The 55,701-nt window shown below is 67.5% G+C and carries 55 protein-coding genes and 1 pseudogene (2 of these 56 only partly in view); 29 read left to right on the top strand and 27 right to left on the bottom strand.

Annotated elements, in window-relative coordinates; all coding sequences use genetic code 11:
• A protein-coding gene (locus ACWDOP_RS02795; protein ID WP_456343616.1) for a helix-turn-helix domain-containing protein crosses the window boundary here: on the top strand, window positions 1-537 show its 3' portion. It extends 345 nt beyond the left edge of the window; the window shows 537 of its 882 coding nt (coding positions 346-882); the start codon falls outside the window, past its left edge; it ends in the stop codon at window positions 535-537.
• 34 nt (window positions 538-571) lie between these two features.
• Here ACWDOP_RS02795 and ACWDOP_RS02800 read toward each other — a convergent pair whose 3' ends face one another.
• Window positions 572-1,810, bottom strand: a complete 1,239-nt coding sequence (locus ACWDOP_RS02800) for a serine/threonine-protein kinase (RefSeq protein WP_456343617.1) — start codon at window positions 1,808-1,810, stop codon at window positions 572-574.
• A 296-nt stretch (window positions 1,811-2,106) separates the two neighbouring features.
• On the opposite strand from ACWDOP_RS02800, the gene ACWDOP_RS02805 reads away from it, so the two are divergent.
• Window positions 2,107-2,589 (top strand): DUF6968 family protein, encoded by a 483-nt coding sequence (locus ACWDOP_RS02805; protein WP_456343618.1) that lies wholly within the window; start codon window positions 2,107-2,109, stop codon window positions 2,587-2,589.
• Window position 2,590: 1 nt separating this feature from the next.
• Here ACWDOP_RS02805 and ACWDOP_RS02810 read toward each other — a convergent pair whose 3' ends face one another.
• On the bottom strand, window positions 2,591-3,286 hold the full coding sequence (locus tag ACWDOP_RS02810; RefSeq protein ID WP_456343830.1) for a PAS and ANTAR domain-containing protein: 696 nt from the start codon (window positions 3,284-3,286) through the stop codon (window positions 2,591-2,593).
• A gap of 82 nt (window positions 3,287-3,368) precedes the next feature.
• Window positions 3,369-3,818, bottom strand: a complete 450-nt coding sequence (locus ACWDOP_RS02815; protein WP_456343619.1) for a response regulator — start codon at window positions 3,816-3,818, stop codon at window positions 3,369-3,371.
• 469 nt (window positions 3,819-4,287) lie between these two features.
• Between ACWDOP_RS02815 and ACWDOP_RS02820 the strand changes: the two genes are divergently transcribed.
• Entirely contained in the window at window positions 4,288-4,725 is a 438-nt protein-coding gene (locus ACWDOP_RS02820; RefSeq protein ID WP_456343620.1) for a hypothetical protein, read from the top strand.
• An 8-nt stretch (window positions 4,726-4,733) separates the two neighbouring features.
• Here the strand turns inward: ACWDOP_RS02820 and ACWDOP_RS02825 are convergent, their stop codons facing one another.
• The gene (locus tag ACWDOP_RS02825) at window positions 4,734-5,354 is read right to left on the bottom strand and encodes an NADPH-dependent FMN reductase (protein ID WP_456343621.1); all 621 of its coding nucleotides are present in this window, start codon (window positions 5,352-5,354) and stop codon (window positions 4,734-4,736) included.
• 296 nt (window positions 5,355-5,650) lie between these two features.
• Between ACWDOP_RS02825 and ACWDOP_RS02830 the strand changes: the two genes are divergently transcribed.
• Together ACWDOP_RS02830 and ACWDOP_RS02835 are read left to right on the top strand one after the other, a co-directional pair.
• The gene (locus ACWDOP_RS02830) at window positions 5,651-6,334 is read left to right on the top strand and encodes a hypothetical protein (RefSeq protein ID WP_456343622.1); all 684 of its coding nucleotides are present in this window, start codon (window positions 5,651-5,653) and stop codon (window positions 6,332-6,334) included.
• A 282-nt stretch (window positions 6,335-6,616) separates the two neighbouring features.
• The gene (locus ACWDOP_RS02835) at window positions 6,617-7,228 is read left to right on the top strand and encodes a TenA family protein (protein ID WP_456343623.1); all 612 of its coding nucleotides are present in this window, start codon (window positions 6,617-6,619) and stop codon (window positions 7,226-7,228) included.
• A 415-nt stretch (window positions 7,229-7,643) separates the two neighbouring features.
• On the opposite strand, the gene ACWDOP_RS02840 is transcribed toward ACWDOP_RS02835, so the two are convergent.
• Entirely contained in the window at window positions 7,644-8,072 is a 429-nt protein-coding gene (locus ACWDOP_RS02840; protein WP_456343624.1) for a hypothetical protein, read from the bottom strand.
• Between the two features lie 74 nt (window positions 8,073-8,146).
• On the opposite strand from ACWDOP_RS02840, the gene ACWDOP_RS02845 reads away from it, so the two are divergent.
• The 4 genes from ACWDOP_RS02845 (at window position 8,147) to ACWDOP_RS02860 (ending at window position 10,284) form a co-directional block, all read left to right on the top strand.
• Window positions 8,147-8,296, top strand: a complete 150-nt coding sequence (locus tag ACWDOP_RS02845) for a hypothetical protein (RefSeq protein ID WP_454206838.1) — start codon at window positions 8,147-8,149, stop codon at window positions 8,294-8,296.
• 41 nt (window positions 8,297-8,337) lie between these two features.
• On the top strand, window positions 8,338-8,658 hold the full coding sequence (locus tag ACWDOP_RS02850) for a type II toxin-antitoxin system PemK/MazF family toxin (protein WP_456343831.1): 321 nt from the start codon (window positions 8,338-8,340) through the stop codon (window positions 8,656-8,658).
• A complete protein-coding gene (locus tag ACWDOP_RS02855; RefSeq protein ID WP_456343625.1) occupies window positions 8,655-9,248 on the top strand; it encodes a hypothetical protein in 594 nt (197 codons plus the stop codon). Before ACWDOP_RS02850 ends, ACWDOP_RS02855 begins: the two co-directional genes overlap by 4 nt.
• A 181-nt stretch (window positions 9,249-9,429) precedes the next feature.
• On the top strand, window positions 9,430-10,284 hold the full coding sequence (locus ACWDOP_RS02860; protein WP_456343626.1) for a hypothetical protein: 855 nt from the start codon (window positions 9,430-9,432) through the stop codon (window positions 10,282-10,284).
• Window positions 10,285-10,300: 16 nt separating this feature from the next.
• Here the strand turns inward: ACWDOP_RS02860 and zomB are convergent, their stop codons facing one another.
• Together zomB and ACWDOP_RS02870 are read right to left on the bottom strand one after the other, a co-directional pair.
• Window positions 10,301-12,142, bottom strand: coding sequence for a flagellar motor control protein ZomB (zomB, locus tag ACWDOP_RS02865; protein WP_456343627.1), 1,842 nt, complete (start codon window positions 12,140-12,142; stop codon window positions 10,301-10,303).
• Between the two features lie 72 nt (window positions 12,143-12,214).
• Complete coding sequence (locus ACWDOP_RS02870) at window positions 12,215-12,760, bottom strand: dihydrofolate reductase family protein (RefSeq protein WP_456343628.1); 546 nt, start codon at window positions 12,758-12,760, stop codon at window positions 12,215-12,217.
• A gap of 199 nt (window positions 12,761-12,959) precedes the next feature.
• Between ACWDOP_RS02870 and ACWDOP_RS02875 the strand changes: the two genes are divergently transcribed.
• The 3 genes from ACWDOP_RS02875 to ACWDOP_RS02885 all read left to right on the top strand — a co-directional run bounded on the left by ACWDOP_RS02875 (window position 12,960) and on the right by ACWDOP_RS02885 (window position 14,395).
• On the top strand, window positions 12,960-13,532 hold the full coding sequence (locus ACWDOP_RS02875; protein WP_456343629.1) for a TetR/AcrR family transcriptional regulator: 573 nt from the start codon (window positions 12,960-12,962) through the stop codon (window positions 13,530-13,532).
• Between the two features lie 21 nt (window positions 13,533-13,553).
• Window positions 13,554-14,003: a DUF6640 family protein gene (locus ACWDOP_RS02880; protein ID WP_456343630.1), complete on the top strand. Its 450-nt coding sequence runs from the start codon at window positions 13,554-13,556 to the stop codon at window positions 14,001-14,003.
• Window positions 14,004-14,257: 254 nt separating this feature from the next.
• Window positions 14,258-14,395: a hypothetical protein gene (locus ACWDOP_RS02885; protein ID WP_456343631.1), complete on the top strand. Its 138-nt coding sequence runs from the start codon at window positions 14,258-14,260 to the stop codon at window positions 14,393-14,395.
• Window positions 14,396-14,795: 400 nt separating this feature from the next.
• On the opposite strand, the gene ACWDOP_RS02890 is transcribed toward ACWDOP_RS02885, so the two are convergent.
• Window positions 14,796-15,623, bottom strand: coding sequence for an alpha/beta fold hydrolase (locus ACWDOP_RS02890; protein WP_454206861.1), 828 nt, complete (start codon window positions 15,621-15,623; stop codon window positions 14,796-14,798).
• 246 nt (window positions 15,624-15,869) lie between these two features.
• Here ACWDOP_RS02890 and ACWDOP_RS02895 point away from each other — a divergent pair, with 246 nt between their 5' ends.
• Window positions 15,870-16,286 carry a DUF4333 domain-containing protein gene (locus tag ACWDOP_RS02895; RefSeq protein ID WP_456343632.1) on the top strand — a complete coding sequence of 139 codons (417 nt, stop codon included), beginning with the start codon at window positions 15,870-15,872 and terminating at the stop codon, window positions 16,284-16,286.
• A 374-nt stretch (window positions 16,287-16,660) separates the two neighbouring features.
• Here the strand turns inward: ACWDOP_RS02895 and ACWDOP_RS02900 are convergent, their stop codons facing one another.
• On the bottom strand, window positions 16,661-17,509 hold the full coding sequence (locus ACWDOP_RS02900) for an oxygenase MpaB family protein (protein ID WP_456343633.1): 849 nt from the start codon (window positions 17,507-17,509) through the stop codon (window positions 16,661-16,663).
• Between the two features lie 183 nt (window positions 17,510-17,692).
• Between ACWDOP_RS02900 and ACWDOP_RS02905 the strand changes: the two genes are divergently transcribed.
• Together ACWDOP_RS02905 and ACWDOP_RS02910 are read left to right on the top strand one after the other, a co-directional pair.
• Window positions 17,693-19,342, top strand: coding sequence for an acyl-CoA synthetase (locus ACWDOP_RS02905; RefSeq protein WP_456343634.1), 1,650 nt, complete (start codon window positions 17,693-17,695; stop codon window positions 19,340-19,342).
• 128 nt (window positions 19,343-19,470) lie between these two features.
• Window positions 19,471-21,552, top strand: a complete 2,082-nt coding sequence (locus tag ACWDOP_RS02910) for a sensor histidine kinase (protein ID WP_456343635.1) — start codon at window positions 19,471-19,473, stop codon at window positions 21,550-21,552.
• A gap of 442 nt (window positions 21,553-21,994) precedes the next feature.
• Here the strand turns inward: ACWDOP_RS02910 and ACWDOP_RS02915 are convergent, their stop codons facing one another.
• Window positions 21,995-22,459 carry a hypothetical protein gene (locus ACWDOP_RS02915; protein WP_456343636.1) on the bottom strand — a complete coding sequence of 155 codons (465 nt, stop codon included), beginning with the start codon at window positions 22,457-22,459 and terminating at the stop codon, window positions 21,995-21,997.
• 148 nt (window positions 22,460-22,607) lie between these two features.
• On the opposite strand from ACWDOP_RS02915, the gene ACWDOP_RS02920 reads away from it, so the two are divergent.
• Window positions 22,608-23,825: a PucR family transcriptional regulator gene (locus tag ACWDOP_RS02920; RefSeq protein ID WP_456343637.1), complete on the top strand. Its 1,218-nt coding sequence runs from the start codon at window positions 22,608-22,610 to the stop codon at window positions 23,823-23,825.
• Here the strand turns inward: ACWDOP_RS02920 and ACWDOP_RS02925 are convergent.
• The 3 genes from ACWDOP_RS02925 to ACWDOP_RS02935 form a co-directional block, all read right to left on the bottom strand.
• Entirely contained in the window at window positions 23,811-24,170 is a 360-nt protein-coding gene (locus ACWDOP_RS02925) for a helix-turn-helix domain-containing protein (protein WP_456343638.1), read from the bottom strand. The two genes, ACWDOP_RS02920 and ACWDOP_RS02925, sit on opposite strands and share 15 nt — an antisense overlap.
• A gap of 212 nt (window positions 24,171-24,382) precedes the next feature.
• Entirely contained in the window at window positions 24,383-25,066 is a 684-nt protein-coding gene (locus ACWDOP_RS02930; protein ID WP_456343639.1) for a TetR/AcrR family transcriptional regulator, read from the bottom strand.
• Window positions 25,067-25,283: 217 nt separating this feature from the next.
• On the bottom strand, window positions 25,284-26,507 hold the full coding sequence (locus ACWDOP_RS02935) for an oxygenase MpaB family protein (RefSeq protein ID WP_456343640.1): 1,224 nt from the start codon (window positions 26,505-26,507) through the stop codon (window positions 25,284-25,286).
• 423 nt (window positions 26,508-26,930) lie between these two features.
• Here ACWDOP_RS02935 and ACWDOP_RS02940 point away from each other — a divergent pair, with 423 nt between their 5' ends.
• Window positions 26,931-27,710, top strand: coding sequence for an alpha/beta fold hydrolase (locus tag ACWDOP_RS02940; RefSeq protein WP_456343641.1), 780 nt, complete (start codon window positions 26,931-26,933; stop codon window positions 27,708-27,710).
• 15 nt (window positions 27,711-27,725) lie between these two features.
• On the opposite strand, the pseudogene ACWDOP_RS02945 reads toward ACWDOP_RS02940, so the two are convergent.
• Window positions 27,726-27,878, bottom strand: a pseudogene (locus ACWDOP_RS02945) (cysteine hydrolase family protein); the annotation flags it as partial.
• A 58-nt stretch (window positions 27,879-27,936) separates the two neighbouring features.
• On the opposite strand from ACWDOP_RS02945, the gene ACWDOP_RS02950 reads away from it, so the two are divergent.
• Window positions 27,937-28,788, top strand: coding sequence for a serine hydrolase domain-containing protein (locus ACWDOP_RS02950; protein ID WP_456343642.1), 852 nt, complete (start codon window positions 27,937-27,939; stop codon window positions 28,786-28,788).
• An 82-nt stretch (window positions 28,789-28,870) separates the two neighbouring features.
• On the opposite strand, the gene ACWDOP_RS02955 is transcribed toward ACWDOP_RS02950, so the two are convergent.
• Both ACWDOP_RS02955 and ACWDOP_RS02960 read right to left on the bottom strand, forming a co-directional pair.
• On the bottom strand, window positions 28,871-29,287 hold the full coding sequence (locus ACWDOP_RS02955; protein WP_456343643.1) for a DUF7144 family membrane protein: 417 nt from the start codon (window positions 29,285-29,287) through the stop codon (window positions 28,871-28,873).
• 133 nt (window positions 29,288-29,420) lie between these two features.
• Complete coding sequence (locus ACWDOP_RS02960) at window positions 29,421-30,059, bottom strand: TetR/AcrR family transcriptional regulator (protein ID WP_454206890.1); 639 nt, start codon at window positions 30,057-30,059, stop codon at window positions 29,421-29,423.
• A gap of 178 nt (window positions 30,060-30,237) precedes the next feature.
• Between ACWDOP_RS02960 and ACWDOP_RS02965 the strand changes: the two genes are divergently transcribed.
• The 3 genes from ACWDOP_RS02965 to ACWDOP_RS02975 all read left to right on the top strand — a co-directional run bounded on the left by ACWDOP_RS02965 (window position 30,238) and on the right by ACWDOP_RS02975 (window position 34,573).
• Complete coding sequence (locus ACWDOP_RS02965) at window positions 30,238-32,076, top strand: multicopper oxidase family protein (RefSeq protein ID WP_456343644.1); 1,839 nt, start codon at window positions 30,238-30,240, stop codon at window positions 32,074-32,076.
• Between the two features lie 116 nt (window positions 32,077-32,192).
• Complete coding sequence (locus ACWDOP_RS02970) at window positions 32,193-33,482, top strand: oxygenase MpaB family protein (protein ID WP_456343645.1); 1,290 nt, start codon at window positions 32,193-32,195, stop codon at window positions 33,480-33,482.
• Between the two features lie 26 nt (window positions 33,483-33,508).
• Complete coding sequence (locus ACWDOP_RS02975) at window positions 33,509-34,573, top strand: lipocalin-like domain-containing protein (protein ID WP_456343646.1); 1,065 nt, start codon at window positions 33,509-33,511, stop codon at window positions 34,571-34,573.
• A gap of 7 nt (window positions 34,574-34,580) precedes the next feature.
• On the opposite strand, the gene ACWDOP_RS02980 is transcribed toward ACWDOP_RS02975, so the two are convergent.
• From ACWDOP_RS02980 to ACWDOP_RS02990, 3 genes are all read right to left on the bottom strand, one after another.
• Window positions 34,581-35,072 (bottom strand): hypothetical protein, encoded by a 492-nt coding sequence (locus ACWDOP_RS02980; RefSeq protein WP_456343647.1) that lies wholly within the window; start codon window positions 35,070-35,072, stop codon window positions 34,581-34,583.
• Between the two features lie 296 nt (window positions 35,073-35,368).
• Window positions 35,369-37,402 (bottom strand): hypothetical protein, encoded by a 2,034-nt coding sequence (locus ACWDOP_RS02985; protein WP_456343648.1) that lies wholly within the window; start codon window positions 37,400-37,402, stop codon window positions 35,369-35,371.
• On the bottom strand, window positions 37,399-38,577 hold the full coding sequence (locus ACWDOP_RS02990; protein ID WP_456343649.1) for a hypothetical protein: 1,179 nt from the start codon (window positions 38,575-38,577) through the stop codon (window positions 37,399-37,401). Before ACWDOP_RS02990 ends, ACWDOP_RS02985 begins: the two co-directional genes overlap by 4 nt.
• A gap of 484 nt (window positions 38,578-39,061) precedes the next feature.
• On the opposite strand from ACWDOP_RS02990, the gene ACWDOP_RS02995 reads away from it, so the two are divergent.
• Complete coding sequence (locus ACWDOP_RS02995; protein ID WP_456343650.1) at window positions 39,062-39,712, top strand: DUF6585 family protein; 651 nt, start codon at window positions 39,062-39,064, stop codon at window positions 39,710-39,712.
• A 77-nt stretch (window positions 39,713-39,789) separates the two neighbouring features.
• A complete protein-coding gene (locus ACWDOP_RS03000; protein ID WP_456343651.1) occupies window positions 39,790-40,218 on the top strand; it encodes a nuclear transport factor 2 family protein in 429 nt (142 codons plus the stop codon).
• A gap of 114 nt (window positions 40,219-40,332) precedes the next feature.
• On the opposite strand, the gene ACWDOP_RS03005 is transcribed toward ACWDOP_RS03000, so the two are convergent.
• Both ACWDOP_RS03005 and ACWDOP_RS03010 read right to left on the bottom strand, forming a co-directional pair.
• Entirely contained in the window at window positions 40,333-40,638 is a 306-nt protein-coding gene (locus ACWDOP_RS03005; protein WP_456343652.1) for a hypothetical protein, read from the bottom strand.
• 223 nt (window positions 40,639-40,861) lie between these two features.
• Entirely contained in the window at window positions 40,862-42,064 is a 1,203-nt protein-coding gene (locus ACWDOP_RS03010) for a serine hydrolase domain-containing protein (protein ID WP_456343653.1), read from the bottom strand.
• Window positions 42,065-42,247: 183 nt separating this feature from the next.
• On the opposite strand from ACWDOP_RS03010, the gene ACWDOP_RS03015 reads away from it, so the two are divergent.
• A complete protein-coding gene (locus ACWDOP_RS03015) occupies window positions 42,248-42,844 on the top strand; it encodes a TetR/AcrR family transcriptional regulator (protein WP_456343654.1) in 597 nt (198 codons plus the stop codon).
• An 18-nt stretch (window positions 42,845-42,862) separates the two neighbouring features.
• Here the strand turns inward: ACWDOP_RS03015 and ACWDOP_RS03020 are convergent, their stop codons facing one another.
• The 6 genes from ACWDOP_RS03020 to ACWDOP_RS03045 all read right to left on the bottom strand — a co-directional run bounded on the left by ACWDOP_RS03020 (window position 42,863) and on the right by ACWDOP_RS03045 (window position 48,375).
• Window positions 42,863-43,630 (bottom strand): siderophore-interacting protein, encoded by a 768-nt coding sequence (locus tag ACWDOP_RS03020; protein ID WP_456343655.1) that lies wholly within the window; start codon window positions 43,628-43,630, stop codon window positions 42,863-42,865.
• Window positions 43,631-43,922: 292 nt separating this feature from the next.
• Window positions 43,923-44,474, bottom strand: a complete 552-nt coding sequence (locus ACWDOP_RS03025) for a flavin reductase family protein (protein WP_456343656.1) — start codon at window positions 44,472-44,474, stop codon at window positions 43,923-43,925.
• A complete protein-coding gene (locus ACWDOP_RS03030; protein ID WP_454206925.1) occupies window positions 44,467-44,922 on the bottom strand; it encodes a type II toxin-antitoxin system RatA family toxin in 456 nt (151 codons plus the stop codon). The genes ACWDOP_RS03025 and ACWDOP_RS03030 overlap by 8 nt, the downstream gene beginning before the upstream one ends.
• Before the next feature lie 36 nt (window positions 44,923-44,958).
• Window positions 44,959-46,200: an aspartate aminotransferase family protein gene (locus ACWDOP_RS03035; protein ID WP_456343657.1), complete on the bottom strand. Its 1,242-nt coding sequence runs from the start codon at window positions 46,198-46,200 to the stop codon at window positions 44,959-44,961.
• Window positions 46,197-47,234, bottom strand: a complete 1,038-nt coding sequence (locus ACWDOP_RS03040) for an SDR family oxidoreductase (RefSeq protein WP_456343658.1) — start codon at window positions 47,232-47,234, stop codon at window positions 46,197-46,199. The genes ACWDOP_RS03035 and ACWDOP_RS03040 overlap by 4 nt, the downstream gene beginning before the upstream one ends.
• Before the next feature lie 13 nt (window positions 47,235-47,247).
• On the bottom strand, window positions 47,248-48,375 hold the full coding sequence (locus tag ACWDOP_RS03045) for an acyl-CoA dehydrogenase (RefSeq protein ID WP_454206930.1): 1,128 nt from the start codon (window positions 48,373-48,375) through the stop codon (window positions 47,248-47,250).
• Between the two features lie 894 nt (window positions 48,376-49,269).
• On the opposite strand from ACWDOP_RS03045, the gene ACWDOP_RS03050 reads away from it, so the two are divergent.
• The 5 genes from ACWDOP_RS03050 to ACWDOP_RS03070 all read left to right on the top strand — a co-directional run.
• The gene (locus ACWDOP_RS03050) at window positions 49,270-49,524 is read left to right on the top strand and encodes an acyl carrier protein (protein WP_454206931.1); all 255 of its coding nucleotides are present in this window, start codon (window positions 49,270-49,272) and stop codon (window positions 49,522-49,524) included.
• A gap of 11 nt (window positions 49,525-49,535) precedes the next feature.
• Entirely contained in the window at window positions 49,536-51,134 is a 1,599-nt protein-coding gene (locus ACWDOP_RS03055) for an AMP-binding protein (RefSeq protein ID WP_456343659.1), read from the top strand.
• Window positions 51,135-51,151: 17 nt separating this feature from the next.
• The gene (locus ACWDOP_RS03060) at window positions 51,152-52,303 is read left to right on the top strand and encodes an acyl-CoA dehydrogenase family protein (RefSeq protein ID WP_456343832.1); all 1,152 of its coding nucleotides are present in this window, start codon (window positions 51,152-51,154) and stop codon (window positions 52,301-52,303) included.
• Window positions 52,300-53,550 carry a wax ester/triacylglycerol synthase domain-containing protein gene (locus tag ACWDOP_RS03065; protein ID WP_456343660.1) on the top strand — a complete coding sequence of 417 codons (1,251 nt, stop codon included), beginning with the start codon at window positions 52,300-52,302 and terminating at the stop codon, window positions 53,548-53,550. Before ACWDOP_RS03060 ends, ACWDOP_RS03065 begins: the two co-directional genes overlap by 4 nt.
• Window positions 53,551-53,676: 126 nt before the next feature.
• Window positions 53,677-55,701, top strand: the 5' portion of a protein-coding gene (locus ACWDOP_RS03070) for an MMPL family transporter (RefSeq protein WP_456343661.1). It continues 294 nt past the right edge of the window; 2,025 of the gene's 2,319 nt are visible here — the first part of the coding sequence; the start codon lies at window positions 53,677-53,679; its stop codon lies off the right edge, out of view.

A 55,701-nucleotide genomic window follows, 5' to 3' on the forward strand; every position in this document is an offset into this window, starting at 1 on the left:
CTGCTCATCGACTCCATGACCACCACCCCGGTCATCGCCCACAACAGGTGCCTGGACATCCTTGCCGCGAACCCGCTGGGACGGGCACTGTTCGACGTCGTCTACGACAGCCCGACCAGACGATCGGCCACGACCGCGCCCAACCTGGCGGCCTTCGTCTTCCTCGACCCGGCAGCGGCCGGCTTCTACGCGGACGTCGACGACGCGGCAGCCGTGTGCGTGCAGATCCTGCGCACCCAGGCCGCGGCAACCCCGCACGACAAGCACCTCATCGGGCTCATCGGCGAACTCTCGACCCGCAGCGAGGACTTCCGGTCCCTGTGGGCGGCCCACGACGTCGGCAGGCACCGGGCAGGCGGGAAGAAGATCCATCACCGGGATGTCGGCGAACTCGCCCTCGGATTCGAACAACTCACGATCGACTCCGCACCGTCGATCGTTCTCTCGACCTACATCGCGGAGCCTGCTTCCCCCACAGCTGAACGACTCCAGCTGCTGGCGGCCTGGGCCGCGACCCCCGCGCGGACGTCGGACTGATGTGGTTATTCGTGGGCAACCACCGGAACCCCGCTTATTTGTCTTTCTTGTCCTTCTTCTCGGGCTTATCCGGCTTGCCGTGCTCGGTCTGATCCCCGGATCCGACCGGAGTCCAGCGCGAGTTCCGGCCGGCGCCGGTGCATTCCAGCGGCGTGCCGTCCGCCGCCGAGGTGGTCTCGTCCGTGCGGGGATCGCAGGGTTCACCGGCGACAGCCGCGGCGGGCGCCACCGGCGGCTCACTCGCGTTCCGGGTGACCACCTGTGACGATGTCGGCGGTGTGGAATCGTCACCGGTTCCACCGCGCCACTGGGCAATCCACACGATCGCGACGACCGTCGCGAGCAGTGCGCCCGCCGCCGCCAGCCACACCACGGGACCGCCTGAACGTTCGGCGGGCGGCGTCAACGGTTCCGAGTAGGGCAGGTTCGTCGTCTGAACAGCTGTCATCACTGCGGTGGCGGGATGTGCGCCCGAGAGCGCCGCACGCGCGGCCTGCGCGAAATCGCCTGCGCTCGAATAACGCTGGCTCGGGTCTTTGGCCAACCCCTTCGCGATGACGTCGTCCAGACTCGCGGGCACTCGCGGATCCACCGCCGAAACACGCGGGGGAGTCGCATGCAGATGGTCGTGAATCTGCTTGGCAGGCTCGGTGTTTCCGTAGGGCTTGGTCGCGGTCAGGCATTCGTACAGGACGCACGCCAGGGCGTAGATGTCCGATCGCGGGTCGGCGGTTCCCTGGAACCGCTCCGGCGCCATGTACGGGAGCGTGCCGATCGCTTGCCCGGTCGCGGTCAGCGCGGTGTGCCCGGTGTGATGAGCGGTGCCGAAGTCGATCAGGTAGACGAATCCCGATGTGTGGACAACCGAATTCCCCGGTTTCACGTCGCGGTGGACGAGACCGCCCCGGTGTAGGACATCGAGTGCTGCGGCCAGCTGCGTCACGGTGTCGACCGCGGCCTCCGGGCTCATCGGCCCGGTGTCGCGCAGCAGCGTCGCCACGTCGGTGCCGTCGATGTACTCCATGTCGATGAAGAGCCGGCCGTCGATCTCGCCGAAGGTGTGGATCGTGACCAGGTGCGGCCCGCTCAGCCGCGCGGCCGTGCGGGCCTCACGCTCGAACCGCTGCCGGTACATGTCATCGGTGGCCAGCTCGGCGGGCAGCACCTTGAGCGCGACGGTGCGATCGGTCTTCGTGTCGTGCGCGAGCCACACCTGTCCCATTCCGCCTTCGCCGAGCTTGCGCTCGAGGCGGTAGTGACCGAACCATGCCATGACCGAATCTCCTTGCTCCCACCGTGCCCGGTCAGTAGTACCCGATCCTCCGGCCGCGACCGTCATGGGTGCCGTAACCAGCAGGCTTCTCGGCGACGATCGGTAGCGAAAACAGGGGGATTGAGATCGCGTTCGGCGGGTACCGCGATCATGTCGCCGTTTTCACGCGGCGACATGGCACGGGCGATGGTCGGCAGGAATGGGAGGTGCGTTGCGCGGTGGGCGTTCAGGTCGGAGAGATCATCGCGAGACGGACCGTCGCAGACGGTGACAGCACCGTATTGATCGAAATGGGTATGCCCGCGGACGATGTCGGCGGCGCGGGCGCGTCGGGATTTCGCATCGAAGGGCTGGGCGAGTACACCGTCACCGGGGTCGACGCGATCGGCGCGCTGTACAACGCGCTCCTGGAGGTCGGTGCGGTGCTGGCCCGCGCCAACACCGCGGGCCACGATTTCACGGTCCTCGACGCGTCCACGACGGATTTTCCCGCCGCGCCGAGTCGGCGACCGGCCCCGGCGCGGACCCCGGAAGCAGACGGCGGGGAGGTCGTCGCCTTCCGCATCCTGATCACCGACGGCGAGCCCTGCGCGGTCGAAATCACCAGGCCCACACGGGCGCTCGACCAGCCGTACTTCGTCTGCCGGTTTCGGATCGACGGCCGCCGCGAGGCGGTGGCGTCCGGCTTCGACGAGATCCAGGCCCTGCTCACCGCGGTCCGGATGATCGGCGCGTGGCTGCGGCTACCCGCGGATTGGCCGGTGAGCAGGGCCTCGTGAATCAGTCCGACCCGATGCGCTCGTGCAGCGTCAGCAGCCGGTGATCGAACCGCGTGCGGAAGTGCGGCAGTTCGTTGCTGAGCGGGCGGAACTCGGCCACCAGCTGGGCGGCCAGGGTGCGGAGCTTGACGTTCGTCTCCTGCGAACGCCACCGGAGCAACCGGAACGCCTGATCGGGGGTCAGGCCGTAGACGAGCATGAGCGCGCCCTTGGCCTGCTCGATCGTCTCCCGGCCCTCGTAGAACTCGGTGGGAGCGTCCTCGGCCTCACCCTGCACCATGTCGGTGATCTCGATGTAGTAGCCGATCGTGCCGAGCACCGCGCCCTCGTCGTCGGTGAACAGATCGGCCACGGCGATCACTTCGTGCTCGTCACCGGCGGTGTCGATGATCCGGTGCCTGCTGGAGAACGGCTCGCCGTTGTCGATCATGCTCGTGATGGCGCCCTCGACCCGGTCGCGGTCCTCGGGGTGCTGATGCGCGAGCAGCAGCGTGGTGGTCGGCTCGACCTCGCCGGGCGCGTAGCCGTGCATGGCGGCGACTTCGTCCGACCACTCCCAGCGCTGGTCCGCGAACCAGAACCGGAAACTGCCGATGGCCTGCGGGGTTCCCGTTCCGATCACGGCTTCGGCCTCGGCGACGCCCTCGGGCGCGACGACCTGCTCCACCGCGTCCTCGTGCGGGGTCACCTGTTCCATATCGGTCACCGTTTCAGTGTGTGCGGGCCGGGCGACCCGTGAAGTCGGAATGCAGTCAGGAGACTAGGCCAAGTGGGAGCGGTCATGGTTGCCGGGGCAAGCGGACGACCTGCACGAAGAACTCGTCGATGTGCTTGATCGCGGCGATGAACTGGTCGAGGTCGACGGGCTTGGTCACGTAGGCGTTGGCGTGCAGGCGGTAGCTGCGCAGCACGTCCTCCTCCGCCGCCGAGGTGGTCAGCACCACGACCGGGATGTGGCTGAGGTCGGGATCGGATTTGATCCGCTCCAGGATCTGCCGGCCGTCGTATTTCGGCAGGTTCAGGTCCAGCAGGATCAGATCGGGTCGCACGGCCTGTGCGTGTTCGCCCTGCCGGTAGAGGAAGTCCAAGGCCTCCTGGCCGTCGCGCGCCACGTGGAGCGTGTTGCCTATCTTGTTGTCCTCGAACGCTTCTCGCGTCATCAGTTCGTCGCCGGGATCGTCCTCGACGAGCAGGATGTCGATCGCGCGGGTGGGTGCCGGGATTGTCATGGGAGGGTTCTTCCTCGAGAGTTCGACGGTGGAGAGGCGAGCACCGTGTCGACACGGATGCGCGCGGTCTGTCGGATTCTCGGGAAGCCCGGCGGGCACGTGGCCACGCCGAAGAAGACGACGGACACGAGGTCCACCGTCCCGAGGGCACGCTGGTACAAGCGGGCTCCGATCAAACTCAGGTGACGTCGCCGAGGCTCGTCAACTGCGCTCGACTCATCGGCGCACTGTTGGACCGATGAGGCAGAACGAGATTATCCGATGCCGACACTTCCGGGGAATTCGGCTGGTGAGGCGGTGTTCGCCGATCCCCGGCGGACGGCGAAGTTGCCATCGACCGCGCGTCGGCGATAGCGTGCGCCACGCGCGATCGGCGCGACGGGGATCACACACGAGGGGGCGTGCGATGCACGATCAGTTCACCGGACACACGCAGGGTTCGTTTGCACCGCAACAGTTTCCACCGGCGATGCCGACCCCGGTCTCGGCGGCGAACGGGATCTACTGCCGGTACTGCGGTTCCACGCCCGCGGTCCACGTCGACCTGCGCGGGCACCGCGCCTTCGTCATCTTCATGCAGTTCCTGCGCCGCCCCGGACCCTTCTGCCGGGACTGCGGCCTGGCGACCTCTCGCAGCATGACCGAGCAGAGTCTGCTGCTGGGCTGGTGGGGCATGCTGTCGCTGTTCATCAACCCGTTCACGATGCTCACCAACATCTCCGGGCACAAGGCGATCGCCGCCCTGCCCGCCCCGATCCCCGGCGGCCCGGGCCGCCCGATGGACCCGGGCAAGCCTCTGCTGCGCCGACCCCTGGTGCTCATCGCCCTGGCGATCGTGGGCATCCCGGTCGCGCTGTTCGTGCTGCTGTTCCTGTTCTCGATCGTGACGGTCATCTTCGGCGGGTGATCAGCGGCCTACTGCTGGTCGTCCTCGAGCGCTTCGGCCAGTAGTTCGTCGATCGCGCGGACCTTGTCCCGGTACGGGGCGAGCGTGGCGCCGACGTCGATAAGCTGCCAGTCGTCGTCGACATCGGCGTCGCCGACCGCCAGTTCCATATGTTCGCCGACGGCGCGCATGTGCAGGCCCTGCAGGACGGTCAGCAGTTGGCTCGCGGCCTTGCCGCCGCCCCGGGTGCCGTAGGTGGCGACGGTCGCGGGCTTGTCGTGCCATTCGTGGTACAGGTAGCCCAGCGCGTTCTTCAGCGCGGCGGGATAGCCCCAGTTGTATTGGGGGAACACGAAAAGGAATCCGTCGTAGGAGTCGACGATGCGACTCCAGCGCCGCGTGTGCTCGTGCCGATACTGCCGCAGCGCGGCTTTGAGCGGTTCGTCCAGCAGCGGCAGTCCGACCTCCGCCAGGTCGAGCAGCTCGTAGTTCAGCGAGCTGCCTTCCTGCGCGACATCGCGGATCCACGAGGCGATGTCCGGGCAGATTCGCGTGGGGCGGGTGCTCCCGACGACGACGGCGATCCTGTCACCCGGTGACGCCGAAATAGATTGAACAGCCGCAACTTTCGCCGTGCTGATCTCGGCCATTCTCGTCCTTCCTGTTCGGGTGGGCGCGAGACGCGCGCGCCGTGAATCGTCGGGATGCGGCATGTGAAATCCGAACCTGGTTGGGGCCTTTCAGACGGTCGGCGATCACCGGCCGGCGCGCGGGTCCTCGCGTACCGAAACCGCACCTGCGGGGCAGCGGACCAGAAGACCAAAAACTGCAGGACACTATAGCTTTTCAAGCACGCGAACCCCGCCACACCAATCGATACCGTCACCGGCGATCGTCTGTTAGCGTCTGCTCGTCATCCGAACTGAACTGGGGCAGAGGTCGAAACATGGCGAGCACCGGGGGGTCTGCCGCACAGCCTGACATCGAGCCGATTCTGCAGGCCGCGAGCCCGCCGCTGGCGACACCGCGGTGGCGGTTGGTGGCCGTATCGGCCGCGCTGGCGGTGGTGGTCAGCGTCGGAGGGATCGTGGTGGCCCTGGTCAACGTGAACAGCGGCGAGACCGCCACGCCGGTGATGAGCGCGACGTACGCGCCGATCGGTCGCGGTGACGAGTGCTCTCTGCTGTCGGATGAGGTGATCGCCATCCATGCGCCGAAGGCCACCTGCGAGTTGCAGTCCTATGCCGGAGCGAACAACGGCGACGATCGAACTCACGCGCCGCGCTGGACGGTCACGACGCCGGGCACCCCGCATATTTCGATCGCGGTGACCCTGACCCTCACCACGGATGCCCCGAGAATGCTCGCGGCCGCGCACGATACGACGGCCGCCGCGTTCACCGCGGGGCACACCTCGCCCAGCACGAAGACCCCGGTGATCGGGGACGAGGCCTACCTGCTTCTCGGTCGATCGGCGTTGACACCGTCGGCGTTCGACGCCCGGCTCCTCGTCCGCGCGGGTAACGCCTACATCGATGTGAGTTACCGGGGTTTCGCGTCGGTCGCCGGGTCCGAGGCCGCGGCCAAGGCGATTTCGGTCGATCTGATCGGCAACCTGCGACGCGCGTAGCGCACCACGAGCGGTACGTCGACTTCCGCCTCTGCTCAGCACCCACATACGACGGGAGCTCGGAGTAGACGGTGGAGCCACCGACCGGATCCACCGTTGCCGACCGCGTTCGGATACATTTCCGGCGGCGGCGGTCAACAACCGTGCGCCGCCGCACAACCGGTCGAGTATCGCGAGTATGTGCGCCGCCGGACGGTCGAGATCGGCGGCGGTTCGAGCTACTCGTGGCCGCGATGTTCGGCTGGATCGGTAGGCATTCGAATCGGTAGGGAGTTCTCGCGCATGAGTCTCACGGCGCATCTGGAGCGGCTCGGGCGGCCACTGGTCGAGGAGCAACTGGCGCACCCGACCGTGGCGGGGATCGCGAAAGGCGAACTCGCGGAACCGGTGTTCCGCGCGTGGCTGGAGCAGGACTACCTGTTCCTGCTGGACTACGTCCGGGTCTTCTCCCGCCTCGCCTGGCAGGCGCCCGCCGCCCACCTCGGTGACCTCGTAGATCTCGCACACGGCACCTTCCACGAAGAACTCTCGCTGCACCGCGGTCTGGCCGCGGAGTTCGGCGCCGACCTCGACAACGCCACCAAAGGCGAACCCTGCGCGAATTACACCGCGTTCCTACTGGATTCGGCCGCGAACTACGCCGACGGCCTCGCCGCTCTGTACCCCTGCATGTGGGGCTATTCGACCCTCGGCACCATCCTCGCGCAGAACCCGCCCGCCGACCCCCGCTACCGGCGCTGGGTCGACACTTACGCCGACCCCGGCTTCGCGGCGCTCACCGCCCGCTGCGCGGAAATGCTCGATGAAGCGGGCGGCGACAATGCGGAGGAGCTGTTCCTGACCGGGATGCGCCACGAGATCGCGTTCTGGGACGTGCCTGTCGATCACGGCTGACGGACAACACGTTCAACTCGTTCCGCGAGAACAACTTTGTCGTGCAGGCGATCGTCAAAGGAGGCGAGCAGTGAGCGCATTGACCCGAGAACCCTGGCGGGCGCGCCGGGTGCCGCTGACTCCGGAACAGATCGAAGCCAACCGACGCGAAGCCGAGAAGCGGCTGGGCCGCGAACTGCCCCCCACGCCCCACCTCGACGACGACCAGCACCCGCGAGCGGTAGTAGATCCCTTCTCATCGTCGGAAGGTCGACCACTCACGCATCGACTGACGCTGCGCTGTTGGGCGCGACGCTCGGGTGAGTGAGGACAGCGCCGGTTCGAATCGGAGGCGATGCAGTCGAGGAAACCGACTCGGGGCGAGTCCAGTACGTCCTGGGTGTCGGAGCTCGTGATCGCCGCTCGATCCGTAGAGCTACTGATCCGGTGGGGTGCTCTCGTCCAGGAAGGCGGTGTAGGTGCCGCCGGAACGGGGTTCGAGCAGTGAGCGCATGAACGCGGGCCCGTTCTCACCGGTGGCGGTGCTGGTGCCGCCGTACATGCACATGCCCCGCTGGTAGATCAGGATGGCGTTATCGCTCTGGACGGGGTGGTAGATGGTCAGGGCGGCGGTGCCGTCGGGCATGAGGGTGAATTCGGCGATCTTGCGCAGTTCGTCGATGCCGGTGCGGTGGTACATCGCGACAACGCTCGGACCGCTGTTCATGTCCTCGTCCTTGCTCGAATGCCGCGCACACGCTGCCCGCGTGCGCCGCACGATACCCCCGGCCACCGACAGCCGGACGGACTTCGAGGGCGCGAACCACTGCGCGCGGGAGCGCCGCTGTGCCTCGAGTGCCAGCACCGGGGAGGATGTGCGCGGGCCCGGAACCGCGCGAGCAGAGCGCCCGGTCAGGGGCGTGCACTACCATCGAGTCCATGACAGCGAGCACTTCGACCAGCGCAGCGGACAGCAGCGCCGCCGTGCTGGCTGCCTGGTATCACGAGAACGGTCTGGACAGCGCGGAGGCCGATGCGGCCCTGGCCGCGGAATACGCTGCGGCGGACGCGGAACTCGCTGCCCGGTGACCTCTGGTAATCCTGACGCCGCGAGGCCGCGGCAGGGTGAGGTGTGGGCGTTCACCGTGTCGATCGGCGGTCGTGCCGCGCCGAGTTCGCTGGGGCCGGATCTGGTCCTGATAGTGAGCAATTCCGCCGACAACGCGGTCCTACCGCATGTCGCGGTGTTGCCGGTGTCGAGCGCGCCGGCCACCGATCTGACGGTCCTGTTGGAGCCGGGGAACCCGCGGGCGGGGATGACGGTCGATGTCACCCGGGGCCGCACGATGCCCAAACGCTGGCTCGCGCACTACGAGGGCACGCTCACGCGCAAGAAAATCCGTGAGGTGTTCGCGGCCGAGGTGCAGTACCGCTGCCCGGATCCCGAGTGAGCGGCCCGCGTCGCGCGCTGCTCATCGGCCTGGTGATCGTGGGCGCGGTCCGCGGGCTCGTCGTGACGGGCATCGCCGGGCTCGCGGTCGTTGTGGCCGTCATGCGCCCGGACCCCGAGCCCACCGCACTGGCCGGGGACTGCCCTCGCCGGTTCGACTTCGACAGCACGAAGCAGCAGCCGATCGGGGATTCGGATCGGTTCTTCGACGAGGCCCGCACGGCCTCGCAGGCCGGCGCGCCGGTGTCGTTCGGTGAGCTGACCCGGCGCGCGGGTTGGCAGGACTGGGACCGGGTGGTGACCGTGCCCGCCGATATCCGCGGGGCCGCGCTCAACGCCAGCGTCGGCGCGACCGATATCTGCTGGGAGAGCCTGCCGAAATCGGACTACTACTGGGAGTCGGACAGCGCGTGGACCTACGGCTATTACCTGTTCTTCCAAGGTGATTCACCCCGTTACGCGATGCTGTACTACCCGTCCGTCACCCCGCTCACGCACAGCGAGCGCAGCAGCGAGACTTTCTTCCCGGACACCACGCTCACACCCACCGTGACCCGCACCAGCATCCCCCGGCTCAGCCCGGTCGGCTAGATCCGGCCGCGGTGATCCTCACTCAGGCGTAGGGGGCACGGTTCCTCGTCTCGATCCGTTGACGGCATTCGAGGCAATGACGGAGCCACTTCTGAGCGGGCCTCGGGCCCGGGCGGCTCGGTGGAGGATCGAAAGACTGTGCGCGGTACGCCCTGTCGTAGCCGCCCACTACGGTCGCGGTGTGCCCATCACCCCGCAGCATCTCGACGGCATCATCTCCGACATTCCCGAGCTCGCCGCGTACCGGCGCAGTGCGACCCGCCTGCACCCGCGGCGCGGTGCGCCCGGGGTGCACGAGAGCTCGGTCGGTGGTCCTCTGCTGTGGCCGGCCGACGAGCGGTGGCCGGTCTGTACCGACGATCATCGATCCTGGCGCGAGTTCGAAGGACCCGGCGAGCAGGAGATCGACTCCGACCCGGTGCCGCTGATCCCCGTCGCGCAGCTGTATCGCCGCGACATCGCCGACTACCGGGGACCCGAGGGCACCGATCTGCTGCAGGTGCTGTGGTGTCCGGTCGACCACGACCCGTTGTGGGCGCCGGCGGTGACCGTGCGCTGGCGGGCCGCGAGCGAGGTCGCCGAACCGCTGGTCAGTCCGCCGTCCCCGGCGTGGGTGGGCAACGAGATGTATGTGCCCGCACCGTGCACGGTGTCACCGGAACGGATCACCGAGTACGAGTACCACGATCTGCTGCCCGCGGACCTGGCCGCTCGCGTCGCGGCGTGGGAAGAGCGCACCGGGCTGCGGTACAGCTGGGGGCGGTCGATCACGATGGGGTGGAAGGTCGGCGGATACGCCGCCTGGAATCTCTCGGATCCGCAGCCGATGCGCTGCGATGCATGTGGTTCGTCGATGACGTTGCTGCTCAAGGCACATGGCGTCGAATGGGACGGCGAGGACCTGTGGCATCCGGTCGGGGCGCAGACCCGGGCCGAGCAGGATCCGACGGGGATCGTCATCGGGCGCGGGTACGCGTTGTGGATGTGGGTGTGCGACGCGGACTGGGCGCACCCGGTGGGGTTGTCGATGCAATAACCCGCCCGCCCGGTCCTCACCGTACGGAAGTCAGGTTGCAGCGGGCCAATTCGAACTCGGGGACCCGGTCAATGCGGTAGCGGGCGTGGGGAAGTGCGTGGAAGACGTTGTGGAGGAACCGACTTGGAGTGAGCGGCGCTCGCGTCGAGTCCAGAACATCCTGGGTGTCCGGGCAGGTGATGGCCGTTCGGATGCGGCTCACCCACGTTTCGTCGATGAACTGGGGGAGACCGGGTGGCGAGACGGCTACGCGGGCGTCGACTATCGCCCAGTCGGCGTCGAGATTCTTGTCGTGGCCGATGCGGGCGTCCGGGAACCGGATGGTGTGCGCGGCCAGGGGATAGGCCAGGCCCACGGGGTCGATGACGCGTACGTGCAGGGGCATGTTCATGCTGATCATGCCCAGATTCACGTAGTACACGGTGTGCCCGGTGGCCGGGGTGGAGAGGGGCGCCGGGGGTGGGACGACGTGCCAGGCGGTGAACGTCGGGGTGTTGATCAGCAAGCCGCCACCGGGGGTGTTGGAGACGTCCGCGAGCATGGCTCGTATCCGGGGATAGTTCAGGTAGTCCTCGGCGCGGATCGGGTGGGCACGGCCGGTGTTCTGGATGTAGTACAGACGCTCGTCGGCCACACCGGCGGCGGTGATCCGGTTCGCCGTGGTGATCGCGGTGGTGTCGGCGATGACCAGTGCCCAGCCGATACTGCCCGCTACGGCGGCCGATACGACCGCGAACACCCGATCGACCGATAGCCGCAGGGGCAGCACCATCACCGGGAGCAACAGGCAGAACAGTTGCGGCAGCAGCATCCGGCCGTGCATGAAATCGCCACCCACGCGAATCTCGTACACGGTCAACAGCACACCGGTGCCGAGCATCAGCATCACCACCGTCGCGGGGGTCCGTACACGTGTACGGAGGTCGCGAACGCGTTCGCGTGGTGCGGCTTTCACGCCTGCGAGGGACGGTGAGCCGCCGGTGGATCTGGACCGCGCCACGACGATCGCCCCCACGGCCAGCACCGGCAGCGGCGCCCACAGCCAGTACGGTCCGACCAGATCCCACAGGTAGAGCGACCCTTGCCGCCACTTCGCACCGGTAGCGTCCTTCGCTACGGCCGTGTTCGGGTACGGCAGACCGTAGTAACCCATGCGCCACACCTGATATACGCCGGGCACCGCACCCGCCGCCGCCACGATCGCCGCGCGAAAAACCCACGGCCGCAACGGTGTCGAGGGCAACGGCGCGCAAACCACCATCAGCAGTGCCCCGATGCCGATCACCGCCATCTCCGGCCGGATCAGCGGAGCCAGGCCGATCCAGAACGAGAGCCCGAGAACCGCTGCCGGACGCGGGCTTTCGCTCCTGCTCCATCGAACGAGGAACCACCACAACACCGCCAGCCAGCAGATGACCAGCCCGGACTCCAGCCCCGAGGTGGCGAAATCCCGAGCCGGCGGTATCGCGATGTAGACGAGCGCACCCGCGGGCAGCAGCACCGAACCCGCGCCACCCCACAGCCGGGCCGCACCCAGCATGGCGAAGACGATCGCGGCGACCGACAGGGTCAGCGCGAGCCCCAGGGCCACGTACTCCAGGCGCGCCTGAGTGATCCAGCCGAAGAACCAGATGAGGTAGGTCCAGGCGGTGCTGGTGTTGACCTCGACCCGCTCACCCTGATTGAAGACGGGCCCGTTGCCCGCCAAGAGGTTACGCACCGTACGAAGTACGGTCAGCCCGTCGTCGGCGATCCAGCGACGCTCCCAGCCACCCATGGCGAACAGTACGGCGGTGCAGGTTATCTCGCCAATCAGAGTGACGCGGGCCGACCGTCTCATGCGAAGTACCCCCTCCATAACTGGTACATACGTACCATATTTACGAGCCACGGATGGCGCCGGTACCCGTCCGGCGGATCGCGGCCGTGATCAGCGCGGGGCGAGACGGTGCACGACAATGCCGGATTTGAAGGTGGTCGTCCCGAGCAGGTCGAGGTGGGCGACGTCGGCGTAGCCGTCGAAGAGTCGCTCACCCGTGCCGGCGACGGCGGGGAAGATCCAGAAGTGGTACTCGTCAACGAGTTTCGCGTCGAGCAGCGCGTGTGACAGCGACCCGGTGCCGAACTTGAGAATGTTCCCGCCGTCCTGGTCCTTGAGCTCCCGCACCGCGTCGACGACCTCGCCCTGCAGGATGGTGGCGTTCCAGGTGGCGTCCTGCTGGGTGAGGGTGCGCGACGCGACGTATTTGGGCAGTGCGTTGATCCGGGCCACGTACGGATCATCGGCGGGACGGGTGGGCCACACCTGCGCGAATCCCTCATACGTTTCGCGGCCGAGCAGCAGCGCGTCGGAGGCGAACAGCAACTCGGACCCATACTCGCTGTGCTCGTCATCCCAGTACTGCGCTCCCCACACGTGCGGGTCGCTGACAACTCCGTCGGTGGTGACGAAAGTGGATTCGATGATCTTGCGCATGGGCAGCCCTTCGAGTGTGCGTGATTGTGCACCCAGCATCGCGATTCGAAAGCCACTCCAACAAGGCGTATTTCAGCAACACACCGCTAAGTGACGCTCAACGGATTCGTCGTATTCCCAGACTGCGCGTGCCCTGCGCGGCGAAATTCGATACAGTTTGTCTCGTATCTCTGAAACAATCTGTCTCATAAGGAGGGCTGTGCGACCACCGGATCCACGCGTCGTACGCAGTCGTGACACCGCACTCACATCGGCGCGCGAGTTGCTGATCGAGCAGGGGCTGGCCGGACTGACCCACGGCGCCGTCGCCGCGCGCAGCGGAATCAGCCGGGCCACGCTCTACCGGCTCTGGCCCGAGGTGCCGGATCTGGTGCGCGACACCGTGATCCAGCACATCGCGGTGTCGCAGCCGGAGTGGACCGGCGATCTGCGCGCGGACCTGCGGACCGCCCTCGCGACGACCCGGGCGATGCTGCACGAACCGAGCGTCGAGCAGGGGATGCGGGTGATCGTCGAACGCGCCGGCGTCGACCCGAAGTTCGCCGAGGTCAAAGGGGTGCTGTATCGGTCGGGCACCGGGCCCGCCCGCGCGATCCTCGCCGCCGCGCTCGCCCGCGCCGAACTACCGTCCGGCCTCGATGTCGACCTCGCCGTCGATCAGCTGCACGGCCCGCTCTTCTTCCGGAAGCTGATCGCCAATCGCACTTTCGATCTCGACTACGTGGACGCGGTCGTCGACGACTTCCTACGCGGATACACCTCGAAACCCTGACCCAGCAAGGGATTACACATCATGACCGCACCAACCTCCACCCGGCCGTCGGCCCCGAGAATCGTCGCCACGATCGTCGCGGTCGTCACCGCGCTCGGCGCGGTGCTCGCCGACCTGGTGATCCCCGCGAGCGCCGCCCAGCACCTGCACAACGACGCGTGGCCGCCGCACGCGAAATTCCACGACGCGCAGTACATCGCCATGACGGTGCTCCTGAGCGTGATCGCGCTGGGACTGCTGTGGCGTCGCGGCAACGACCCTCGCTCTCACCTGTGGCCGGCCTGCGCGATCCTGTCCACTCCCTGGCTCGCCCTCCTGAGCGCGCCCCTCTTCCCGGGCACCGCGGTCACGGATCCAGGGTTCGACAACCCCACGGTCCTGGGCCTGCACCCCCAGGTGTTCCTGGCCCTGGTCCTGCTGATCCTGCTCGCGATCGCCGTCCTGCTCAGCGTACGCACGGAACGGCGCTGACGGGCCTGGGTCACATACCTCGACGCCACGGCGAACGGCTGTATTCGACGTCACCAGACCACGTCGGCGATCGACGGGCAACCCTCGCGATCAGCCGATTATGTCGCCGTTCGAGCCTGCCGGACACCCGCATGAACGCTAACCGTAACTTGACAGAAAACCGGCAGCAAAACTTGCACTGGATCATGAATATGTCGGCGACAGTCGACTGATCGCGAGCGTGAGCGATATTCCATTCGGAAGGAGCGTTCCCCGTGCGGGTGATCAACGAGGCCGACAAGGTAGCCCCCGAACCTCAGGGGCCCGTCGTAGCGGTGTGGCCGGACCCCAGCCCCCTGAGCCAGTGGTGGGACACGATCATGGACGGCGACCCGGCCGCGGGCAGCCGATAGGCCCACACGACGGCGACTAACGGTCGCAGTCCGACTCCTTTGTCACGGGCGGTCCGGACACCTGGCAGCTGAACAGGCGTCCGGACCGTCCCGGGTCCGGACAGCGGCGACCCGCGTGGCGCCGGCGCGATGCGGGACCGAGTACGACGACGGGAGTCTGAGGCTCGCCGCCGCACCCTGCGGGGGTGCACCACCGGCGCTGGTACGCGAGTCACCTTGTACCACTTGCTGTCCGGACATTTCGAAGCTAACGCATTCGGGCGTCCGCCCGGGTGGCGTTGACCCCCGCGAGGGCCAAGTCGGCACGCGAAGTCGGTGACATGACACAAACTGGTCGCTTGAGGTAAAGCCGACGAGATGCATAGGCGTCGCGGGGGCCTTCAGGGGTGCTCGAACGAGCTCACACCTTCAAGAAGGTGAGCAGGTCGTTGTTGAAGCGCTCCTTGTCCCCGGGCACCATGGCGATGCCGTGCGAACCACCCTCGTACACGATCAGGGTGGCGTCGGGAATGATCTCGACGCCCTTGCGGGCCGTCGCGTCGATGGGCACGACCTGGTCGTCGTCGCCGTGAATGAGCAGCGTGGGGACGTCGAACTTCTTCAGATCGTCGGTGAAGTCGGTGTACGCGAACGCGTCCACGCACGCCACACCCGCCTGAATGCTCTCCTGCATCGCCATCAGCCAGAACGCGTCCTTGTTGCCCTTCGTGGCCTTCGTCCCCGAACGGTTCGCGCTGAAGAACCCCACGGCGGTCTCCTGCCAGAACTGCGACCGCTCGGTAATGATTCCGCTCTTGATCTGGTCGAACACGGCCTCGGGCACGCCCTCCGGGTTCTGCGGCGTCTGGACCATGAGCGGCGGAATCGCGGACAGCAACACCGCGGTGCGGATCCGGTCGGTGCCGTGCCGTCCGATGTACCGCGACAGCTCGCCGCCGCCCATCGAATGGGCCACCAGGGTCACGTCCCGGACATCGAGATGCTCGAGCAGGTCGCGCAGATCGTCGGCGAAGGTGTCGAAGTCGTAGCCGGTCCACGGCTGGTCCGAACGCCCGTGTCCGCGCCGGTCGTGGGCGATCCCCCGAAATCCGTGGTCGGCCACCCATTTCATCTGGTCTTCCCAGGCGTCCGCGTTCAGCGGCCAGCCGTGGATGAAGACGACCGGGCGACCCGCTCCCCAATCCTTGTAGTGGATACCGACTCCGTCACGCGTCGTACACACAGGCATGGGTCCTCCTGATACCGAGATTCGGTCATGGATGGTCATTGCGAGATGTGCCCAACGCTAGGAGCGGATACGCGTCCGAACAACGTGTTGATCAACACCGTTACCGAATGGCAAACGGGCGGTGTCACCTGTCTGGCACCGCCTGCCGAACCCGTCGGCTCCGAGCTACGCACGGAAATCGTGAGGATCGTCGCTGGGGCGGGAGCTCAACGCGGAGGTCTGAGCGCTCATGCAAGGATGACGACCATGACCGGCCCCACCCCACAACGTCCACAATCGTTGCGCCACTTGCCGATCGCGGTGGTGGTGTGCGCTCTCCTCGGTGTGGCTTTGCTGGTGACGATCGTCTTGGTATCGGTCCTGGACTCGGATGATCCAGCCCGGGCTGCTACACCCACTTCTCCGGCCACCGGTACCTCCAGCTCGGCACCGCAGGACGACGTCGACCGGTTGAACCGGGTCAGCGTGGAGAGGGGCGTCGGCAAGGTCTTGCGCGACAGCTACGGCATCTCCGACGTGGGCGAAGTGAGCTGCCCCAAGGCGATGATCGTGACGGTTGGCGCGGAGTACACCTGCACGACCACCGTCGGCGGGGAACCGAAATCGGTCACCGTCCGTGTCACCCGCGCAGATGGCACGTACGAGGTCGGTCGGCCGCGCTGAACCGATTCTGCGCGGGTCAGCGCCGCAGGGCGATGCTGGAGGCTCACACGGGTCGGATCAGGCGCCGAACGGTCGCGGCCACCGTTTGCGTCGCACCCCAGCCCTCGGCGGGAGCGTGGTGATCGACGGTGAAGCCGTTGTCCGACAACGGATTCCACCGAATGGCAGGATGCAAAGCCGGGCTAGCGGGCAGCCCATGCTCGCTGAACCCGCGTGGCACAGTCGGTTTCAGCGGTTCCGCCACCGCCCGGGTGCGAGCCCCGACTCGCAAACAGCACGTCACGAGGGCGCGTCAACGTCGGCGTAGCGAAGCACAGCCCACTCACGCGCTTGTTAAGTTACCCGCAATTCTCCTACCGTCAAGCGGAGAACACTCACACCAGCGGCTTGCCCGCGGCGCGGCGCCGACGCATGTCGCGCAGGTACGCGTCGAGTGGATACAGCCGCCAGTGCTCGGGCAGGCGCAGCATGACGCGTCCGACCGTGCGCATGGCGATCTCGAAAACCCGCTGCCGGCGCGGACTCCAGCTCAGGCCCAGCTCGTCCCGGAAGTACTGTGGCAGAAACCCGGTGGTGAAGAAGCGATTCAGGCCGCGAAACGCCGTGCGCCGCACCGGACCGTAGGGTCCGAGGTCGATCACCTGGTCCAGCAGATACCGCTTGACCTCCGGATCGAAGGACAGCTCGGGCACCTTGGCGTCCCAGTACGCCGCGAAGGCGGCCCGATCGGCCGGCCACTGCTCGGGTCGCATCTGCAGCGTGGTGCCGAACCGGCTCGAATGCCGATACAGGGTGTCGGCGAAGTCGTCGTCGAGCGGGCCGTACAGCAGCGTCAGCGCGTCGGCGACGCCCCGATAGATGCAGGCGGCCACCCAGAGCTGCAGGTTCGGGTCGAAAGCGTTGTAGGAGACCGCACTTCCCGGTCGGGACCGGACGTGCCGGTGCGAGGTGTTCGTCGCGGCACGGTAGGCGGCGCGGTCCTCGTCGGTGCCGAGTATCGCGACCGCGAGGTAGGTCAGCGTGGTGCGTCCGCGCTTGGCGGGGCGCAGCGCGTAACTGCCGCTGGCCACCGTGCTTTCCACGACGCCGCGGCCGACCGGCGGCAGGCTCAGCTGCATGACGACGTTGGCGGGCCCGCCGAGCAGAGCGCCCGCGCCCGCTATATAGGGGCGCGCGTCATCGGCGGCGACGGGTACGGGGGAGTTCTCGATCGGTAGCGCCATCACAACCCTGCGAGTCGATGAGTCATTTGATGATCAATTCTCTCAGAGCGCCCGGGGTGAGGCAATGCGGAACGCTCGATCCGGACAAATTATGTGAATGAAGATTCTCATAGTGCGCTACGCTTCGGGCGATGGGTGGCGGCCCCGCGCGGATGCGCCGGGGCCCCGGCGAGCGGAGGGCCGATGGGAATCACGAGGCAATCACCACGTCAGGTGCTGCGCACCCTGACCGACTCGGCCGCGGCCCTGGGGGTGCTGAACAAACGCGGCATGCTCGAACTGCGCGACCCCCGCGAGATCGTGCGCTCGCTGCGCGACGCGGACATCTTCGGCCCCTTCGTCACCGTCCTGAACCACTCCGTGCGGCGAAATCCGCACTCGGTGGCCATCATCGACGAGCGCGGGCCGCTGACCTTCGCCCAGCTCGACAGGCAGGCCGACGCCTTGGCGGCGGGACTGTCGGCCGCGGGCCTGCGCCCGGGCGAGGTGGTGGGCACGCTGTGCCGCGACCATCGCGGCATGGTGCTGTCCCTGCTGGCCGCCGGCCGGCTCGGCGCACGCGTGGTGCTGATGAACACCGGCTTCGCCAAGCCGCAGTTCGCCGACGTGGTGGCACGCGAGCGGGTCGCGATGGTCCTGCACGACAGCGAGTTCCTCGATCTGCTCTCCGCCATCCCGGTGGCGATTCCGCGCGTGCTGACCTGGGTCGACGCCGACGACAAGGTCGACCGCCGCGCGGTCACCGCCGACGTGCTGATCGCGAGTCACGACGGCGGTTCGGTACCGGCGCCCGAGCGCCCCGGCGGCATCGTGATCTTGACCAGCGGCACCACGGGCACTCCCAAAGGCGCTCCGCGCGACAAGGTTTCACCGCTGCAGTCCGCGCAGTTCCTCGACCGGGTGCCGTTGCCGCGCGAGAGCACCTTCGTGATGGCCGCGCCGATCTTCCACGGCACCGGGCTGTCCCAGCTGACACTGGGCTGGGGCCTGGGCAACGGAATCGTGTTCCAGCAGCGCAGGTTCGACGCGCGCCGGACCCTGGCCAATATCGCCGAATATCGCGCCACGGCACTGATTCTGGTGCCGACGATGCTGCAGCGCATCGTCGATCTCGGGCCCGAGGTGCTCGCCGAGTACGACACCTCCTCGCTGCGGGTGATCTTCGCCGCGGGATCGTCGGTCTCACCGGATCTGAGTCGCCGCACGGCCGAGGCGTTCGGTGACGTGCTGTACAACCTGTACGCCTCGACCGAGGTCGCGGTCGCCGCGGTGGCCACACCCGAGGACCTGCGCGCCGCCCCGGGGACGGTGGGCCGCCCGCCCGTCGGCTGCCGCGTGGCCCTGTACGACGAGAACCGCAGGAAGATCGAGGAACCGGGCGTGATCGGGACGATCTTCGTCTCCAGCGGACTGAGTTTCGCGGGTTACACCGACGGACGGCACAAGGAGATCGTCGACGGCCTGCTGTGCAGCGGCGACATCGGTCATTTCGACGCCGACGGGCGGTTGTTCATCGACGGCCGCGACGACGACATGATCGTCTCCGGCGGTGAGAACGTCTACCCGCTGGAGGTGGAGAACCTGCTCGCCGCCCGGCCGGACGTGTTCGAGGCCGCGGTGATCGGCGTCGACGACCGCGACTTCGGAAAGCGGTTGCGCGCCTTCGTCGTCCGCGCCCCCGAGGCCGCCACGACCGAGCAGGAGATCAAGGACTACGTGAAGTCCAACCTCGCCCGCCACAAGGTGCCGCGCGAGGTGGTGTTCATCGACGAACTCCCGCGCAACGCCACCGGAAAGCTGGTGCGGGCGCGGCTGGACGCGACCACGGACTGACAGCACGGTACTCGCACGGCCACGACCGGACACGCAACCGCCGTTCGACACTTCTATCCAGAACCGCGACCGCCGTATTGGATGAAGTGTCCTACCGGTCCGGAGCGACGCACATCACACTTCCCGGAATGTCGGATGTCGAGGCGGCTGCGCAGGCCGGAGTCATCGAGCGGGCCGCGCTCTCGTGGAAATCGCTGCGGGCGAGGCGGAATGACCGGCCCGGGGCGCTGACGGGCGGACGGTTCGGGGTGCGGGCGCGGCTGCTCACGATCGTGCTCGTGCCCAGTCTGACCCTGCTGGGCGCCGGGGTCGGGGCCGCCGGGTATCTGATCGTGGCGGGCCGGGACGCGCGGCAGTGGGCCGAATTGGCCAGTGCCACCCTGGGTCCGGCGGTGCGGATGGTGCAGGCTTTCCAGGAGGAGCGTCGGCTCTCGGTGCTGCACATCGGCGGCGACGAGTCGGTCGCGGCGTACCTGACCACCGCGCGTCAGCGCTCGGACGACACGTTGCTCGAGGTCCGGCAGAAGGGGGTCGACGCGGCGCGGATGCGCGCCGACTTCGCCACCGACATCGACGGATACGACCGGCTGTACGAGCAATTGCCGGGGCTGCGGACCGCCGTGGACCGCCGCGAGATGGCTCCGCGACCGGTCGTGGCGGTGTTCGGGTCCATCATCGACGTGATCATGTCCGCCACGCTCCTGGCCGGGCGCGCGGCCCCGTCCTCGGATGTGGCCACCGAGCTGTCCAAGGGCCTGGGCCCGTTGCGCGCGAGCGAGGCGCTCTCGCGCGCGGGCGCCCTGGCGTCGGTGTTCGACACGCTCAGCGTCGAGCACTTCGTCGAATTCAGCAACGAGGTCGGTGAGCTGCGCGCCGAAATGAGCTTCGCCACCGGCATTCTGGCCGGACCCCGGCTCGCGCAGCTCAACGAAATGCTGAACGGCGAGGAATGGGGCAAGGTGGTCGCGTTCCACAACGAGCTGCTCGCGCGCGGCGCGAAACCCGCGACCGGCGACAAGCCCGGCTCCGCGTCGCCCGCCGACGACGGGAGCGACGCGCTGGCCGCCGGCATGCGGATCCAGACCAAGCTGGTGGCCCTGTGGGAGGGGCAGACACGCGACGCGCAGGACATCGCGGTGCGCAATGCCGATCGCACGCAGCGCAATTCACTGCTGGGCGGGCTCGCGGCGATGAGCGTGGCGATCCTGGGCTTCCTGGTCGTGCTGCAGCTGGCCAACCGGTTGATCGCCCGCATGCACCGGCTGCGCGTGCAGACCCTGGAGCTGGCCGATCATCATCTGCCCCAGGCGATGCGCAGCGTCGAGCAGGATCCGTCGGTGCGCACCGACACGCACGCGCAACAGCTGGACTTCGGCACCGACGAGATCGGACAGGTCGCCGACGCGTTCAATCGCGCGCACGCCGCCGCGGTCGACGCGGTGTTCGCCGAGGCCAAGCTGCGGGCCGGGGTCAGTTCGGTGTTCGTCAACATCGCCCAGCGCAGTCAGGTCATCGTGCACAAGCAGCTCGAGATCCTCGACGCCGCGGAGCAGCGCGAGGAGAGTCCCGATCGCCTGGACCTGCTGTTCCGGCTGGATCATCTGGCCACCCGCGCCCGCCGCAACGCCGAGAACCTGATCATTCTCGGCGGCGGCACCCCGGGACGCCGCTGGCGAAAGCCGGTGCCGCTGATCGACATCGCCCGCAGCGCGGTCGCCGAGAGCGTGGACTATCGCCGGATCACCGTGGCCAAGATGCCCGATGTGCACCTGGGCGGGGCGATGGTGGCCGACCTGATCCACATCCTGGCCGAGCTCATGGACAACGCCACCGCGTTCTCCCCGCCCGAATCGCGGGTCGAGGTGACCGGCCGGGTCGTCGGCAAGGGCGCGGTGATCGAGATCGTCGACCAGGGCCTGGGCATCCCCGACGCGGAAGTGGAGGTGCACAACGCGCTACTGGCCCAGCCGCCGAGCTTCAGCCTCGAAACCCTGGTCGACGATGGCAGATTGGGACTGTTCGTGATCGCGACGGTCGCGGCACGGCACCGGATTTCGGTGCGGCTGCGGGAGTCTCCGTTCGGCGGTGTCCGCGCCATCGTGCTGATCCCGACGCAGCTGATGGGTTCGGGCGCGCCGGAGGAGGAAGCCGCGGGGTATCGGCCGCACGCGGCGCTCGGGTCGCCGCAAGGAAGTTACCAACGGTTCTGATCGAGAAGGCGAAACGACAGAGCGGCATTGTCCGTCGCGCCAATTAAGTAGGTAGCCAACGGCCACATCAGAGAAGTATTGGCGAACAGCTCGACCGACACGGCACATTATGTTGCTGATCATTCCGCGCAGTGTGTAGATTGAGACCAGCTCGTCGGCCACCCCGCACCGCGCAGCACCAGGGGTGACCATCGAGCTGTCGAGGGGCGAAGCGCACCGATCCGCGAACGATCGCGCCGCGCCGTCCCGACCGGCGCGTGATGCCCGATTTTGCCGCCCCTTATCGGGCGTCACGCGCCCGGGTCCGTTCAGTGTGCTGTTGCCCGACCCGCCTCGCGTCCGGGCCACTATCGGGGCGGGCTCGACAGCGTTGCGACGAACACGTTCGCTCATGCCGCCCAACAGGTTCCGGTGTCGGTCGCCCACCCTGCGGCATACGCGATCAGCAGAAACCGGGGAAACCCATGGGGTCGCCGGGCTGCATCTTCGAGCCGGTTACGAGGCAACGCAGCAACCACGCCGGCGTATTCGCCAGATTGGTCGATCCGGATGACGAGGCCGTGGCCAGCGGGTCGAGCAGAGCCGAGCCACTGTTCGCCCCGACCGGCTCCAGCTCCACCGGCGCGGCCGAGGAGATGGCGGGTGCGCTGCCGATGGCCAAGGAAATCCCCGCCACCGCAATCATTTTCATAGTGAAGCCGCTCATGTCACCAATTTCCGATTCGATTCGATCACTACTGCCCACCGGACAGTAACCGAGCAGTCCGCGTCCGGAATGCCACCAATTCAGGGGGCCGCAGCAGTCGATCAGCAACACTCCTGGCTCCGGCGCAACAGCAGGCGGGTCGATCGGCACCATGGCGGGCCGCTCGCTGCGTACGTGGCCGTCGGCTCGCGCATCGGCCATTCGTCGGGGCGTACGAAAACCACGGCTGTTCTCGCTCTAACCGGAGAGTAGCGGCCGAAAACATGGTGTGATGGCATGCGCCTTCAGTAGTGTTGCTGGGCACTGCGCGAAACCACCTGTTGCACTATCGGATCGGCCTGCGGGAATCATGACCACATCGACCATCACCGAGGCGGGGACGGCCTGGCTGCGCCGCCTGGTGCCCGACCTGCTCGACCACACCCGGCTCGAAACCATCGTCGACTACACCGACGAGCACATTCTGCGGGACGTGCCCGAGATCGACACCAAGGTGCTGCGCGCGAATCTGCACGCGAGCTCGGCCGCCCTGGGACGCACCATGCTGCCCGGGCTCATCACCGGGATCACCCCGAACGAGCTACCCGACGAAGCACACGTGCTGGCCGAGTCGCTGTCGTACGCCGGCCTGGATCTGCGTATCCTGCTGCGGATCTACCGTTCCGGGCAGCAGGCCATGATTCGAGCCCTGTCCGATCAGATCAAACGGTCCGCGCTCGAGCCGGTGGTGGCGGGGGAGCTGGTCATGCATTCGGCGGCCTGTGTCGCCGATTGGGCGGGCACCTCGATCGAGACGCTCAGCGGGGTGTTCGCCGCGCCGCGGGACACCGATCCCGCGGGGAGTTTCGCCCGGCGCCGGGTCACGGTGCGCGCGATCGTGGCCGGTGCGCCCATCGATCCGGTGGTGGCCCAGCATCGGCTCGGCTACGTGCTGGACGATTCGCACCTGGCGTTCGTGCTGTGGCTCGACGACGACGCTCCCGGCACGATCGCCGACCTCGAGCGCACCGCCCAGCGGCTGGCCGCGCACCTGGACGCCCGCGGCTGCTTCACCCTGGCCTGCGGCCAACGGGTGCTGTGGGCCTGGGCGCGCACCTCCCGCCACGCGACCGTCGAGGTGTCGCGCATCGCGGCCGAGGGCCCGGTGCGCGCCGCCTTCGGACTCGCCGCGCCGGGCATCGCCGGGTTCCGGCGCAGTCACCTCGAAGCCCTTGCCGCACAGCGCATGCTGCGCGTCGCCGCGCGCCCGGGTCATATCGTGCTGTACGACTCGATCGAGCTCGAGTACCTGGTCGGCCAGAACACCGAGGCGATGCGCACGTTCGTCGAACGCGAACTCGACGGCCTGCTGGGCGGCGATCCCGCCGCGGTTCGCCTGCGCGAGACCCTGAGCTGCTACCTGGAGTCGATGTGCAGCATCGAATCGACCTCCAGGGAGTTGGGCGTGCATCGCAATACGGTGCGCTACCGCCTCGAGCAGATCGAGCAGCTGCTCGGGCATCCGCTGGACAGCCGGCGGCTCGAGCTCGAGGTCGCGCTCAGATGCGCCGCCTCACTGGGTGATTGATCGTCCGGTGTCCGCGGCACGCCGTCGCCGGGCTGTCGGCGTCTCGCCGGTCCAGCGCACGAACGCGCGCCGGAACTCGCGCGGATCCTGGTAGCCGACCTCCTCGGCGATCCGCGTGACCGGCAGGTTCGTGCGCTCCAGCAGGAACTCCGCCCTGCGGCGGCGCACCCGTCCGCGCAACTCCTCGAAGCGATGCCCGTGCGCGGCCAATCGGCGGCGCAGGCTCCGCTCGGTGGTGTACATCCGCTCGGCGACCTGCGTCATCGACAGCGGGCGCCGGATCGTCTCGGCGAGTAGCGATTCCACCGCCGCGACTACATCGGATCCACCTGCTTCCGGGCTCACGCGCCGACCGCATGTCGCTGCGGTTTGCTGGACACCGCGCGGCACCGCGCATACGTCGACGGCCGCACCTATCGCCGATACCTCACCCGGGTGGCTCGTGCCACCGGGTGGCAGGACCTCACGCCGGGCATGCTCGCTCCGGGCCTCGCGCACGACGCCGGGCCCCGGGAGCGGAGCGCCCGGCGTCGCGGCGCGGTCGTCGGCGCGTGGATTCACGGGGCGGGGCGGGGCTCGAGCATGGGTACCAGGAAATCGCGGGCCAGCATCGCCAGTTGTTCGTCGTCCTCGATGTCGACGACCTGGCTGGGGATCGCCAGGAACGAGGCGCAGATTCGGACCATCACCTCGGCGACGAGTTCGATGCGCAGGTCGGGGGAGACGGTGCCGGCGCGCTGCTCCTGGCGCAGCTGCAGCACGACGAACTCTCGGACCATCGCGACCGCGCGCCCACCGTCGCCGATGAGCGAGGCGATGAACTGGTCGGGTTCGGCGGCGATCATGGTGCCTATCAACGGGTTTCCACGGAATGTGCGCAGTGAGCTGACGAATCCCTGCACGACGCGCTCGCCCGGGGATTTCGCCTCGGCGATGTCGACGAGGAACTGGTCGAAGTAGCGGCGGAACTCGCGCAGGATGACCTGCTCGACCAGATCGTCCTTGGTGAGGAATCGCCGGTAGACCGTGATGCGTGAGACCCCCGCCTGTTTGGCGACGTCCTCCATGGTCGAACGCTGAATGCCCCAGCGCTGGAAGCGTTCGTCGGCCGCGTCCAGGATGCGGGCGCGGACCGGATCGGAGTCGTCGGCGGGCTCGTTCGCCTGCACCGCGGCCAGATACGCGCGTTCGAGCAGCGATTTCGGCGACGTGGCCGTCGTAACGGGTTGCTCGGATTCCACCGATGTCCTCCTGCGACAGCTCGTTTCGCGCCGACTACTTCGGCTGGGTCGCCAGCGAGTTCCCGCGGTGCAATCGCGTGGCATCTTGCACATCGTCGATGATACGTATCGGCGTTAACTGTTTCTTTCGCGGGCACGGACACATCGCGACGCGGACGGGGCCGGCGCGGCACATGCGGTGCGCTCGCCGGCCCCGGGCCTCGGAGGCGGAGCCGTCTCAGCGGTTGGTCATCGGGATCTCGATGCTGATCGGCATGCGCAGCTCGGCCAGGTACCACATGGCGAACTGGCGCAGGAACTCGTCGAACATCCAGTAGGGGATGTCGACCACGGGCGCGATGTTCAGCGCGCCTTCACGGACCGCCACGAACGGACCCCACGCCACCTCCAGCAGCGGGCTCCAGACGGGTTCGCGCGGGATCCGGAGCCAGTCGGCGATCTTGTCGCCCATGACGTAGCGGGTGAAGGCGCCCAGGATGCCGCGGCTGAGCAGGCTCAGGTCGAGGTTCGCGCCGAGGTTGAGCAGCTGATCGGCGAGGTTGATGCCTTCGGCGGTCGGCGCGAGCACCGGGTCGAGCACCTGCTGGGCCTGGGATTCGGCCTGCGCCCAGGAGGCGGGGATGTACTCGTCCCGGATGCCGATGAGGTGACCCGCGAGCTGCCAACTGTGCAGGTAGCCATCGGATTCGGCGGCCGGGATACGGACCTGCCAGGCGGTGAGGGTGCGCATGATGGTGGTGGCCAGGCTGTGCCAGGTGACCATGAGGTCGTCCTGGCTGATCGGGGTGACACCGGCCGGCCAGTAGGGCGACTGCGGCAGCAGATTGCGCACGGCCGCGTGAATGATCCGGGTCTTCACGCACGTCACGATCATTTCGCCGTCATTGCTGTAGGCGTTGACGGTGCCGATGTCGTACCCGAATTTCGCGGTCTTGGCGATGCGGTCCTTCAGGTGCGAGCCGCCGCGCGAGTAGTAGACCGCCAGGGCCTCGTGCGGAATGACCGTGGACATCATGCCGCTGGCGAAGGCGTAGAGGACGCCGAGGTAGAGACCGCGCTTCTTGTTGAACTCGAACGAGCTCGCGAGCTTGCCGTGATCTGCCCAGGACGGCAGTTGCCGGGCGTGCTCGATGAAGGACGCGAACTCCTTGGGCAGCCCGGCGGGCAGGGGCTGGCCGTTGTGGGTCCATTGGGCCAGCAACTGATTCACGCGGGGAACGTCTTCGTTGTTCATCACCGTGCGCAGCACCGAATCGGCGTCCGGGTCGAACAGCGTCAGCGGGTCCGCGCCGCCGCCGCTACCGACGATCGAGTCGTTCGGGGACCACGTCCACGGTTCCGCTCGCGCGGTTCGCCCGACGAGCGCCATGGCGCCGACCGCGCCCAAGAGCCCGCCGCCCGCCCGTAGTGCGTCGCGCCTGTCGAGTTGGTGTGCACCCATGCCATTCCCTCTTCATTGAGTCTTTGATACAAAGACACGCGATGCGTATCAATGTATCTTCACTACAGCACACCGTGACTGCCATCACAACCGTCGGATTTGGACACCTGCTCGGCAAGATCTCCCGCAAGCGACCGGCAACAGCCGCGACCAACCGGGTTCGAGCACAAGCGTTTCCGTCGAATTGCCGATAGCTGTCACACCGAGAACGACACGAAGGACCGTGAGATGAACCTGTGGGTTGTCATTCAGAATCTGCTCAACCAGCTCGATCTGGGCTCGTCCGGGAGCAGTGGGCCGAGGTACTGATCGGCGATCCGCGCCGCACGCACGCAAGGCGCTCGGGCACCGGATGGTATGTCTGGTCCGAGCGTTTTGCGGTGCCCGGTAAGTGAGCGACCACGACCTCGAGGAGATTCGCCCATGACAAGTCGAACCAAAGCCGCCGCGGCAGCGGCAATCCTGGCCACGGCCGGAGCGGTCGCGGCCGCCGCGCCGGCGAGCGCCGAACCATCGCGGCCCACAGTCGTTCTGGTGCACGGCGCGTTCGCCGATGCCACCAGCTGGGACGGCGTCGCGGCCGCGTTGCGCGCCGACGGGTACCCGGTGGTGGTGCCCGACAATCCCTTACGCGGACCCGCCTCCGACGCCGCGGTCATCGAGCGGACCCTCGCCGGCATCGACGGGCCCATCGTGTTGGTCGGGCACTCCTACGGTGGCGCGGTCATCACCAATGTCGATGATCCCGACGTGAAATCGCTGGTCTACATCGCCGCTTTCGGCCCGCAGCAGTACGAGCCGGGCGCGTTCGCGATCAACCCCCTGCAATTCCCCGGCAGCCGCCTGCTGCCCCCGGCCCTGGCCGTCAAGCCCTCCGAATCGGGCCTGGACGGGTACGTCGAGCCGGCGTACTTCCACGACCTGTTCGCCCAGGACGTGAGTTCCGAGACCGCCACGACCATGATCGCCCACCAGAAGTCGGCCGCGCTGATCGCCAACGTCGAACCGAGCGGGCCGCCCGCCTGGGCGAAAACCCCGAGCTGGTACCTGGTCTCGACCCAGGACCGGGTGATTCCGCCCGCCGCCCAGCGGTACATGGCGCAGCGCATGGGCGCGCGCACCAGCGAGGTCGACGCCTCGCACGCCTCGCTCGTCTCGCAGCCGGGCGCGGTGGCCGCCGTCATCGAGGAGGCCGCCGGGTAGCTCGTCGGCGCAGCCGTCCCGGAGCACGGTCACCCGATAGTCACGGTCGGCCGCGTCGTAGCAGGTCGCGGCCACCATGGCGCTGGTCGCGACGCCGGCGATCGCGAGGGTGGCGACGCGGTGCGCCCGCAGCACGAGGTCGAGGTCCGTGCCCGCGAAGGCGCCCACGATGCGCTGTGGGTCCGGGATGCCGGCGGACGAAGTTCCCGCCCGTAATGTCGAGGCCGTGGAGGATGTCTCACGATCGGAACACGGATCATCGGGGCCGGACGGCGTCGTCCCGGTCTACAGCGTCGCCAAGATCTTCACCACCGCCGCGGCGCTACTGCTGTTCGAGGAGTCCGATCGGATCGGATCACTGACCGCGGTCCCGCCCCGGCTCGCGGACATCACCGTCGGGGACCTGCTCACCCACCGTTCCGGGCTGGGTGACTACGGAGGGTGGCCGGACTACGCCGACGCGGTCGCCGCGCGGGAAACTCCCTGGCCCGCAGAACTTCTGCTCGACCGCGTCGCGCTGCACCCGCCGGGGTCGTTCCGCTACTCCAACATCGGCTACTACCTGATTCGGCGGGCACTCGAAAACGCACGTGGTGGGCGATTTTTCGACGTGATCGACGAACTCGTGCTGACACCACTGGAGATTGCGGCGTTCCCCTTCGCGGACCGGACCGACTGGGAGCGATGCGTGACCTCCACCGTGCCCGAGATCCAGCGCTACGACCCGGGCTGGGTCTACACGGGAACCTTTGCCGCCACGGCGGATTCGGCCGCTCGGGGCCTGGCGCGTTTGATGTCCGGCGAGCTCGGGGGCGTCGGGGTCCGCATGGCACGCACCCATCCCGTGACCGCGCCCGGTCACCCCTGGACCACACCCGGATACGGCTCGGGAGTGATGACCGACGGGCGGCCGCCCGCGATCGTGGGTCACGGCGGCGACGGGCCCGGATTCACGGTGTTCGTCGCGGCCACGGCTGACGGGCGGCATGCGCACGGGGTCGCGGTGCCCGCCGAGGTCGGCTCGACCGGTCTGGCGGGCGAATGCCTCGCGGCGTTGCGAGAATCTCGCGAACCGTGACGGCACGCCATGTCACGATCGAATGCGACCGGCCCGCTGCGGGATTGCTCGCAGCGGGCCGGCTCCCGTTCCCGAATGCAGGTCAGAGTGTCCGGGACCCCTCAGGACGCCAGGTAGTGATCGCCCAGATGACCACGATGTCCAGGGCGATGATGACGATCGACCACCACGGGTAGTACGGCAGCCACAGGAAATTCGCGACCAGCGAGATGCTCACGATCGTGATGGCCGCGACGCGCCCCCAGGTGGTGCCGGCGATCAGCCCGGCGGCGCTGATGATCAGGACCGCGCCCAGCGCGGTGTGGATCCAGCCCCAGGTGCTGATGTCGAACTGGTAGGTGTAGTTCGCGCCGACGACGAACAGGTCGTCGTCGATGACCGCGGCCAGGCCCTGGAGCACGGAGAGTACGCCGAGAACCATCATCAGCATCGCGGCGCCGATCGAGGTGCCGGCCGAGAATGCCTGGCGGCCGGAACGGTCGGTTGCGGGTGTTGTCATGCCGAGTCCCCTTTCCGGCGAGGCACGGTGCGGCCCCGCGGCGATTCCCGATCTTTCGCGGGTGCGGCGCCATGCGCTTCATCCGATCGGGGTGATCCGGAGGCGGACCGGGCGAAGGGGTGATCGGGCTGTCCTAGTTCCTGCGCGTGAGCAACGCGATGACGGTGTTGACCTCGCTGTGGTTGGGAACCGGCAGGCTCGAGCGCCCGTGGATGAACCCGATGCCGAGGTAGACCATGGCGCCCGCTCGCAAGCGCGCGGCCTCGGCGTCGAACCCGAGTTCGGTCAGGGCGCGGCGGATGGTGTCGAAGATGCGCTGATCCAGTTCGCGCACCGCCGTTTCCACGTGCGGGTGCGTGCGGCTCCATTCGCGGAAGGTGGCTTCGACCAGCCAGTCGCGGTCGACGAGCATGGCGGCCATGGCCTCGATGCGCTGTTCGATCGGCATGGAATCACCGGTGGCGACGGCGGCGATGACGCGGGCCTGGCCGGCGCTCCAGCGATCGGCCATCGCCTCCACGAGCTGGTCGATGTCATCGAAATGCCAGTAGAAGCTGCCCTTGGTGACCCCGAGCGCTTCGCAGAGCCGGGGGATGCGCAGCGCGGGAGCGCCCTCCTCGGTGAGCAGCGCGAGCGCGCCGTCGACCCAGTCGTCGTAGGAGAGCCGGCGGCCGCGACCGGTCGACCCGGCGGACCGGGATTCGCGGTGCTGCGCTTCGGCTTTCTTCGATTTGCGCGGTGCGGTGGTGGGTCGCGCGGGCTCGGCGGTCATCGGCGCCTTGGCCTGTGGGTCATCTGCACACCTCGATCGTAGAAGGCGGGCCGGGCGGGGAACTGCTGGAAGGTGCCTTCAGGCACATCACCCTTTACCATTCTTGAGAGTACGGTTTACTGTACCTCCCGGTATGGAGACGCGGACGGACGCGGCTCCACCGGAGAGGGTCGAACACATGGACGGCACGATCGACCGGCGCGCACTGCTGCGCGCCGGAGTCCTGGGATCGGCGGCGTTCGCGCTGTCCCGGAACGGGATTCGCGCACACGGCGCGCCACCCAGCCCACTGATCTTTCATTCGCCCGAGCTGACGCCGTTCGTCGACGAACTACCGCGACTGCCCGTGCTGTCCGGGCGCGAACTCGAGCTCACGGCCGCGACCACCACGCACCGATTCCATCGGGACCTGCCCGAATCACCCGCGATGGGCTACAGCGGCCAGAGCTACCTGGGCCCGACGATCGAACACCGCGCCGGCACGCCCCTGACCGTGCGATTCGTCAACGAGCTCGGCGCACATCCGTTCGCCGCGGACCTGGACACCAGCGTGCACGGCGTCAGCGAGCACTACCGCGATGCCCCGCCCAGCGTCCTGCACCTGCACGGCGGGGTGACCCCGCCCGAGAGCGACGGGCACCCCGAACGGCTCGTGTATCCGGGCCACGAGGCCGTGCACGAGTATCCGTTCCCGCAGCACGCTGCCGGGCTGTGGTACCACGACCACACGATGGGCATCACGCGCGCGAGCGTCTACGCCGGACTCGCCGGAACCGTGCTGCTGCGCGACGAATTCGACACCGGGGCCGCCGACAACCCGCTGGGACTGCCCGCGGGGGAGTACGAGGTGCCGCTGGTGCTGCAGGAGAAGATCTTCCGACCCGATGGGCACCAGAGCCTGCGCACCACACCCGTTGTACCGCAGGGGTTCTGGGAGGGCGGCGGAGTCGGTGACGTCGGGGTGGTCAACGGCAAGGTGTGGCCGAACATGGATGTCGCCCGCGGCCTGTATCGGTTCCGGGCGCTGAACGCGGCCTCCTACAGCGTGTGGAATCTGTTCTTCGGCAACCGGATGCGGTTCTGGGTGATCGGCAACGATCACGGCGTGCTCGACGCCCCGGTGCCGGTGATCGAGCTGCTCCTGGCCCCGGGTGAACGCGTCGATCTGCTGGTGGATTTCACCGGGCTGAACCCGGGGGAGACGGTGGAACTGCGCAACGATCTCGCGCCCCCGTTCCAGGCGGCGATACTCGGCGAGGTCGCGATGGAGCTGTTCTGCCGGTTCCGCGTCCTGGATCGCCCCGGCTGGACGGGGCCGGTTCCCGAACGCCTGCGCGGCGGTCCGGGACTGCCGGAGCTGTTGCCGCCCTTGGCATCCCCGGCGGTGATCCGGAATGTGACGGTCAGCCAGCCGTACGAGGTTCGGATGCCGCCCTCGATCATGACGCTGAACAACCTGCGCTACAGCGGCCCGGACGCCGATATGGAGATGCCCCGGCAGGGCACGGTCGAGCATTGGAACATCATCAACATCACCCCCGATCCGCATCCGATTCACCTGCATCTGGTGACATTCCGGATTCTGGACCGCACGCCGCTGCGGACCGTGGACTACCAGCTCGCCAATCCGCAACCCCCGGTCGGGGAGAAGTGGACGCCGTCGGCCGAGGGATTCCTCGGCGGACCGGCGCGGCCCGCCGAGCACTGGGAGGCGGGCTGGAAGGACGTCGTGCGCACCGACGGCGGGACGGTCACCCGGATCATCGTGCGATTCCCGACCGCGGCCGAGCTCGGCTTCGATCCGGACGCGCCGTTCGCGCGGGTGCCCGGGGAGGCGGCGGCATCGTCGCCGGAACCGCATGCCCCGGAGCCGCGGAGTGCGGGAGCGCACGGTCCGGGTGTGCACCCGGCACATGCCGGTCATCACGCATCGGATCTGCGCGGGTACGTCTGGCACTGCCATCTGCTCGATCACGAGGACCACGACATGATGCTGCGTTTCCGCACCGTGCCGTGAAGCAGCCGGTCGGGCCGCGATTTCGTTCCATACTTTTGAGTACAGTTCTAGGTACTTGAAGTATGGTGAGGGCATCGCGGATCGGTGATCCCGGGGTTCGAGGAAGAAGGCCACCCATGTCAGTGCAAGTCCCGCCGGCGCGCACCGAAGCGGACGTTCCCCCGCCGGTCCGGTGCCCCACCGCCTTCCGCTATCGGGAGGGCCGGGCCAAACCCGCCATCCGCCGACTGGATCGAGTGGTCACCGCGCTCACCGGCGGCGGGCTCTTTCCCACCGACACCCAGGCCGATGCCCTCTGCGAGGACCTGTTCGCGGGCGACCCGGTCGCCGAGCGCTTCGTCGCCGCCGTGATGCACGGCGAGATCGGCCCCAAGCGCGGCCGCGAAATGCTGGAGACCGCACTGACTTCGGGCGTGGACGCGGTACCCGACGCCCCAGCCGAGATGCGAGAGCTGTTCGCCGAGTTCGAGACTGAGCCCGACTGGCTGCGTCCCGAACTGGTGGAACAGGGCGCGGCGATCTGGCGACGCTGGGGCACCATGCTTTTCAGCTTCGCGGGCGCGGAAACCCTGGAGGTGTACACCGAGGCCGCGGTCGCGACCCCGCTCTCCCTCGCGGGTGGCTATGCCGGAAACAGCGCGCTGCGACGGTTTCTCGAGACGTGCCGATTCTGGATCGACGTATCGCAGCCCGGCGCGCTGCTGACCCCGGGTTCCGCGGGCCGGGCCACCGCCATGAAGGTGCGGGTCATGCACGTGTCGGTGCGAGCCAAGGTCGCCGAGCATCCCGAATGGGACACCGAACGCTGGGGCCTGCCGATCAGCCAGACCTACCAGCTGCTGACCCTGCTGGCGGGCAGCCTCACCCCCGGGGCGGGGCTGTGGCTGCTCGGCTACCAGACCACGCCCTCGGAGATCCGTGCGCTGCTGCACTTTCAGCGGTACATGGGCCATCTGCTCGGGGTGCGGGTGCGGTGGTATCCCGAGACGATCGCCGATTCCGCGCGCGTGCTGGCGATGACCGTGATCTCCCGTTCCTTCGACGCGGGGGAACACGGCGCGGAGCTGATCGAGTCCTATCCCGCGGCGTTCGCCCCGCGTCCGGAGCACCGCGGCTGGGCTCGGCTGCGCGCGGGCTACAACTATCGGATCAACTCGGTGTACGCCGCCATGTACATGGCTCCCGGCACCCGTCGCGGGTACCGGATGCCCGCCGCCTTCCCGTGGATCCTCATCCCCATCGCCCGCTTCCCGCTCATCACCGCGATGGAGCTGACCCGGCGCGTCTGCCCGCCCTTCGCGCGACTGCACGAACGCCTCATGAGCAGACACCGCGAGAACTGGTATCGCGCTCAAATGGCCGGCCGGGAAGCACAATTCGACGCCACCGGCGCACTGCGCCGCTGACCCTCGCCACCAAGGACGAACACGATATGCCGAACACCACGATCACCGAAGTATGGAACGGTCCCGGCCGCCGCGACGGCGACCTGACCACGGTGACTCCCCAGCACAACGGCCTGCACCCCTCCGACAGTCGAACCGCGTTCGAGCACTGGTACTTCGACGCGCAACTGGACAGCGGGCACGTGGTGGTCGGGTTCCTGATCAAACGCCGCCCGGAGGATCTGCCGTGGGCGCGGCCGTGGGTGGAGTTGATCGTGTACACCCCCGACGGACAACGGCGCCAGGCCGCCAAGCGCTATCCGGCTGCGGCGACCAGTTTTTCGGCCGTGGGCTGCGATGTGCGGATCGGTGAGAACACCGCACGCACCGAGTTCACGGCCGACGGTCTGCCGAAACACCATGTGCGCCTTGCCGAGGACGGCGTGGCCTTCGATCTGGTCTTCGAGAACGAGACCCCGAGCTGGATGCCGGGCAAGGGGGAGACCCGCTTCGGCGGTGGCGAGACCTTCGGCTGGGTCGTGGGCGCGCCACGGGCCCGGGTACACGGCACCCTGGAGATCGACGGCACGACGATCGCGGTCACCGGACGCGGCTACGCCGACCACAACTGGGGCACCGGCGACATGAAACGCGTCATCGACCGCTGGCACTGGGGCAGGCTGTACACCGAGGACTACTCGCTGCTGTTCGCCAACGTCCTGACCCAGCCCCGCTGCGGCTCCCACGCGATCGCCCCGCTGATGCTGGCCCGCGGCTCCGAGGTGATCCTCTCGACCGGCGAGACGACCCTGACCGAAGGCCCCACCCGCTACGACGCCACGGCCGGCCGCGACTACCCCGAGTGGATCGAACTCCGCGTTCCCGACCACCTGGATCTCCGACTGACCGTGGACCGCGTCATCCACGCCCACGACCTGCTGGACGACGTTCCCGTCGTCCGCTCACGCCCGCTGCGCCCCCTGCTGCACCGGCTGGTCGGCCACCCGTCGTACTTCCGCTTCCAGTCCTCGTTCGAGCTGACCATTCACCGCGACGGCGCCGAGGATCGCCTGTCCGGCACGACCCTGCACGAGTTGGTCGCGCTGCGCTGACCTCGGCTCAGGATGGCGGATCCTGTTCGAGCGCATGCGGAAACAGGTGGTCGAAGCCGATGGCGAACGAGTTGTCCGCCGGGTCGACGATCACCGCGAAGCTGTGCCCCCGGACCAGCCCCGCATGGTGGTCCAGGGTGCACACGGCACGGAAGGTATCGAACCGGGGTCCACTGATCTCGACGAGAAGGTCTGCGGTGTCCGGGTTCTCGCCCCCGTCCCGTATCTCCTGGACCGCGACGACCACCGCCGTCCCCCCGACCCCGACGGCCTGGAACCTGCGCTCGTTGGTACGCCATCGGACGGTGCTCACGATGAGCGCGACCCCGATGGGCAGGGTGATCACCCCCGTACAGACCCCGCCGATCACGTCGCCCCCGGTGACCCCGAGCACCGGCCCGAACAACGTCAGACAGCCCCCGATGAGGTAGGTGAATATGCCGGCGCGCGGGCCGATGAGCTCGACCTGCTCCGGTTCGCGGTAATCGGCGCCGGTCATCCCGGGCCCGCGATCCGCATCTCACCGAACAGGTTCGCCTCGTCCATACCCGCCTCCACCAGGGTTCCGCCCGTGCCCACGCCAGCGACCCGCTCCCAGTCTCGGCCCGAAACCCCCTGAGCGGCAAGCGTGCCGGTCAGTGCCGACCGGCGGCCACGCTGACCACGGCTGGTGTGACGGAAACTGTTGCGGCGCTGCGACAGCCGCCACCCGGCACGGGTTCGGCTCCCCACCACGAGAACCTCCACGGACAGCACGACACCACTGACCAAGAGCACCCACCGATAACGACAAAGTCACTGGTTTCCACGCTCGACAGCGAGTGGATCGGCGACTGAGGACTGCACCAGCGAAACATAAGAATCAGGACCGGATTTCGCCTTGACCTCGACAGATATCTTCAGTCGCTTCGGAGTAAACCGCACCGCAGGCACACCAGAATAGGTCACAACATTCTCAGCCTGGTCGAACACCACCTGAACATCACCACTAGTCGAGCAGCCCGGCGGACTGCTCGATGTTCCTCCGGTAATCACACTGCCGACCCATAGCCGTTGCCTGCGATAGTCCGTACAGTTCCGAACGGCAATAGTGTACCGTTCTCCTGATTCATCCTCGATGTGAAAAATAAGCAGGGAATTCTCGGTCGCAAACCCGGCATTCGCCGTGAAGGTCAGTGCAAGTCTTTCTTTACTGTACCGAGCGCACAGCTTCTCTACAGGCGAGTACCCTTCCCATGTGCGACACTTCTCACTCGCTTTTCTCGCGTCAGGAGCTACTATGTCAGAGAATTTGGCGCGTAACTCGTCCAGCTCAGAAGAGCGCTCCGCCGGGATTTCATATAGCTCGTCGAGCACTTTCGACATTCGCTGAACACAATTCCTATCAAGAGCATTTTCGATCTGAAACTTCGCCATGGAAGGAGTGGCTACCATTGCAGCAGTGCCAACCTCGAGGGGCTCGTCCGATTTGTCATGGACCAGGGATATGCGCGCCGCGAATACATACGGTTTCGCAACAGAGAGGTTTTGTTCCATCGGCCCGATATGAACGGTAACCCATTCGTCGTCAGCCAGAGGCTGGACCGTGTACATTATATCCCGCGTGATCGTGTGTGGCAGCGACGGCAGATCGGGAGGTATTTGAATGGTGTAATCTGCCTTGACCTCCGCCGGGCCTCCGCCGCCACGTGCACAGTCTTCGAACTGCTGGGCAAAAAGAACTTCCACCTTCACGGCAGTAATAAGCGCCGGCGCCGAACCGTTGTTCAAGAGAAATATATTTGCGGCAGTAGACTCGATTTGCGTCGAGGTCTTGCCCGAGTAGTACTGCAAACTACCACCGGTGTAGTCGGCCATGAGCTTCGTAGGGGGAGCTACCTTGAAGGTTCCGACCTCCAACACAGGCTTGGGCTTCTCGACAGCATTCGGCCAGCTCGCGATCGCTAGTCCAGCAATGGCGGCGAGAATCAAGACGGTGCTAACCACAAGCAAATTCCGTACCGAGCGGGTGATCGCCTTCGCGTGATCCTTTCCGCCTGGCATACGGTCGAGCACCACTTCCTCGCTGCCGTTGCTGCTATAAGCGAGGTAGCTCGGCTCCTGATGCAGGTCAGCAAGTTTCGCCCGTAGCGCGGCCATCAGATCGGAGGGCGCCAATGCGACCAGGTTGTCGCCGAGCGGGCCATCGAGAATTTCCAGGAGCGCAGCAGAGAAGACACCTGCGCGACGCTGACCGTCATTCCGGGCCTTCTTGCCAGGGCCAGCGGCGAAGAAGACGCGCTGATCACAGTTCGGGAACCCCGGGCCGATCGGGAAGGTCTCGTTGGTGAGCCCGTCCCTCCAATTCATGTCTTGTGCATGCGTCAAGCAGGCGTCGACCAGGATGAGCTGCCGTGGATGGGCCGCGTAGAGGCTTGAACGCAGCGACTCCAACAGCGAGGAAATATTCAGGTTGAGTTTCGACTGTGTGGTGGCCTCCGCGTACAGCAGACGTCGGTCGCTGCCATGAATGAAACCGTGACCACCCAGGTAGATGATGAGCATGTCGCTCGAGGTAACGCGCAGGTCATCGGTCAGCGCTCGGTACACGGTATCGCGTGTTGCCTCGAACCACGTGACCGCGAGGTCAGCGTTGTCCAACTCGGCACGATTGGTGCGCAACGGCGCAGCGCGAATCGCTATGTTCGCAGGGTCAACTCCCTTGGCGATCAACCAGGTCCGGAACCGTAGAAGGTCAGCAACCGGTCCGTCGAGTTTGGCTCGGCTGTCGAAAACGTAGTCCTCGATACCGATCAGCACGCAGACCGTTCTTTCCGGCAGATAGGTCACCTCAGGACCTCATCGAGCACCTCGAAGAAGTTTTGGGAACGGAAGTACGCGCTGTGCGAACGAGGGAACGGCATTCCGTTGTCGACGATACGATCCTCGACACGCCCTGGAAAGAGGCCCGAAGCCGCGTAGCCGAGCAGGTCCCGAGTATCGAAGATGTTTGTCCATTCAGGTACGGAATTCGGCAGTCTCGCACCGAATTCGAGAGAAGGCAGCGCGTTCAGCTCGTAAAGCAAACCGGCTTGGGATCCGACTGTGATCAACTGACGCACCTGCGGAATCGCATTTATGATAAGTGTTTCGAGCGCCGCTATACCGCCCAGACTGTGGGCGATAACAATGACATCATCCTCCCTAGCGGCATCGCGGATACTATCCGCGATGAATTGACGGAGCTTTTCGCCTCGAACGAGATACTTCAGAACATCTCCCGGCATCTCGGCTGAAGCACCCGTGATCACCTTGCGATGCCGTTCAACCGGTCGAGTCAACCCGCTAGCCAGCAGAACGTTCCCCAGTTTTGCGAGGATCGAACGGTCCGAATAGTGCGAAGTGACCGCTGATATCATGGCGTCCACGACTGCATCACGATGCCGACCGTCCAACGCCAGAGTGCCATCAATTCGATCATCAGCTTGGCCGATGGCCGCAGCGACAATGGACCGCACAACAATTGCAGTGAGCGCTTCGCGGTCCTTCTCTTCGAGAACCACTGCGGCATAGAAACTATCGCTCTCGAGAACAGCTTCCGCGGCTGGACGCAGATCGATGCTGATACCTGCCGAGGCAGCTGCGGACACGACTGTCGAGTGCACAAGCGCCTGGCGGACAGCCACCTTCAATCCTTCGCCCGGTATGTCCATCCACGGGCCACGTTCGGGCAAATCGTCATTGTTCAATCCAAGCAGTCTCAACTCATAGAGCGGATCGTCGTCCAGCCGGTCCCACCCATCGTCACTGTAGTCCGACGGCTCCACCAGGCCACGCGTGGTGTTGCCGGATGGAATGGACACGCCCCGCGCCAGCAGAGAAGAGCCGCATGCATCCCCCCAATAGCATGGCCGCACTGCAACATCCGGCCGAATCTGTGCCAGGTTCTCACGTAGCGCGCCGAATGTCTCGTTGAAGGACTGCTCGCGAACCCCCGTGCCGTGAACAAATAGAACAGTCGCCACTACGCTCCAATCAGAACGAACTGCATGGTTGCCGGACCATTATTGCGCAGCTCTCGTCGATCAGCGCGGGATCGGGCAAGGCGTAAACCCTCCTGATCGCGCTGGGACAGCGATCTCTCGGCCAGATCCGCGACTGGCCAGGACCCACCCCAACCGACTACCGAGAGTGCAGATCGGCCACCGCCGACCAGTCCGGAGTCTGAGTCTGGACCGAACTCTTCGCCAGCGTGGGCAATACCGATCTGACTGCCAACACGGCTCAGCAGCGAAATGAAGGGTGTGGGCGCGGTTGGAGTCGCCGCAGCGGCCCATACCGCCCTGTCGCTGTGGCCTCGATCCGCAAGCACCCCGGCACTATTCGGCCGCTCGCGGTGATCCAAAGGAGGCCGGATCACATCACACTCGATCGCCCCATACGATCGAGGGCTGGAGTCGAACGAGGGGGGACCTTATGCCACGCCTACCTGAACCGGTACCTGCTGAGGTGGCCGAGCTGGCCGAGCAGCACCGGCTGGGATTGTTGATCGACGCGTTCATCGTCGCACGAGACCGAAAGTCGTTGGGACGCGACAAGGACCTCGGCAACCGGGTGTATGCCTATGGGCCGGGGCTGATTCGGAAGATGGCCGGCCAGCCGTTGTACGCGATGCGCTGGGAGCAGTTCAACCGGGTCGAGCAGAGCGTCACGCACCACCACACCAACTCGGCTTACAACGGCACCAGCTTCCGCTACGTGCTGCACAGTCCCGGTGGCGGCTTCGCGAACTTCACTGACTGGTACAAGGATCCGCAGCACAGCACCATCGACCCCTTCCACAACGACGTGCGGTACGTGACGTACCTGAGGGAGGGGATCGCCGGCATCTGGCGCCAGCAGATCATCGACTCGCTCAACACGCTCGAGCGCGGTGAGACGCTGACATTCGGCGCGGTGAGCCTGGACGCGCAGGGGGTCCGCACTCAGAAGAAGGGGAAGCTGGCGTGGCCCGACGTCAGGGACGCCACCCTGGATCAGGGATACCTGGTGATCGAGAAGCGCGGCAAACTGCTGCCGTGGACGATGGTTCCGTACGCGCTGGCGCCCGAAGCCACGTTGATCGTCACGCTGGCAAAGCAATTGGCTCCGCCCCGCTGACGGGTCCGGGGCTTCGGGGCGCGGAGTGAGCGTACGTTGGGGCGAGACCCCCTGCCCCACAGCGTGAGGAACCGCCGATGGACGACCACCTGGCTCAATTCTGTGCCGCCGCAACGGCGCGGGACTTCGACACGATGATGAAGGCCGTCGCGCCGGACGCGGTTCTCGTTTCCCCGCTGGCGGGGAAAGCGGTCTTCGCCGGGCACGACGACCTGAGGGTGCTGCTGACGGCGGTGTACTCGGCGCTGTCGGACATACGCTGGGAACCGCAGATCGGGACCGGTGACCGGCGAGCCGTTCTCTCCCATGCCAAGCTCGGTCCGTTCCGGATCACCGACGCCATGATCGTCGAGCTCGACGACCAGGGGCGGATCCGCCGCATCGCCCCGCACCTGCGGCCGTGGCTGGCTCTTACTGCCTTCGCGGTGCGCATGCTGCCGACCATGGTCCGGCACCCGGCCGTCTTCCGGCGAGCGCTGCGCACCCCGGACCCGGCGCTCGGTTAGGTCTCGGTATACGTCACCCGCTGGACCCAGCCGTCGCATCGGCACCGCAACGATGTCCGCGAAAACACCCGGCGCGTGGGCCGATCTGCTCCGATCCGCCGTTGCAGGCGGCCGTCATTCCGGGCCCACGACCCATTCGATCTGGTGGACTATGTCATTCTCCAGCAGGTAGCGATCCATCTCGAGATCGACGAACGTCGCGGGGTCGTTCATTCTCGCCCGGTACTCGCGGGCCTGCACGCGCCCGTCCGCGAGGACCCGGACGTTGGAGTACCGGCGCACCCCCAACGGCGTCTCGAACTCGCGGTACATCTTCCAGCCGGTTTCGGGGGTTTCGCCTCGGGCGTGGGCCATTCCCAGTTCGAATTCGAGCTGGAGCTCACCGGGCTCGAGGTCGTCGAACGGATTCGTCTCGTTCATGGCCGACCTCCACCCGTACCGTTCGCGCCCCGGGCCGAGCATCGGATTCGGTGCCGGCCCGAAACCCCTGTGCTGCACCATGCTACCCGGACGCGATGCACTCTCCGGCCTGATCACCTGCTAGGCAGCCGGCCGAATCACCCGAGCGGGGGGCGGTGCCGACGCACCGCCCCCAACCATGTTCGACGGCAATGCAATTCGAGGGCGGCTGCCCCTGTTTCGCTCAGCCCGCCAGGCGCACCCGTTCGACGCCGCCGCTCCCGCTCGCCCGGACGATGGGGATCAGCAGCCGCGACAGCGCCAACTGATCGACCGGCAGGCGCGGGATCTCCGGGAGCCAGTTGTGCACGAAGCCCACGGCGAGCCCGCTGCGCGGATCGGCCCACCCGCCCGACCCCGCCAACCCGATGTGCCCGATGGCGTGCGTCGCGCCGGGGACCGGATACGAATGATGCCCCAGCCGCCAGCCCATGGGCAGCAGCAGGTTCCGGTCCGGTCGGCGGGTCTGCACGCGCAACATCGCGCGCACTCGCTCGCGCGGGAGCAGCCGCCCGGGCGTCGCGATCTCGTTGTAGACCGCGGCCACCGCGCGAGCGCTGAAAACACCGTTCGCGGCGGGATTCTCGCCACGCAGCAGCAGCGGATCCGGGCCGAGCGCGAATCGCTCGACGCCCTCGGCGTGCACCGAGCGCACGAAGCCCGCGCCGTACAGCGGCGCGGCCGCGCGCACCGCCAGCGCGGCCAGCGGAATCCCCAGCGGCAGCCCCGATCCGTGCGACCGGGCGATACCGGGACCGGGCACGCCGCCGAGTTGCAGGCGGTCGAGCCCGAGCGGGTTCACGAGCTCGGTCCGGTACAGCTCGCCCATGCTCTTTCCGGTGATCGCCCTGGCGAGTCCGGCGGTGAGCCAGCCGAAGGTGATGGCGTGGTATGCCGGAACACCGCGCGTCTCGTCCGGTGCGGCCGCGGCGATCCGGTCGATCATCAGGTCGTGGTCGACCAGATCGTCGAGCCTGCGGGCGATGGCGCCCACCCGCGACAAACCCGCACGGTGACTGAGCAATTCGGCGACCGTGATGTCGCTCTTGCCCGCGGCGCCGAATTCGGGCCAGTACTCCGCGACGGGCGCCCGGTAGTCCAGGAGTCCGCGTTCGGCCAGCAGGTGCAGCACGGTGACCGTGATGCCTTTGGTCGTGGAGTAGGAGACCGCGGCGGTCTCGCGCTGCCACGGCTCGTCGCCGGCCGAGCCCGCCCAGACGTCGACCACCGGTTCGCCGTGGTGATACACAGCCAGCGCACCGCCGCCGCGACCGGCGACGAGGCGGCCGAAAAGCTCTACCGCAGCGGCGTATTCGGGGTTCGAGTGACCGTGCACCACGGGTTCGCCCGGGGTCGCGGCCGGCGCACCGAAGATCGGGAGTCTCATCGGCTCACCCGTCCCGCCCCCGTGACCATCCGATTGCGCTCCAGTGCCTGACCGGCCACCGGTAGAGCCGACTTCGATGTCGATTCGTTCAACGCTCGCCTCTTCGTAATTCTCTTACTCTAGTAATCCGATTATCCAAAAAATCGGGTTAGAAGCAAAGGCTAGGATGATCAAGTGGCCCGCATGACCCGCGCTGAGAGCAAAGACCGCACCCGCCGGAGCATCCTCGACGCGGCCGTGCCCCGCTTCCTCGACCGCGGCTTCACCGCCTGCTCACTGGAAGAGATCGCCGACGCCGCCGGCTACTCCACCGGCGCGGTGTACTCGAACTTCGGCGGCAAGACCGAGCTGGCGATCGAAGCCCTCGACGAGCTGTACCTGCGGGAAACCGAACGCGTGTTGACCAGCTTGCTCGCCGACGAGCCCTCCTTCGAGTCCTGGGTCGCCACCCTGAGCGAGTGGGCCGCCCACACGATCGGCGAACCGCGCTGGGCTCGCTTCGAGATAGAGCTGACCGCCGTGATGGCGGGCAACGACACCCTCCGCCCCGCCCTCTCGACCCGCTACGCGCGTCTCCGCGAGGCGATCACGACCCTGCTGCAGCGCCTGATGTCGGAGACCCACCCCGAGAACACCGATTTGGATGCGACCGCGACGTTGCTGCTCGGTCTGGTCCTGGGCGTGGCTCTGCAACGGATCGCCGACCCGGAGGTGCCGACGGCGGCGCTGACCCACGGGATCGAGTTGATCGCCCGCAATCCCCGGTTGGCGACCGAGTGATCCTCGCGGAGTCGGGTGTCACTCCATCCCGGTGCGCCCGGGGGTCCAGAACGGTTTGGTGTGAATGTTGCGCCGATCCCAGCCGTGAACATCGATGAGCACGCGCTTGAGCGTCTGGATGGTACGGGCTTCGCCGGCCAGGTAGGCCGCGCCCGGCCGGCCGGGGAGCGGGAGATCGCGCAGGGCCGCCGCGAGCACGGGCGAATTCGCCGCCGAGGCATCCCCACGTTCGACCCTGGTCAGGGTCGCGGGCAGCGCGAGGTGGTCGGCGCCGGTGGCGGCTTCGACCACGCCGTGCACCTCGGCCGCCGCGGGCAGCGACCGCACCATCGCCGCGAACGCGACCGACGCGGTTTCCTCGCCCGCGAACAGGTGATACTCCGCGTGCGGGCGCGGTGTCAGTTTGCCTTCGGGGCGGGTGAATCTGACCGCGGAGCCGACGTGGAGATCACGAATCCACCGCCGCGACGGGGTGAGATTCCCCGGCTCGGCAGTGTGCTCGAATCGCACGATGTCGAGGGTTCCCAGCTCCGGGTCGGCGTCGTAGATGGAGTAGGCCCGCAGCGAGTCGTAGGGCGCGAGCCGAAGCAGAGTTTCGGCGAAGCCATCGACCTGCACGCGGATATGTTGTCCCGCTGTCCATTTCAGTCCACGCAGACGCGGTCCACTGAACCTGATGCGCTGAAGTCGGGGCGTCAGCTGCTCGAACTCGCTGACCGTCGCGGTCAGCATTATCGCGTCGCGGAGTGACCCCACGAAGGGAATGGTGTCTTCGAGCGCCGCCATGGTTCTCCCGTTGCGTGATTGACCGATTGCATTGCGCGACAGCCACTTTCATCTGGCTGAAGCTCGAATGTCGAAAGATGCTCGGCGCGAGGGCAATCGGGTGGGGTCCGATCGATCTCACGCCTCGCGGATGTCACGTGACGAAAAAGGCACGGGGCCTCGATGTGTCCGACAGTCGTTGTCGGGCGGTACATTCGGTGGTCGGTGGCGACCATGAACAGCTTACATAATGAACAGTCATTATGTAAATGATCAGGGTGAGGCCACCGACCACCGCGGGTGCCGCAGACCCTCACCGCGCCAGTGGAACCGGGCCGACCTGGTGTTGCAGGCGGTTGAAGCGACGGTCGTGCCACAGCAGCGGCGTTCCCTCGCCCGTGTGGGTCGCGACGATCCGACCGACCACGAGCGCGTGGTCGCCGTAGCGCCGGACGTCATCGACCAGGCACACCGACCAGGCGAGTGTGCCGCGCAGAATCGGAACACCCAGCACGGTGGTGTAGTCGGCGCCGTCGAACCGATGACCGCCGCGCCCGGCGAAGTCCTCGGCCAGCGACTGTTGCTCCGCCGCAAGGAATTGCACGCCGAACGCCCGGGTCCGCCGCAGCGCGGCGAGGGTTCCGGATCCGGTCGCCAGGTACGCCGACAGCAGCGGCGGATGCAGCGATACCGAGGTGACCGACGAGGCGGTCATGCCCACGGGCCCGCCGGGACCCTGCGCGGAGACGATGCTGACGCCCGCGGCGAGCATGCGGAACAGTCGCCGGCAACGCTCGGCCTCGGGACCGGGAACATCGGCGAACTCCGCGACCGGCGACGGGTCGAGGGCGGCCCGCTCAGACATGATCCGGGGTAACGATCGTGACCTCGCCCAGCAACCCGGTCAAGATCACGGTGATGTTCTCGCGCAGTGCGGATTCCGCGACCGGGTCCAGGATCTCCGACAGCGAGGGCATGCCGAGATCGAAGCGCGCGGTGAAGTTCACCGCGGTGCCGGACTCGTGCGCGCGCACCCGCCACGAACCGTGGAACTCGGCGAAGTCGCCGGAGGTCTGTTCGAAGTCGATGACGCCCTGCTCGGGGTCGAAGGTATCGACCTCGGTCCACCGCAGCAGGCCGCGGCGAAACTTGACCGTCCAGGTCGACTCGACCCGTTCGGTGTCGACGGACCCGACCTCGACCGAGACGACGGTGTCGGTGAACTCGGGGTAGCGCGCGAAATCACTGATGCGCGAGTAGGCGAGGGCGGAGTCGATGGCCGGGGCCACGAGGTGAAGATCGATGGTGCGCATGAGATTTGGCTCCTTGGTCGGGGGCGGTGTGACGTGTCAGAGCGCCGCGGCGAGCGCGGTCTCGAAGGCGATCAGGAAGTGCTCGACATCGGACTCCTCGAGAACGGCCGGCGGGCTGAACCGCAGCACGGTCGAGGAATTGAGGGAGTGGTTGGCCAGCACACCCTGCTCGATCAGCCCGAGGAACAGCTCGCCGACGCCGGCCGGCTCGCGGAACTCCAGTCCGATCAGCAGTCCGCGGCCGCGGATGTCGATCTCGTCGCCCCGGGGGTGGCGGGCGACGATGGCGGTGATGTCCCGCAGCAGTCGTGCGCCGAGGTCGGCGGCTCTGGTGGTGAGGTCCTCGTCGTGGATGACCGCTATCGCCGCCTCGGCCGCGGCGCAGGCGAGGGGCGAGGCCGCGAAGGTCGAGGTGTGCAGGTAGGGGTCGCTGGAAAACGGCTGGTAGGCAGCGGCGGTCGCGACCATCGCGGCGATGGGCACAACACCGCCGGAGAGCCCTTTCCCGACCAGCAGGATGTCGGGGACCACGCTTTCGGCGTCGATGCCCCACCAGGTCCCGAGCCGGCCGAGCCCGGTCTGGATCTCGTCGACGATCAGCAGAGCATCGTGGGCGCGGCATGCCTCGGACACCGCGCGCAGATAGCCCGGCGGCGGAATGCGAACGCCGCCCTCGCCCTGGACCGGCTCGACGATCACGCAGCCACGTCCCGGGACCGCGGCCAGTGCCACGGTCATGGCCTCGATGTCGCCGAAGGGCACCGTGGTGACATCGGGCAGCAGCGGCCGGAACGGATCCTGGAAGATCGGCTTCGCGGTGACGCTCAGCGCGCCGAGCGTCTTGCCGTGAAAACCGTTGGCGGTCGTGATGATCGCGTTCTTGCCGTTGGCGCGGGCGAGTTTGAGCGCGGCCTCGGTGGCTTCGGCGCCGGAGTTGACGAAGTGCACCATCTCCAGCGGGCCGGGCGTGGTCGCGGCCAGGGCGGCCGCGGTCCGGGCGGCGACCGGTTCGAGGAAGACCCGCGTGGCCATCGGATGCAGGTCCAGCTGGCGGTGCACCGCGGCGGTCACCACCGGATGGCGGTGACCGAGCAGATACACCCCGTACCCGCCGAAGTCGAGGTATCGGCGTCCGTCGCTGGCCAGCACCCACGGGCCTTCGCTCGAGATCTCGACCATGCCGCCGAGCAGCGCGCCCAGCGATGCACGGGTGGAGCCGAAGTGCTTGCGGCACAACAGCTGTGTCTCGGCGTCGAGCTGGGAATCGGTGGTCGTCATGCGACCCGAGCCTGGCCGGCGTGCCCGAGACCCTTGGTGCGGGCCCAGTAGCGCAGGGACTTCGCGGTGGCCTCGAGCAGTGCCGCCCGGGTGACCTGCGGGCCGAAGCCGAGTTCGGCCATGGACGTCGGCAGCGGCTCCGGGGTCTGGAACAGCCAGGTGAACTCCAGGAAGTCCCGGAACATCGCCTGCGCGTCGGCGGGCAGGGCGTCCTCGAGCAGCGGCAGCAGCAGGCGGTCGACCGCTTCGCTCGGAATGAAACGCGGTGGTGCGCTGGTGATCCCGAGCTCTTCACCGATGTCACGGCACAGGGCCAGGATATCGCCGGCGTGCAGCGCCTCCGGCCCCGCGGACAGCCAGTACTCGCCCTGGACGATGTTCTCCCGCAGCAGCTTTCCCAGCACCGCGGCGACCAGATCCTGGGGGATGGTGTCGATCAGCGAGTCCGAGGCGCAGGGGATGAGCGGCACCCGGCCGCGCACCACGCCACCGAGCACCCGGTGCAGGCCCTGGAACGCCGACATCCTGCCGTCGACGGTGCTGCCGGACACCACCGAGGGGCGCACGATGACGGTCTGCGCGGGATCCTCGCGCACCAGCTGCTCGGCATCGATCTTGGACTGCACGTAGGTGGCGGCGCCGGGGAAGCTGGTGCCGTCGCCGGGCGGGTTGGCCACGAACGCGGTGCTGAAGAAGTAGAGCGGGACCTCGGCGTCCCCGGCCAGGCGCAGCAGCGCGCGCGGTCCGGCGAGGTTGGTCCGCAGAATGGTCTCGGGGTCTTCCTTCCAACTGGTTACCGCCGCCGAGTGCACCACGGCGTCGACCCGCTGGGTGAGCCGCCGATAGTCGGCGGTGTCGAGTCCGAGTGTGGGATGGGCGAAGTCGCCGGAGAACTCGCTGATGCGCGGATCGGCGACCGGTGTGCGGTGCCGCATGCACACGATGTCGAAGTCGTGCGCGAGCTCGTCGATCAGCGCCCGGCCCAGGACTCCGGAGCCGCCGGTGAGCAGGATGGTGCGTTTACGCCAGGTCATGTCGATTCGTCCTTTACGCGATGCGGAGTGTGGAACCGGTCAGGTAGTCGATGAGCGAGCCGGCCATTCGGGAGCGCGCGGGCGGGTGGAAGCCGAGGCCGTTGACCGCGGCGGCGAGGTAACCGACGTCGTCGCCGGTCATGAAGTTCAGGCCGCCGAGCAGTTCGATTGCCCGGGGCACCACCGCGGCGATGGCGTCCTGAACCGCGTAGCGCACCAGGAGTGCGTCGGCGAGCAGGTGTTCGTCCTGCTGGCGTTCGGGGACCTGCCGGGCGATGTTCTCGACCGCGGCCATGGCGCCCTCGATCCCGGTCACCAGCCGCAGACGCTCGTCCGCGCCGACCTTGTCGAGCGTGAGCGCGCGTTCCACCAGGGCGGAGGCGGCGCCGAGATAGGAGCCGGTCATCAGCAGTTCGAACCAGACGAACCCCGCGGTCTGCACCTCGTCGAGGCGGCCGGAGTCGACGGCGCCGGTCAGCACGACGAGATTAGGCGGCACGAGCACGTCCTCGACGGTGACCTGTTCACTTTCGGCCCCGGCCAGCGCGAAGCTGGACCAGAAGGGCGTCACGGTGACCCCGGGGTCGGTGGACGGAATGAGCGCGACGCCCAGCTGCTGCCCGCCCTCGGCGTCGGGGACCAGCACGCTGGCGGTCAGCAGGTCCATCGAGCGGGCCAGACTGCAGGGGCGCTTGACCCCCGAGACCCGGATGCCGTCCGCGCTCGCGGTGGCCGTCATCGTCGGCGCCAGAATTCGGCCGTCGGGCCGGCCTTCGGCGAAGCCGGACGCGACCAGCATCCGCTGTCCCGCAATGGCTTCCAGCAGCAGCCATTCCTGTCCGCCTCGATCGGCCACCAGGATCAGGCTCGAGATCGAGAAGTGGTGCATGGTGGTGGCCACGGCCAGCGACGGCGAGCGGGAACCGATCGCCCGTTGGATCCGGACCGCTTCCAAAGGTGTTGCGCCGCTGCCCTTGTACTCCTGCGGAATCACCAGGCCGGCGCCGCCGGCCTCGCGGAAGAGCTTGATCCCCGGCGTCGCGGGAGATTCCAACTCCCGCAGCGGAACCTGGGTCAACTGCGTGTCCAGACCGGGTAGATACCGCTCCAGTACGGCGCGTTCGCGCTCCAAGATTTTCATGCTTATCCCAACCGAGCAGAGTCGAGCCCGAGCCGAACCGTGTCGTGCTCGAGCGTGTGCGAAGTGCGCGTGAATCGGGACCGCAACCGGCCGCCCGTGAACACGAGATCCGTTGCGCGGCGGGCGATCCGCCCCTGAATAGTGCGTCGAGCATCCTCGGCCGACTGCGATGTGGAGCTTAACCGGACCGCTGTCGAGTCGGTCAACCGTGAGCGCGGTCACAAGGTAGGTGAGCGTTTGCTCGGTCTGCCCGACGCGGTAGCGGTATTGCCGAGCTGGCAACTATGCGCCGCGCAGTGGGATGTGCCAGCTGAGATAACTCGCACCCGCAAAACGACATATTACCGGTGGGTAGTCTGGTTAACGACGGGCAATCCACGACCGTTCCTGCCCGCTCGATGATGCAGATCACACGAGTGGAAATCGCAGGTGGAATGGCTTAGCGTTGCGTTGTCGATTGGCGAATTGGTGGCACGCCTCTCGAGCTTTGTGGGGATTGTGTACGCACGGCGTCCGGACAGAGTGGTCCGCCGCGAAGTGCAGCATAATGGCAGCTCAGTGACATTATTTCGAGAGACCCGAGGGGGGTCTGTGGGTGGAATAGCGATCTGTCCGGCTGCGTGCCCGAGCCTTACCGATCTGAACTTCCGATGAATTCGTGTCGTCGATTCCGGCCGTGAACGGGTCACGCAGCACGCACTGAACCGGAAATAGACTGTTTCAAACAGTTAATCACTTTCGCTCAAACTGAACGGTCGAATTATCGCCTGTTCAAGTGTCAATTGCCGCGCGTGAATCAATTATTCATGCCGGCGCAGTGCCGACCTACGACCGATCGTGGTTGCCGGTCGTTATTCCCATCTCCTTTTGTTCGATACCGAGTGAGGAACGTCTGTGAACACTGTCATCGAGAAAGACCTGGTCGAGATCGTTCGTGATGATCTGGCGGTATCGCTGCCCGATATCGACGGCACGTCACGCCTGATCGACGACCTGGGGCTGGATTCGGTCGCCTTCGCCGTGGCCATCGTCGCCATCGAGGAACGGCTCGGCGTCCGGCTCACCGAACAGGAGCTGGTGAACTGCGCGACGCTGTCCGACGTGGCGTCCGCGGTGGCCGGTCGCCGCGCCGCCGCCGAACAGGCGTGAGGGGCGCGGGCATGACACTGCTACGGGAGAACGCGCTCGCGGCCGCGGTTCGTGAGGCATTGCGCGGGGGCGCGGATCTGCGCATCCTGAACAAGGACGAGAACCGGTGGGAATCCAAGCACTGGGGTGAGGTCCTCGAACACGCCGAAGGCATTGCGGCACATCTGCAAAGCCTGCGGGAGAACGCCGCACCGGTGGCGGTCATCGGCGAACCGAGCTACGAAACCGTCGCGACCGTCCTCGCGGCCTGGCTGGCCGGGCGCGCGTCGACCATTCTGCCGGGGCCCAACCGCTTCGCGAGTCTCGAATCGTGGGCCGCGCGGACCACGACGCAACTGACCACGCTCGGGGTGGGCGAGGTATTCTGCCAGGGCGCCGCGCTGCGGGCCCTGACCGCGGTCGCCGCACCCGGCGGCCCGCGCATCGCCGAGTTGGACGAGGTCAATCGGTGGCGCACCGCGCCCGCGGGATTCGCCCCCACCGCGGTCGCGCCGGACGCGGTGTCGATCTATCAGGGCACCGCGGGGTCGACCGGTATCCCCAAGAGCGTGGCTCTGACGGCTCCGGCGGCGCTGGCGAACGTCCGGGATGTGCTGTCGCGACAGCGATTCGATACCCGGGACGATGTCCTGTGCAGCTGGCTTCCGCTCTATCACGACATGGGCCTGATGATGCTGCTGGCCGGCGTGGTCACGGGCGCGCCCACCTGGCTGGCCCCGACCTCGGCCTTCGCCAAGTCGCCCTTCGACTGGCTGCAGTGGCTCACCGCCAGTGGCGCGACCATCACCGCCGCGCCGAATTTCGCGTACGCGTTGCTGGGGCGGTACGCGCGGCTCGCCGGCGGCGCCGACCTCGGTGCGCTGCGTGTGGCCATCAACGGCGGTGAGCCCATTGATGTTTCGGCGACGCAGCAGTTCAGCGCGCAACTCGCGCCCGCGGGGTTCGACGCCCGCGCGGTGTGCGCGGCGTACGGTCTCGCCGAGGCGACCTGCGGGCTCACCATGCCCGCGGCCGCGGCCGGCCTGAGTTTCGACGAAGTGACCGGCCCGAACGGTGCCCCGCATCGCGCCGCGCTGCTCGGCGCCGCGCTAGACGGCGTCGAGCTGCGGGTGGTTCCCTCCACCCACACCACCGACTTCGATGCCGAGCGGCCGGTCGGTGAGGTCCAATTCCGTTCCACCGCACAGATGGTCGGCTATTTCGGCGACACCCCGATCGCCGCGGGGGAGTGGATCGGCACCGGCGATCTGGGCTACCTCGTCGACGACCAGTTGGTCGTGTGCGGGCGCAGCAAGGAATTGATCACCATCGCGGGGCGCAACATCTTTCCGCAGGAGATCGAGCGCGCGGTCGCTGGCGTGGCCGGGGTGCGCCCCGGCGGCATCGCCGCGGTCCGGGGCGGCGGCACCGAGGCCCGGCGCGATCAACTCGTGGTCGTGGCCGAGTATCTCGGCGATGACGAGCCCGCCGCGCGACGGCTGATCGCCGAGCGGGTCGCCGCCGAATGCGGCGTCACGCCCGGTCTGGTCGACCTGGTCGCCGCGGGCACGCTGCCCAAGACCACCTCGGGCAAGTTGCGGCGCGTGGAGATCGCGGCCGGATACCGATGAATCAAGCCAGGACGGAGATGTATTCGGCGATGTCCGACACCGTGGAGTTCGAACAGCTGTTGGACCGGGTCTTCGACGAGGAGTTCAGCCTTCTCACCGAAGAAGCGGAGCAGAAAGAAAGCTTTCCCCGCGAGTTGATCGAGAGAATCGGCCGCGCGGGGGTCTTCCGTGACAAGTGGAGCGAGGGACATCGCCCGGACGTCGCCAAACTGGTGCTGCTGTCCGAGCGGCTGGGCGGACTCGGCTCGGCCAGTGCCGGAGTCGGGGTGAGCCTGCATGATTCGGCGATCGCGGTGCTGCGCCGGTTCGGCCGCTCGGAGTATCTCGCCGATATCGCCGAACGGGCGATCTCCGGCGAAGCCATCGTGTGCCTGGGCGCGTCCGAGGCCGGTGGCGGGTCCGATCTGCAGGTGGTGACCTCGGTCGCCGAACCCACCGCCGACGGCTATCGGCTGCGCGGGGCCAAGAAGTTCGTCTCGCTCAGCACCATCGCCGATGTGATCCTGCTGGTGGTGCGGCTGGCCACCGAGGATCGCGAGTCCGGTGACGTGGCACTGTTCGCCGTCGAGGCCGATCGGATCTCCATCGGCGAGCCGTATCGCAAGCTGGGCGCGGGCTTCCTCGATACCGCGCCGATCGAATTCGATGTCGAGGTGTCCGCCGATGCGATGATCGCCCGGCCCGGAACCGGTTTGGCGGTGCTGAGCTGGGGACTGGCGAACGAACGGCTGTCGGTCGCCGGTCAGGTGGTCGGCGCCTGCGACCTCGCGCTCGGGGTGAGCATCGCGGAGATGATGCGCCGCACCCAGTTCGGCAAGACGCTGTTCGAGCACCAGGCGCTGCGGTTGCGGTTCGCCGATCTGGCGGCCCGAGTGGATCAGCTGCGCTATGCCCTGCGCGGGATCGCCGCGTCGGGGGCGACACCCGATATTCGCACGGCGTCGGCGATGAAGGTCACCGCGGCCCGGTTGGGGGAGGAGGTGCTGTCCGAATGCCTGCACGTGTTCGGCGGCGCCGGATACCTGGTCGGGCCCGCTCCGGTCGAAAGGTGGTGGCGGGATATGAAATTGGCCCGGGTCGGCGGTGGCGCCGACGAGGTGCTGTGGGAGTTGGTCGCGGCGGGCCTGCGGCCCGACTTCGCCGGACACGATCGGTGGGTGCGGGCATGAGCGAGCGGCGTTTCAGCGTTCTCGACGAGTTCTTCCTGCAGATCGAGACTCCCGAGCGGCCGACCCACTGGGCGTTGGTGTTCGAGCTCGAGGACGGTGCCGCCGTGTCGGTCGCCGCGCTGCGCGAGCGGGTGCGCGAACGGGTGCGCACCTATCCCTCACTGCTGCTGGGCGCGACCGATTCGAGTGGGTCGGGCCCCCGGCTGCGCGAGTTCGGTGTCCAGGACGCGGTCGACAATGTCGGGTCGGCCACCGTCGCGGACGACGCCGCGTGGCACGACCTGCTGGGGTCGCTACTGGCGCAACCGCTTTCGCGTGATCGGCCGTCGTGGCGGCTGGTGCGGGTGCACCAGGACGACACCGGCGCGGTCCGCCTGGTGCTGATGGTGCATCACAGTCTGGCCGACGGCATCGCCGGCGCCGGGTACGCCGGTCTGTTCATCGACGGCGAGTCCGGCCAGCTGGCGCAACTCGACCGCTATCTCCTGAGCGATCGCTATGCCGGGCCCGCGGTGTCGCCGCGCGAATTCTTCTCCGCGCTCAAGGGATTCGCCGGGGGATGGGCGGGCGGGACCGGATCGCGGCGCATGCCCAAGCTGACCGGCGCGGGCCGGCGCTCGGTGGCCGCGGTGCACGTACCCACCGGGCAGGTGCGCGCCATCGCGGTCCGCAACGGCGCGGGGACCGCGGAGTACCTGATCGGGGCCATCGGCGAATCACTGGCGACCCTGACCAGCGGGCACCGCGTACTGCGCGCGTTCGCCCCGGCCACGCTCGACCGATCGCTGCGGCACTCGGGCAACGCGGTATCGATCGTGCTGGTGAACGTGGACGGGGGAGACCAGGAGCTCGGCGAGCGCCTGACCGCGACCCGCGGACAGCTCGATCGAATCGCCGATTCGGGTGCGCCCCTGGCGCTTCCGGTCATCTCGCGAGCCGCGGGTGCGCTGCCCTGGGTGCTGCGCCGGGCCGCGGCCCGCGCCACCCTCGCGATGCTCGGGCCCGACGTGCACATCGGGGTCAATCCGGGATACCTGAACCTGAAGACGGTCTTCGGCACGACCATCTCCGCGGTGCAGCCGCTGTCGCCGCTGCTCGGCAACGCGGTGTCGTTCACCTGCCTGGTGCTCGGCAAGGACGTGCACATCGGCATCGTCTGGGATCCCGAGGCGGTCGGAGACCTCGGCGCGGACGCCGCCCGCGCCCTCGCCGCGCGGCTTGAGGTGAGCGCCGCGGTCGCCCCCTGACCACCGGCCCTTGCTGTGACGGCGATTGTCTGGTTAGGCTACCCTCGCTGAAAGTCACTACTAAAAAGAACTTCACTTTCAGCCATTGGCGACGACGCCCTGAGGGCGATTCCGGATTGGAATGCAATGAGTGACAAGCGGATTCGATATCTGACGCTGGTCCTGTGGCCGGTGCTCCTGGCGCTGCTGGCCATACCGGCCGCACAGATGACCGGCAAAGCCGGGGAACCCAACCTGCGCGTCGACGGCAGCGCCTCGGCCGCCGCGGCCGAGCGCACCGCCGCGCAGTTCGGCACCGACTCCTCGGTGGCCGTGCTGCTCAGCGGTCCCGAACGCGACATCACCGCGCAGGGTCGCGCGCTGGCGAACGCACTGGCCGAACGCGAGATCGGCAGTGTCATCACCCCGTGGAGCGACGGCGGTCCGGGCCAGGATCTGCGCCCGGATCCCGAATCAGCGCTGATCCTGGTGATGCCGCGGGCGGCCGGCGGCCCCATGAAGGAATCGCAGCTGGTGCGCGAGGTTGTCGAGCAGACCGTGCACGACCCCGTCAGCGTCGCGCTCACCGGGCAGGGCGTGGTCGGTGATGCGTTGCAGCAGGCGGGAGTTCGCGAACTGCGCCGCGGCGAACTGCTGGCGCTGCCGTTGTTGCTGGTGATCCTGCTGCTGGTGTTCCGTTCGGTGCTGGCCGCGGCCATCCCGATCGCCGTCGGCGGCACCGTGCTCGTGACGACCACCGGGGTGCTGAGCCTGGTCGCCGAGGTGGTCGCCATCGACACCCTTGCGGTGAGCATCGCCTCGATGATGGCTTTGGCACTGGGCGTGGACTATTCGCTGCTGATCGTGTCCCGATTCCGGGAGGAGCTGGCCAAGGGCGCCGACCGCTGGAGTGCCGCGGCCACCGCCCGGCGCACGGCGGGCACCACCGTCATCGTCGCCGGTGGCGTGCTGCTCTCGGCGGTCGGCGCGGCGCTGCTCGTCGCGCCCGGACCGTTTCTGGTCTCGGCCACGGTCGCGGTCGGGCTGTCCGCCATCTGCGGCGTGATCTGCTCGGTCGCTCTGGTTCCGGTCATCCTCGGGCTGGTCGGCGAGCGCATCAACAGCAAGGTGCTGCCCGCGCCGCGCGGCGGGGACGGGCTCGTCGTGCGCAGCTGCCGCCTAGCGCTGCGGCGTCCGCTGCCCATCGGACTGGTCGTGGCCCTGGCGCTGCTGGCGATCTCGCTGCCGGCGCTGTCCATGCGGGCCGGTACACCGGGCGTCGAACTGCTGACCGGCGGCGACAAGGCGCTCAGCGACTACCGCAAGATCACCGACAAGATGGGACCCGGCTGGGCCGCGCCCTTCGTCGTGCTGGCGGAGAACCCGGACGGTCCGGTGACCACGGAGAAAGGCCTGCAACAACTCTCGGCGTTCGAGAACGAGCTCCGCGGACTGCCGGGCGCGGCCGCGGTGCTGGGGCCGGGCGAGCTCGAGAAGCGACTCGACGCGTTCGGCAAACTCGGTGGCCCGCAGTTCGCGTCGGCGGCCACCGCGGCCGGCATCGACATCGGTGCGCTGATCACCGACACTCCGCAGTTCAACCGCTCGGGATACCTGCGGCTGGCCGCGCTCGACGGCGCCCGGCCCGAACTGCGGCAGATGATCTCCTCGGTGGTCAATATCGATCACGGCGGGTCGGCGGTCCGGCTGCTCGTGGTGCCGACCGGCGCCGCGGGGCAGGACTCGGTGAACCAGCTCGCCGAGGAATTGCGTTCCCGCGCGGACGCTTTCGAGGCCACCTCGGGTCTGCGGGTCAGCATCGGCGGGCCGGGGCAGCTGATCGTGGACTTCAGCGGTGAGATCACGCGTCTGGTGCCGCTGCTGTTGCTGGCGCTGTCGCTGGCGAGTCTGATCGTGCTGGTGGTGCTGCTGCGCTCGCTGCTCGTCCCACTGGTGGCGGTGATCCTGAACGTGCTCACCGTCGGCGCGGCCTTCGGTGTGCTGGCCCTGCTCTACAACGGCGATGTCGGCGCCGACGGCGTGCCCAGTTACATCGCGGGCACCGCGGTCCTGGGCATCATGGGCATCATGTTCGGCCTGTCGATCGACTACCAGGTCTTCATGCTCTCGCGCATTCGAGAGGCGTGGCAGGAATCGGGCGACCCCGACGTC

The organism is Nocardia sp. NPDC003693, from assembly GCF_053981095.1.

Bases quoted from the DNA above. Each gene is read 5' to 3' on its own strand.
- ACWDOP_RS02800 (WP_456343617.1), bottom strand. From the start codon at position 1,810: ATGGCATGGTTCGGTCACTACCGCCTCGAGCGCAAGCTCGGCGAAGGC.
- ACWDOP_RS02805 (WP_456343618.1), top strand. From the start codon at position 2,107: ATGCCCGCGGACGATGTCGGCGGCGCGGGCGCGTCGGGATTTCGCATC.
- ACWDOP_RS02810 (WP_456343830.1), bottom strand. From the start codon at position 3,286: ATGGAACAGGTGACCCCGCACGAGGACGCGGTGGAGCAGGTCGTCGCG.
- ACWDOP_RS02815 (WP_456343619.1), bottom strand. From the start codon at position 3,818: ATGACAATCCCGGCACCCACCCGCGCGATCGACATCCTGCTCGTCGAG.
- ACWDOP_RS02820 (WP_456343620.1), top strand. From the start codon at position 4,288: ATGCCGACCCCGGTCTCGGCGGCGAACGGGATCTACTGCCGGTACTGC.
- ACWDOP_RS02825 (WP_456343621.1), bottom strand. From the start codon at position 5,354: ATGGCCGAGATCAGCACGGCGAAAGTTGCGGCTGTTCAATCTATTTCG.
- ACWDOP_RS02830 (WP_456343622.1), top strand. From the start codon at position 5,651: ATGGCGAGCACCGGGGGGTCTGCCGCACAGCCTGACATCGAGCCGATT.
- ACWDOP_RS02835 (WP_456343623.1), top strand. From the start codon at position 6,617: ATGAGTCTCACGGCGCATCTGGAGCGGCTCGGGCGGCCACTGGTCGAG.
- ACWDOP_RS02845 (WP_454206838.1), top strand. From the start codon at position 8,147: ATGACAGCGAGCACTTCGACCAGCGCAGCGGACAGCAGCGCCGCCGTG.
- zomB (WP_456343627.1), bottom strand. From the start codon at position 12,142: ATGGAGGGGGTACTTCGCATGAGACGGTCGGCCCGCGTCACTCTGATT.
- ACWDOP_RS02870 (WP_456343628.1), bottom strand. From the start codon at position 12,760: ATGCGCAAGATCATCGAATCCACTTTCGTCACCACCGACGGAGTTGTC.
- ACWDOP_RS02880 (WP_456343630.1), top strand. From the start codon at position 13,554: ATGACCGCACCAACCTCCACCCGGCCGTCGGCCCCGAGAATCGTCGCC.
- ACWDOP_RS02890 (WP_454206861.1), bottom strand. From the start codon at position 15,623: ATGCCTGTGTGTACGACGCGTGACGGAGTCGGTATCCACTACAAGGAT.
- ACWDOP_RS02895 (WP_456343632.1), top strand. From the start codon at position 15,870: ATGACCGGCCCCACCCCACAACGTCCACAATCGTTGCGCCACTTGCCG.
- ACWDOP_RS02900 (WP_456343633.1), bottom strand. From the start codon at position 17,509: ATGGCGCTACCGATCGAGAACTCCCCCGTACCCGTCGCCGCCGATGAC.
- ACWDOP_RS02905 (WP_456343634.1), top strand. From the start codon at position 17,693: ATGGGAATCACGAGGCAATCACCACGTCAGGTGCTGCGCACCCTGACC.
- ACWDOP_RS02910 (WP_456343635.1), top strand. From the start codon at position 19,471: ATGTCGGATGTCGAGGCGGCTGCGCAGGCCGGAGTCATCGAGCGGGCC.
- ACWDOP_RS02915 (WP_456343636.1), bottom strand. From the start codon at position 22,459: ATGGCCGATGCGCGAGCCGACGGCCACGTACGCAGCGAGCGGCCCGCC.
- ACWDOP_RS02920 (WP_456343637.1), top strand. From the start codon at position 22,608: ATGACCACATCGACCATCACCGAGGCGGGGACGGCCTGGCTGCGCCGC.
- ACWDOP_RS02935 (WP_456343640.1), bottom strand. From the start codon at position 26,507: ATGGGTGCACACCAACTCGACAGGCGCGACGCACTACGGGCGGGCGGC.
- ACWDOP_RS02940 (WP_456343641.1), top strand. From the start codon at position 26,931: ATGACAAGTCGAACCAAAGCCGCCGCGGCAGCGGCAATCCTGGCCACG.
- ACWDOP_RS02955 (WP_456343643.1), bottom strand. From the start codon at position 29,287: ATGACAACACCCGCAACCGACCGTTCCGGCCGCCAGGCATTCTCGGCC.
- ACWDOP_RS02960 (WP_454206890.1), bottom strand. From the start codon at position 30,059: ATGACCGCCGAGCCCGCGCGACCCACCACCGCACCGCGCAAATCGAAG.
- ACWDOP_RS02965 (WP_456343644.1), top strand. From the start codon at position 30,238: ATGGACGGCACGATCGACCGGCGCGCACTGCTGCGCGCCGGAGTCCTG.
- ACWDOP_RS02970 (WP_456343645.1), top strand. From the start codon at position 32,193: ATGTCAGTGCAAGTCCCGCCGGCGCGCACCGAAGCGGACGTTCCCCCG.
- ACWDOP_RS02975 (WP_456343646.1), top strand. From the start codon at position 33,509: ATGCCGAACACCACGATCACCGAAGTATGGAACGGTCCCGGCCGCCGC.
- ACWDOP_RS02980 (WP_456343647.1), bottom strand. From the start codon at position 35,072: ATGACCGGCGCCGATTACCGCGAACCGGAGCAGGTCGAGCTCATCGGC.
- ACWDOP_RS03000 (WP_456343651.1), top strand. From the start codon at position 39,790: ATGGACGACCACCTGGCTCAATTCTGTGCCGCCGCAACGGCGCGGGAC.
- ACWDOP_RS03005 (WP_456343652.1), bottom strand. From the start codon at position 40,638: ATGAACGAGACGAATCCGTTCGACGACCTCGAGCCCGGTGAGCTCCAG.
- ACWDOP_RS03010 (WP_456343653.1), bottom strand. From the start codon at position 42,064: ATGAGACTCCCGATCTTCGGTGCGCCGGCCGCGACCCCGGGCGAACCC.
- ACWDOP_RS03015 (WP_456343654.1), top strand. From the start codon at position 42,248: ATGACCCGCGCTGAGAGCAAAGACCGCACCCGCCGGAGCATCCTCGAC.
- ACWDOP_RS03020 (WP_456343655.1), bottom strand. From the start codon at position 43,630: ATGGCGGCGCTCGAAGACACCATTCCCTTCGTGGGGTCACTCCGCGAC.
- ACWDOP_RS03025 (WP_456343656.1), bottom strand. From the start codon at position 44,474: ATGTCTGAGCGGGCCGCCCTCGACCCGTCGCCGGTCGCGGAGTTCGCC.
- ACWDOP_RS03030 (WP_454206925.1), bottom strand. From the start codon at position 44,922: ATGCGCACCATCGATCTTCACCTCGTGGCCCCGGCCATCGACTCCGCC.
- ACWDOP_RS03035 (WP_456343657.1), bottom strand. From the start codon at position 46,200: ATGACGACCACCGATTCCCAGCTCGACGCCGAGACACAGCTGTTGTGC.
- ACWDOP_RS03040 (WP_456343658.1), bottom strand. From the start codon at position 47,234: ATGACCTGGCGTAAACGCACCATCCTGCTCACCGGCGGCTCCGGAGTC.
- ACWDOP_RS03045 (WP_454206930.1), bottom strand. From the start codon at position 48,375: ATGAAAATCTTGGAGCGCGAACGCGCCGTACTGGAGCGGTATCTACCC.
- ACWDOP_RS03055 (WP_456343659.1), top strand. From the start codon at position 49,536: ATGACACTGCTACGGGAGAACGCGCTCGCGGCCGCGGTTCGTGAGGCA.
- ACWDOP_RS03060 (WP_456343832.1), top strand. From the start codon at position 51,152: ATGTATTCGGCGATGTCCGACACCGTGGAGTTCGAACAGCTGTTGGAC.
- ACWDOP_RS03065 (WP_456343660.1), top strand. From the start codon at position 52,300: ATGAGCGAGCGGCGTTTCAGCGTTCTCGACGAGTTCTTCCTGCAGATC.